Source organism: Arenicella sp. 4NH20-0111, assembly GCF_040366405.1.
Classification (GTDB): Bacteria; Pseudomonadota; Gammaproteobacteria; order Arenicellales; family Arenicellaceae; genus Arenicella.
The window spans coordinates 519043-569070 of the sequence record NZ_BAABWF010000003.1; the positions used below are offsets into that span (position 1 = coordinate 519043).

General features: G+C 46.4%; 44 protein-coding genes (1 of these 44 only partly in view). 26 read left to right on the top strand and 18 right to left on the bottom strand.

Annotation, left to right across the window (positions count from 1 at the left end; genetic code table 11):
• From ABWW54_RS09665 to ABWW54_RS09700, 8 genes are all read right to left on the bottom strand, one after another.
• On the bottom strand, positions 1-1025 hold the start of the coding sequence (locus tag ABWW54_RS09665) for a carboxypeptidase-like regulatory domain-containing protein (RefSeq protein WP_353412031.1). 1039 nt of this gene lie to the left of the window's left edge; only the first 1025 of its 2064 coding nucleotides appear in the window; its start codon is at positions 1023-1025; its stop codon lies beyond the left edge, outside the window.
• Positions 1026-1767: 742 nt separating this feature from the next.
• The gene (locus ABWW54_RS09670; protein ID WP_353412032.1) at positions 1768-2943 is read right to left on the bottom strand and encodes a thiolase family protein; all 1176 of its coding nucleotides are present in this window, start codon (positions 2941-2943) and stop codon (positions 1768-1770) included.
• A 172-nt stretch (positions 2944-3115) separates the two neighbouring features.
• Entirely contained in the window at positions 3116-4012 is an 897-nt protein-coding gene (locus ABWW54_RS09675) for a hydroxymethylglutaryl-CoA lyase (protein WP_353412033.1), read from the bottom strand.
• Between the two features lie 11 nt (positions 4013-4023).
• Positions 4024-6084 (bottom strand): acetyl-CoA carboxylase biotin carboxylase subunit, encoded by a 2061-nt coding sequence (locus tag ABWW54_RS09680; RefSeq protein ID WP_353412034.1) that lies wholly within the window; start codon positions 6082-6084, stop codon positions 4024-4026.
• A gap of 91 nt (positions 6085-6175) precedes the next feature.
• Positions 6176-6964 carry an enoyl-CoA hydratase/isomerase family protein gene (locus ABWW54_RS09685; RefSeq protein ID WP_353412035.1) on the bottom strand — a complete coding sequence of 263 codons (789 nt, stop codon included), beginning with the start codon at positions 6962-6964 and terminating at the stop codon, positions 6176-6178.
• A 5-nt stretch (positions 6965-6969) separates the two neighbouring features.
• The gene (locus ABWW54_RS09690; protein ID WP_353412036.1) at positions 6970-8580 is read right to left on the bottom strand and encodes a carboxyl transferase domain-containing protein; all 1611 of its coding nucleotides are present in this window, start codon (positions 8578-8580) and stop codon (positions 6970-6972) included.
• Between the two features lie 67 nt (positions 8581-8647).
• A complete protein-coding gene (locus ABWW54_RS09695; RefSeq protein ID WP_353412037.1) occupies positions 8648-9817 on the bottom strand; it encodes an isovaleryl-CoA dehydrogenase in 1170 nt (389 codons plus the stop codon).
• Positions 9818-9845: 28 nt separating this feature from the next.
• Positions 9846-10235 carry a MerR family transcriptional regulator gene (locus ABWW54_RS09700; protein WP_353412038.1) on the bottom strand — a complete coding sequence of 130 codons (390 nt, stop codon included), beginning with the start codon at positions 10233-10235 and terminating at the stop codon, positions 9846-9848.
• Between the two features lie 354 nt (positions 10236-10589).
• Here ABWW54_RS09700 and ABWW54_RS09705 point away from each other — a divergent pair, with 354 nt between their 5' ends.
• From ABWW54_RS09705 to ABWW54_RS09755, 11 genes are all read left to right on the top strand, one after another.
• Positions 10590-11828, top strand: a complete 1239-nt coding sequence (locus ABWW54_RS09705) for a cation:proton antiporter (RefSeq protein ID WP_353412039.1) — start codon at positions 10590-10592, stop codon at positions 11826-11828.
• Between the two features lie 49 nt (positions 11829-11877).
• Positions 11878-12387 (top strand): VF530 family DNA-binding protein, encoded by a 510-nt coding sequence (locus ABWW54_RS09710; RefSeq protein ID WP_353412040.1) that lies wholly within the window; start codon positions 11878-11880, stop codon positions 12385-12387.
• Positions 12388-12487: 100 nt separating this feature from the next.
• Complete coding sequence (locus ABWW54_RS09715) at positions 12488-13300, top strand: alpha/beta hydrolase (protein ID WP_353412041.1); 813 nt, start codon at positions 12488-12490, stop codon at positions 13298-13300.
• Positions 13301-13326: 26 nt separating this feature from the next.
• Positions 13327-14238 carry a glycosyltransferase family 2 protein gene (locus tag ABWW54_RS09720; protein WP_353412042.1) on the top strand — a complete coding sequence of 304 codons (912 nt, stop codon included), beginning with the start codon at positions 13327-13329 and terminating at the stop codon, positions 14236-14238.
• 111 nt (positions 14239-14349) lie between these two features.
• On the top strand, positions 14350-14799 hold the full coding sequence (locus tag ABWW54_RS09725; protein ID WP_353412043.1) for an acyltransferase: 450 nt from the start codon (positions 14350-14352) through the stop codon (positions 14797-14799).
• Complete coding sequence (locus tag ABWW54_RS09730) at positions 14792-15187, top strand: hypothetical protein (RefSeq protein ID WP_353412044.1); 396 nt, start codon at positions 14792-14794, stop codon at positions 15185-15187. The genes ABWW54_RS09725 and ABWW54_RS09730 overlap by 8 nt, the downstream gene beginning before the upstream one ends.
• 331 nt (positions 15188-15518) lie before the next feature.
• A complete protein-coding gene (locus ABWW54_RS09735) occupies positions 15519-17162 on the top strand; it encodes a hypothetical protein (RefSeq protein WP_353412045.1) in 1644 nt (547 codons plus the stop codon).
• Between the two features lie 240 nt (positions 17163-17402).
• Entirely contained in the window at positions 17403-18842 is a 1440-nt protein-coding gene (locus ABWW54_RS09740) for a hypothetical protein (RefSeq protein WP_353412046.1), read from the top strand.
• A gap of 215 nt (positions 18843-19057) precedes the next feature.
• Entirely contained in the window at positions 19058-19840 is a 783-nt protein-coding gene (locus tag ABWW54_RS09745) for a DUF817 domain-containing protein (protein ID WP_353412086.1), read from the top strand.
• Positions 19841-19944: 104 nt separating this feature from the next.
• Entirely contained in the window at positions 19945-20190 is a 246-nt protein-coding gene (locus ABWW54_RS09750; RefSeq protein WP_353412047.1) for a DUF2164 domain-containing protein, read from the top strand.
• Between the two features lie 118 nt (positions 20191-20308).
• On the top strand, positions 20309-21181 hold the full coding sequence (locus ABWW54_RS09755) for a radical SAM/SPASM domain-containing protein (protein ID WP_353412048.1): 873 nt from the start codon (positions 20309-20311) through the stop codon (positions 21179-21181).
• Between the two features lie 15 nt (positions 21182-21196).
• Here the strand turns inward: ABWW54_RS09755 and ABWW54_RS09760 are convergent, their stop codons facing one another.
• Together ABWW54_RS09760 and ABWW54_RS09765 are read right to left on the bottom strand one after the other, a co-directional pair.
• Positions 21197-21388: a helix-turn-helix transcriptional regulator gene (locus ABWW54_RS09760; RefSeq protein ID WP_353412049.1), complete on the bottom strand. Its 192-nt coding sequence runs from the start codon at positions 21386-21388 to the stop codon at positions 21197-21199.
• Positions 21385-21762, bottom strand: a complete 378-nt coding sequence (locus ABWW54_RS09765; RefSeq protein WP_353412050.1) for a hypothetical protein — start codon at positions 21760-21762, stop codon at positions 21385-21387. Before ABWW54_RS09765 ends, ABWW54_RS09760 begins: the two co-directional genes overlap by 4 nt.
• 222 nt (positions 21763-21984) lie before the next feature.
• On the opposite strand from ABWW54_RS09765, the gene ABWW54_RS09770 reads away from it, so the two are divergent.
• Positions 21985-22899, top strand: a complete 915-nt coding sequence (locus tag ABWW54_RS09770) for an alpha/beta hydrolase (protein ID WP_353412051.1) — start codon at positions 21985-21987, stop codon at positions 22897-22899.
• 25 nt (positions 22900-22924) lie between these two features.
• On the opposite strand, the gene ABWW54_RS09775 is transcribed toward ABWW54_RS09770, so the two are convergent.
• Positions 22925-23830: a LysR family transcriptional regulator gene (locus ABWW54_RS09775; protein WP_353412052.1), complete on the bottom strand. Its 906-nt coding sequence runs from the start codon at positions 23828-23830 to the stop codon at positions 22925-22927.
• A 115-nt stretch (positions 23831-23945) separates the two neighbouring features.
• Here ABWW54_RS09775 and ABWW54_RS09780 point away from each other — a divergent pair, with 115 nt between their 5' ends.
• Together ABWW54_RS09780 and ABWW54_RS09785 are read left to right on the top strand one after the other, a co-directional pair.
• Positions 23946-24971 carry a zinc-binding alcohol dehydrogenase family protein gene (locus ABWW54_RS09780; RefSeq protein WP_353412053.1) on the top strand — a complete coding sequence of 342 codons (1026 nt, stop codon included), beginning with the start codon at positions 23946-23948 and terminating at the stop codon, positions 24969-24971.
• Positions 24972-25043: 72 nt separating this feature from the next.
• On the top strand, positions 25044-25334 hold the full coding sequence (locus tag ABWW54_RS09785) for a putative quinol monooxygenase (RefSeq protein WP_353412054.1): 291 nt from the start codon (positions 25044-25046) through the stop codon (positions 25332-25334).
• A 19-nt stretch (positions 25335-25353) separates the two neighbouring features.
• Here ABWW54_RS09785 and ABWW54_RS09790 read toward each other — a convergent pair whose 3' ends face one another.
• The 4 genes from ABWW54_RS09790 to ABWW54_RS09805 are packed head-to-tail and all read right to left on the bottom strand — an operon-like array spanning position 25354 to position 29463.
• Positions 25354-26280, bottom strand: coding sequence for a glycosyltransferase family 2 protein (locus ABWW54_RS09790; RefSeq protein WP_353412055.1), 927 nt, complete (start codon positions 26278-26280; stop codon positions 25354-25356).
• A gap of 2 nt (positions 26281-26282) precedes the next feature.
• A complete protein-coding gene (locus ABWW54_RS09795; protein WP_353412056.1) occupies positions 26283-27266 on the bottom strand; it encodes an ATP-grasp domain-containing protein in 984 nt (327 codons plus the stop codon).
• A 14-nt stretch (positions 27267-27280) separates the two neighbouring features.
• Complete coding sequence (locus tag ABWW54_RS09800) at positions 27281-28582, bottom strand: hypothetical protein (RefSeq protein WP_353412057.1); 1302 nt, start codon at positions 28580-28582, stop codon at positions 27281-27283.
• A 29-nt stretch (positions 28583-28611) separates the two neighbouring features.
• Complete coding sequence (locus tag ABWW54_RS09805; protein ID WP_353412058.1) at positions 28612-29463, bottom strand: hypothetical protein; 852 nt, start codon at positions 29461-29463, stop codon at positions 28612-28614.
• A 353-nt stretch (positions 29464-29816) separates the two neighbouring features.
• Here ABWW54_RS09805 and ABWW54_RS09810 point away from each other — a divergent pair, with 353 nt between their 5' ends.
• On the top strand, positions 29817-30827 hold the full coding sequence (locus tag ABWW54_RS09810) for a DUF3667 domain-containing protein (protein ID WP_353412059.1): 1011 nt from the start codon (positions 29817-29819) through the stop codon (positions 30825-30827).
• Between the two features lie 93 nt (positions 30828-30920).
• On the opposite strand, the gene ABWW54_RS09815 is transcribed toward ABWW54_RS09810, so the two are convergent.
• Positions 30921-33326 (bottom strand): zinc-dependent metalloprotease, encoded by a 2406-nt coding sequence (locus ABWW54_RS09815; protein WP_353412060.1) that lies wholly within the window; start codon positions 33324-33326, stop codon positions 30921-30923.
• 235 nt (positions 33327-33561) lie between these two features.
• Between ABWW54_RS09815 and ABWW54_RS09820 the strand changes: the two genes are divergently transcribed.
• From ABWW54_RS09820 to ABWW54_RS09835, 4 genes are all read left to right on the top strand, one after another.
• Entirely contained in the window at positions 33562-34998 is a 1437-nt protein-coding gene (locus tag ABWW54_RS09820; protein ID WP_353412061.1) for an aldehyde dehydrogenase family protein, read from the top strand.
• A gap of 102 nt (positions 34999-35100) precedes the next feature.
• Positions 35101-36057, top strand: a complete 957-nt coding sequence (locus ABWW54_RS09825) for a dihydrodipicolinate synthase family protein (RefSeq protein ID WP_353412062.1) — start codon at positions 35101-35103, stop codon at positions 36055-36057.
• A 1-nt stretch (position 36058) separates the two neighbouring features.
• Positions 36059-36988, top strand: a complete 930-nt coding sequence (locus ABWW54_RS09830) for a proline racemase family protein (protein WP_353412087.1) — start codon at positions 36059-36061, stop codon at positions 36986-36988.
• Positions 36985-38238, top strand: coding sequence for an NAD(P)/FAD-dependent oxidoreductase (locus ABWW54_RS09835; protein ID WP_353412063.1), 1254 nt, complete (start codon positions 36985-36987; stop codon positions 38236-38238). The genes ABWW54_RS09830 and ABWW54_RS09835 overlap by 4 nt, the downstream gene beginning before the upstream one ends.
• Positions 38239-38388: 150 nt before the next feature.
• Here the strand turns inward: ABWW54_RS09835 and ABWW54_RS09840 are convergent, their stop codons facing one another.
• Entirely contained in the window at positions 38389-39129 is a 741-nt protein-coding gene (locus tag ABWW54_RS09840; RefSeq protein WP_353412064.1) for an AraC family transcriptional regulator, read from the bottom strand.
• A 242-nt stretch (positions 39130-39371) separates the two neighbouring features.
• Between ABWW54_RS09840 and ABWW54_RS09845 the strand changes: the two genes are divergently transcribed.
• The 5 genes from ABWW54_RS09845 (at position 39372) to ABWW54_RS09865 (ending at position 47345) form a co-directional block, all read left to right on the top strand.
• Positions 39372-39788, top strand: coding sequence for a DUF1330 domain-containing protein (locus ABWW54_RS09845; RefSeq protein ID WP_353412065.1), 417 nt, complete (start codon positions 39372-39374; stop codon positions 39786-39788).
• Positions 39789-40087: 299 nt separating this feature from the next.
• Positions 40088-41953, top strand: coding sequence for a hypothetical protein (locus ABWW54_RS09850; RefSeq protein ID WP_353412066.1), 1866 nt, complete (start codon positions 40088-40090; stop codon positions 41951-41953).
• A gap of 79 nt (positions 41954-42032) precedes the next feature.
• Positions 42033-45557, top strand: coding sequence for a LodA/GoxA family CTQ-dependent oxidase (locus ABWW54_RS09855; RefSeq protein WP_353412067.1), 3525 nt, complete (start codon positions 42033-42035; stop codon positions 45555-45557).
• 16 nt (positions 45558-45573) lie between these two features.
• Positions 45574-46743, top strand: a complete 1170-nt coding sequence (locus tag ABWW54_RS09860) for an NAD(P)/FAD-dependent oxidoreductase (protein ID WP_353412068.1) — start codon at positions 45574-45576, stop codon at positions 46741-46743.
• Between the two features lie 155 nt (positions 46744-46898).
• Positions 46899-47345, top strand: coding sequence for a hypothetical protein (locus ABWW54_RS09865; protein WP_353412069.1), 447 nt, complete (start codon positions 46899-46901; stop codon positions 47343-47345).
• Between the two features lie 53 nt (positions 47346-47398).
• On the opposite strand, the gene yidD is transcribed toward ABWW54_RS09865, so the two are convergent.
• Positions 47399-48181 (bottom strand): membrane protein insertion efficiency factor YidD, encoded by a 783-nt coding sequence (gene yidD / locus ABWW54_RS09870; RefSeq protein ID WP_353412070.1) that lies wholly within the window; start codon positions 48179-48181, stop codon positions 47399-47401.
• Positions 48182-48393: 212 nt separating this feature from the next.
• Between yidD and ABWW54_RS09875 the strand changes: the two genes are divergently transcribed.
• Positions 48394-48837: a hypothetical protein gene (locus ABWW54_RS09875; protein ID WP_353412071.1), complete on the top strand. Its 444-nt coding sequence runs from the start codon at positions 48394-48396 to the stop codon at positions 48835-48837.
• A 361-nt stretch (positions 48838-49198) separates the two neighbouring features.
• Positions 49199-49735, top strand: coding sequence for a hypothetical protein (locus ABWW54_RS09880; RefSeq protein WP_353412072.1), 537 nt, complete (start codon positions 49199-49201; stop codon positions 49733-49735).
• Positions 49736-50028: the final 293 nt, after the last annotated feature.

A 50028-nucleotide genomic window follows, 5' to 3' on the forward strand; every position in this document is an offset into this window, starting at 1 on the left:
GAAAAACCACTGGGTGATTCGGATGCCCTCACGACGGATCCAACGCCCTCTTGCTTCCATACGCCAGAGGACTCGTCCATCGAACTGACTGCAATCTGATGACCGACTTCAATGGCCCGCCCATCAGGGTAGTTTGACACGTACAAAGGAATTTCTATTTCAGCCGTCGCTCCGGAGGCTAGGTTGACGCGATCGCCGTCGTGGGTAAAGTTAAATTCAGTGGCTCCTAAGCTGATGACAAGTTCAGGAACGACGCTCCCTTGGACTAAGCCTAACGTTGTGCCAGGGAAGGCATCAACGAGTCTTGCGTTTGAGACGTCAATCGGAGTTACCGACACCTTCATGTCGCCGGCAAACGGCTGGCCATCGGTGTCCACAAAATTGGATTTGTCTAACACCACTTTTGCGCCGTCTTTCGCCTCTAAGGTGACCGGCCCGTCGTAGGCCACCGAGCTTTCGTTGCCTCGCTCAAGCATGGTGATCCGGTTCAAAGGCGTAGACATATCGGCATCAGGTGTCACAGCAGCGATGACTTGCTTGCCGTAGTCTGGGTGAGCAATTTTAATTGAGTATGCTCTATTCGGCTCCAAGGCGAGATTAAAAACACCGTTAGAATCTGTGGACATCGTCATCGGCTCTGACAGGCCTGTGGTGTCGAGCGCGGTTACGATGGCAGCGGATATCGGCGCATTTGACGTGGATACAATGGACCCCGTTATGAAAGCAACGTCCGGCACCGCTTCAGAAGCCGTTGCTTTAAGATCATTAGCTTGCCGTTGCTGGTTCTGTGTGTTCGAGCCCGTGTTGAACTCGCTGCAAGCGGGCGAGCCGCCCTCGACGCTTCGCTCATTAGCCTTAGGTGGCTGTGCTGCTTTAGCGGGTTGACTTGAATTGAAAGAATTGCATTCCTCATTGGTCGTTACTGACTTTCCTTTCGCGAAAGACGATAAGCTGACTGTGACGGTGCTCAGAACGAGCACGCAGAAGAACGAAGATGAAACTGCTTTGATAAACCCATGTGACATAAAAACCCCCCGATTTTTACGAATACATTAAACCCAAAAAATACTGCCCCTTAACACTGTCTTCTTTTTCTATACTGACCCGGTTTCTAAAGTGAAACGATCCCTTGATTAATGTTGAAGACTTGCAGTTAACCTCTCATGAATCATCAGGCCCGTCCAGTGAATATTGTGTGTCGAAATCACGACATCACCTTAGAATATTGCAATTTATTCTTCCTCAAGTACGACCGTAATTTATGCGGGCTACTCTCTGCTTAACGTTTCTTTGCTAGGCAACTTGATTGGTATTTTTCGGTCGGCTAACTCGAGGATTTAATTTTTGTATGAAAATCAATCTCATATAAAAATGTCATTGAGCCGCAGGATATTCTGTACTTCATCGATTTCAGTCAAGCTTTATGGGGAAAGTTGGGCTCAGAGCTCATGCTGCAGAATTTTAAAAATTTAACATTTATTAACAAATGGAGTGCGTGCAAGCCGAGAGAGTCGGATCAACAATGGAATGAATTCAGTGTTTAATGGCCACATTTCCCAGCATGAATGATTCACTTTTAACCTCGTTACATAGCAAAAAACGAGCTTGGTCGACGTCGCCTGAGTTAGAGGCTGGGAGTCCTAAGTCATCGATACGGGGGCAACCTTATCGCCTATCTTTCGCGCCCATCGACTGAATCGGTGGGCTTTGCGGTAACCGGTTTGCCCGTTTAGATGGCTTGAATACTCTCTCGCCGGGGTATTTTCGTTAGACTAACTCAATGGCGATTGCCGTGGCCTCACCGCCTCCAATGCACAGAGAGGCAATGCCACGCTTTTTACCCAGTCGCTTGAGGGCGTGGATTAAGGTAACAACGATTCTGGCGCCTGACGCTCCGAGAGGGTGACCAATTGCGCAAGCGCCACCATGAATATTGACTTTACCGTGATCTAGATCGAGTTCATTAATTGCCGCTATGGCCACCACGGCAAACGCTTCATTAACCTCGAATAGATCAACTTCATCTTTAGACCAGCCGGTTTTTGCGAGCACCTTTTTAATAGCGCCAATTGGGGCCAAGGTAAATTCTTCAGGAACTTGTGCGTGGCTTGCGTAGGCGCAAATTTTTGCTTCAGGGTTGGTTCCACTTTCGTTTAATGAAGCCTTGCTCATCAATACTAACGATGCCGCGCCATCGGAGATTGAACTGGAGTTGGCGGCGGTTACCGTGCCATCCTTCTTAAAGGCTGGTTTAAGAGATCGAACTTTTTCCGGTTTGGCGGTGGCGACTTGTTCATCATTGCTTACGATTGTCTCGCCGTGCCTAGATTTAACGGTAATCGGTGTGATTTCGGTTTTGAAAAAGCCTTGTTCGGTGGCAAGCGTCGCTCGGCTTAATGATTCAAGCGCAAAGTCATCCATTTGTTCTCGCGTCACATTGAATCGATCGGCTGTTTGTTGCCCGTACTCACCCATCAACCGGCCGCTGTCGGCATCTTCCAGACCGTCGACAAACATGGAGTCTTTGGCTGACTGGTGACCAATTCGATACCCTTCCCGTGCTTTTGGCAAAAGGTAAGGAGCGTTAGTCATGCTTTCCATGCCGCCAGCGACAATAATGTCGGCGTGCCCACACAGAATGGCATCGGCACCGAGCATGATGGCCTTCATGCCGGAGCCACACACTTTGCTGACCGTGGTACAAGGCGTTGAGGTGTCGAGGCCAGCCAACAATGACGCTTGGCGTGCTGGTGCTTGGCCCAGACCCGCGCTGATCACATTGCCCATGTAAACCTCGTCTATTTGGTCGGTAGATAGGCCCGATTTTTCAATCGATGATTTAATTGCGGCGGCCCCTAATTCTGGTGCCGACAGTGAGCTAAAGCCTCCTTGAAAGCCCGCTAACGCGGTTCGAGTGCTGGCTGTAATATAGATTTCTTTCATGATTTTTCTCTTCGGTTCATCACACCCTCAATCTGGGATTGAAAGGCTATTTGTGCTGGACTGGTAGGGTTAAAGAAGCTTTTTCAGTGCCTCGACAGTCGGTGGATTTTGAGGGCATTTGTAATTTTCAAGTGTGGCTCTGACGTAGGTTGACAATCTCATTGAGAGCCTCTCATTGAGCTAGCGCTTGAGCGACTTTGGATTGGCTTGCGCGACCAAGTTGAGTTGAAATAAAATTGCCTGCGTCAATTAACTTGCCTAAGTCGACGCCACAATTCAATCCAAGTCCTTCGAGCATATAGACGACGTCTTCACTCGCAACGTTGCCGCTGGCTCCGGACGCGTATGGGCAACCACCAAGGCCGGCTACTGAGCTGTCAACCGTAGTGACGCCGGCTTCTATTGCGGCGTAAATATTTGCTAATGCCTGCCCGTAGGTGTCATGGCAGTGAATGGCTAACTGTTCGACGGGCGTCGCGTCTTTAACAACGTTCAACATGTTTATGATGGCGTTAGGTGTGCCAACACCGATGGTGTCCCCCAGCGAAACTTCGTAGCACCCCAAGTCAGACAATTTCTGTGAAACGAGTGCTACCGCGTTGGGAGAAATGTTGCCTTCGTAGGGGCAACCAACCACACAAGAGACGTAGCCTCTCACGCTGATATTGTTTTCCAGAGCACGCTCAATGACGGGTATGAAGCGCTCGATGCTCTGCTCGATAGAGCAGTTGATGTTCTTTTGAGAAAAGCTTTCCGAGGCAGCGGCAAAGACGGCTATTTCGTCAACATTGGCTTCGAGCGCGGCTTCTAATCCCTTGAGGTTGGGGGTGAGTGCGCTGTAACACACGGACTCAACTCTGGTGATTTGTTGAAACACATTCGCACTGCTTGCCATTTGCGGAACCCATTTGGGTGAAACGAAGCTGCCAGCTTCGATTTTGCGTAGCCCTGTGTTGGAGAGTCGATTTACGAATTCAACCTTGTCGTGCAGTTCTATGACTCCCTTCTCATTCTGCAAGCCGTCTCTTGGGCCAACCTCATACACCGTTATGTCGTTATTATTTGTCATGGTATTCTTTTTTAACGTTGGACTACGCTTGGTTCAAACTCAAGGAGAGATGTGCCGCCATCGACCAGGTCGCCGGTTTCGCAATACAGTTCACTGACGTGTCCATCGCTGGGCGCGGTCATGGTGTGTTGCATTTTCATTGCTTCCATTATGATCAGTGCTTGCCCCTCTTTGACTTTGTCGTGGGTCTTGACGAGAACATCAATGACAGTTCCATTCATGGGGGCAGCGAACCCTGTCTGAGCCTGATCGGTCTGTTCGTCGCCTAGGTCGGGAGCGACGATTGCAAATCGTTGACTGCCATGTTCACCGAACACGGTAAACGTCTCGGTATTTTCTGAGACGGTGACGCGTGAGCGATGACCGTCAAGGATCGTGGTGAGTTCTTGATCCATCAGTTCTGCCTGAGCGGTGATTTTGATTGGTCCATTTTCGCCATCGACATGGATTACATAGTCGTTGTCTTTGACGATCAGAGTCAGTGCGTGATGATCCAGTGTTTTAGTTGAGTCGGAGGTGTGACTCATTAGTTTTATGTTATAGCGCAATTCATTGCGCTGATTTAATCGCCAGCCGTCGTTGCTTCGCCATGGGTCTGAAGCAAAAGATAAGTCGTAAGCGGAGTTGTTAGCGTGTTGCTCTGACGTTAATTCGGCTTGTCTTAGTGTCAGAAAGAGTGCTGCTTGAGAAAGAACGCGCGCTTGATCAATGTGTTGCTTTCTAAAAAGTTCATCGTGGTGTTTTTCAATAAAGCCGGTATCTAAGTCTGCGCTACGAAATGCGTTGGAAGTAGCCAGATCATAAAGAAACTCTAAATTCGTTACGACGCCGTCAATTTGGTATTCGCGTAGCGCTTTGGCGGTGCGTGCTAACGCGGCTTCTCTGGTGTTATCCCACGTAATCAGTTTTGCGATCATGGGGTCATAAAATGGACTCACCTCATCGCCTTCTTCAACGCCTGTGTCGATTCTGACGTATTCGGTTAGTGTGGGCGTTCGAAGCGTTTTGAGCTGGCCCGTGGTTGGCAAAAAGTCGTTATTTGGATCTTCCGCATAGACGCGAGTTTCAAATGAGTGGCCGTTAATGGTGAGCTCGTTTTGTTGTTTTGGTAGGGGCTGGCCGAAGGCGACGCGAAACTGCCATTCAACCAGGTCTTCACCCGTGATCATTTCCGTTACCGGATGCTCGACCTGTAATCGAGTGTTCATTTCCATAAAATAGAACGAGCCATCGACATCGAGTAGGAATTCGACAGTGCCAGCGCCTTGATAGTCAATTGCTTGAGCTGCCTTGACGGCCGCTAAGCCCATTTCTGATCTAAGCGTTTCGCTCATGTTCGGCGCAGGAGCTTCTTCGATTACCTTTTGATGACGGCGTTGGACTGAGCAATCACGTTCAAACAGGTAGACGCCATTTCCTTGACCGTCGCAAAATACTTGGAATTCGATATGTCGAGGTTGAGTTAAGTATTTCTCTACCAGCATGTCGTCATTACCGAAACTGGCCATCGATTCACGTTTTGCTTCGGCGAGTCCCTGATCGAATTCGTCTGCGCTCCAGATTTGTCTCATTCCTTTTCCCCCGCCGCCGGCGACCGCTTTGAGCAATACGGGGTAGCCCATGGTGTCAGCCGCGTTTTTGATCAGCGCTGGGTTTTGATCGTCACCGTGGTATCCCGGAACCAGAGGCACGCCAGCTCGTTCCATGATTGTTTTCGCGGCAGACTTTGACCCCATTGATTCAATTGATGTTGCTGGCGGGCCAATGAAAACAAGTCCGTGTTCTGCACAGCCGCGAGCAAAACCCGCATTTTCAGATAAAAATCCATACCCGGGATGAATCGCTTGTGCGCCGGTTTTTAGGGCTGCCTGAATGATTCGGTCTGCCACGAGGTATGACTCCGATGAAGGCGCAGCGCCGATATGGATTGCCTCGTCAGCGAGCTTTACATGCAATGAGTTTTTGTCTGCATCAGAGTAAACAGCGACGGTGCGAATGCCCATACGGTTCGCGGTTTTAATAACGCGACAGGCAATTTCGCCTCGGTTTGCAATCAGAATTTTAGTGAACATAGTATTTTCTAAATAGTGTTTCGCAGCGTATTCAGTGCCTACGCCGTTGTGTTATCGCCAAACTCTTTCTGGGCAGCGTCATGGAACAACATTATTTGTGCTTGATCCAGTTTGCTGCGCGCTTCTCTAAGAATGCATTCAGCCCTTCTTGTCCTTCTTCTGACGTTCGAATTGACGCAATTCGCTGACTTGTCTCGTCGATCAGGCGTTGGTCGATCTGGGCGTTTGCCACATCCGCCACCAATCGCTTGGCTTCCGAGATGGCCCGCGGACCGTTGGCAAGTAAATTCTTGATGAGGTCATTGATGCATGAGTCTAATTTCGTCTCCTCAGTAACCTCACTGACAAGCCCTAGTTTGCGTGCCGTGTGAGCATTAAATCGCTCGGCCGTCATGAAGTAACGCCGAGCTGCGCGTGAGCCGATGGCTTCAATCACGTAGGGTGAAATGGTGGCTGGTATCAGTCCAATTCTAACCTCACTGAGGCAGAAACTGGCGCGTTCACTGGCAACGGCCATATCGCAACAACTCACCAGCCCCACTGCACCACCAAACGCCGCGCCTTGCACTCTGGCGATGGTGGGTTTGCAAAGACTGTTTAATGTATTCAGCATGATGGCTAATGCGCGGGCGTCATTCAAATTTTCTTCTTGCGTGTAACCAGCCATCCGTTTCATCCAGGCTAAATCAGCGCCCGCTGAGAAACTCTTGCCATTCGCTGAGAGTACCATCACACGCACAGAATCATCGGCGTCTATCTTTTTAAAAGCCGTGGTTAATTGGTCAATGATGGCGTCGTCGAACGCATTGTGTTTTTCAGGTTGGTTTAGAGTGACGGTGGCTACCCCGTCTGCATGGCTGATGTCAATGAACTTGCTCATATTGATTACATCCTGAAGACGCCGTAGGTGGTTTCTTCGATGGTCTTGTTCAACGAGGCTGAAATGGCTAGCCCCAGTACTTTGCGTGTGTCGGCAGGGTCAATCACACCGTCATCCCAAAGCCGAGCTGAAGCATAATATGGGTGGCCTTGTTTCTCATAAATGTCTAGGGTGGGCTGTTTAAATTCCGCTTCTTCTTCGTCGCTCCATTGTTCCCCTGCTCGTTCTTTCTGCGCCCGCTTGACTTGGGCCAGCACGCCGGCGGCTTGCTCTCCTCCCATGACGGATATGCGCGCTGTTGGCCACATAAACAAGAAATTTGGTTCGTAAGCTCGGCCACACATACCGTAGTTTCCTGCGCCGTATGAATTTCCAATCAAGACCGTAAACTTGGGGACATTCACGTTTGATACGGCATTGACCATTTTAGCGCCGTGCTTCGCTATTCCGCCGGCTTCGTATTGCTTTCCGACCATAAAGCCGGTGATGTTTTGCAGGAAAATCAGTGGGATTTTACGTTGACCGCATAACTCAATAAAGTGCGCTCCTTTTTGAGCGGATTCGCTGAATAATATGCCGTTGTTTGCCACAATCCCAACGGGTTGGCCATAGAGTCGGGCGAATCCACAGATAAGGGTTGTTCCAAATAGGGCTTTAAATTCGTCAAACTCTGAACCGTCAACAACTCGTGCGATGATTTCTCTGATGTCAAAGGGTTGACGCATGTCTTTGGGCATAATGCCGTAGATCTCTTTTGCATCGTAGAGCGGGTCTTTGCTAGCACGGGTATCCAGTTGTTTGGGTTTTACTCGGTTTAAGCGGCTGACCGAGTTTCGCACTATTTCTAATGCGTGGTGATCATTTTGAGCATAGTGATCAGCCACACCAGAGTCACGACAATGTACCTCTGCTCCGCCGAGCTCTTGCGATGTGACTACCTCGCCCGTGGCGGCTTTGACCAAAGGTGGGCCAGCCAAAAATATGGTGGCGTGATCTTTTACAATGATTGATTCATCGGCCATGGCTGGAACGTAAGCGCCACCCGCTGTGCACGAACCCATGACGGCCGCTATCTGAGGGATATTGCGAGCTGACATTCGAGATTGGTTGTAAAAAATCCTACCGAAATGTTCACGATCAGGGAACACCTCATCTTGGCGCGGAAGATTTGCTCCCCCAGAATCCACTAGATAGACACACGGCAGGTTGTTTTGTTCAGCAATGGCTTGTGCGCGTAGGTGTTTTTTTACAGTAAGAGGGTAGTAACTCCCGCCTTTGACCGTGGCGTCATTGGCGACAATCATGCATTCTTGACCTTCAATGACTCCGATGCCGGCGACGACGCCAGCGGCGGCGACATTTTCACCTTCATAAACGTCATGAGCCGCCAGCTGAGCTAGCTCAAGAAAAGGCGTTCCCTTATCCAGTAACGCGTCAATGCGATCCCGTGCTAACAGTTTTCCTTTCGCTTGGTGGCGAGCTTGCCGCTCAATGCCACCGCCGAGCTTGATTGTTTCTACTAGTGAGAAGAGATCATCCACTTGTGCTTGCATGTGCTTTGCGTTTTCGATGAATTCGCTCGCTCTTGGATTTACATTACTCTTTAAAATTGGCATACGGTTTGTCTCGTATTGGTCTTTTACTTCATCGTCATTTCGGGGTGCGCCGTCTTAACAGGCACCATTAGCGAGTTTCGTTGAAAAGCTCTCGGCCGATCAGCATTCGACGAACTTCAGAGGTCCCCGCCCCAATTTCATACAACTTGGCGTCTCGCAATAGGCGTCCAGTTGGGTATTCGTTGATGTAGCCGTTACCGCCTAGTGTTTGAATCGCTTGCAACGCCATTTGTGTGGCCTGTTCTGCGGTGTACAGAATGACGGCTGCGGCGTCTTTGCGACTGTCTTCTCCACGGTCGCAGGCGCTGGCCACGGAGTATAGGAATGCTCTGCTGGCGCTCAGCGCCGTATACATATCTGCGATCTTGCCTTGCATAAGCTGAAATTCACCAATCGCTTTGTTGAATTGTTTGCGCTCGTGAATATAGGGAACCACAATATCCATGCACGCTTGCATGATCCCAACAGGTCCACCGGACAAGACGGTTCGCTCGTAATCTAGGCCGGACATCAGAACTCTGACCCCACCGCCTTCAAAACCCAATACATTTTCTTCAGGCACTTCGCAGTCTTGAAATACCAACTCACAGGTATTAGAGCCACGCATTCCTAATTTGTCGAGCTTTTGGGCTTGTGAAAACCCTTTAAAACCTCGTTCAACCAGAAACGCGGTGATGCCTTTGGAGCCTGCGCTGATGTCGGTTTTGGCGTAAATGACGTAGGTGTCAGCATCAGGGCCATTGGTGATCCACATCTTATTACCGTTTAAGATATATCGGTCACCCCGTTTTTCTGCCTTTAATTTCATACTAACGACGTCGGATCCGGCACCCGGTTCTGACATAGCCAGTGCGCCGACGTGTTCGCCCGAACAAAGTTTGGGAAGGTATTTTAGTTTTTGTTCATGAGATCCGTTTTTTCGGATTTGGTTTAAGCATAGGTTTGAGTGGGCGCCGTATGAAAGTCCGACTGAAGCGGATGCTCGGCTGATTTCCTCCATCGCAACGCAATGAGCTAGGTAGCCCATATTGCTACCACCGTATTCTTCTTCGACGGTGATGCCTAACAAACCTAGTTCACCAAATTTACGCCAAAGGTCCTTCGGGAAATTGTTTTCTTGATCTATCGCTTCTGCTCGCGGTGCAATTTCGGCACTGGCAAACTGTTGAGTCATGTCGCGAAGCATGTCAATTTCTTCGCCTAGATTAAAATTAAGTGACGCGTATGGAGTGTTCATAATTAGAATTTCTTAGGGGTTAATCGTTTTACGCTTGGTGCGCAGGTTCGGCGCTGAGTGCGTCAAGGCAACGTTCTTCGGCGTCATTTAGATCCAACAGCATCAACTCTAAGTCGTTCTGTTGTTGCAGTAATTGAGCGCGTTTTTCTCGTATTTTCGCAATCAAGGTATTGAGTTGATCGGTGTTGGCTGAGGTTGGGTCATACATCAATACAATGGCGCTACTTTCTTCTAACGAAAGCCCCAGACGCCTGCCTCGCAGGATTAGCCTTAATCGAGTTCGATCGGCACTGCTGTAGCTACGTGTTGTGTTAACTCGAGTCGGATTAAGTAGGCCACGCTCTTCGTAGAATCTTAGAGTACGCGTAGTCACGTCAAATTCGTCGGCCAGTTGTCTGATTGTGAATCGTTTGGTCATAGAGTGTGAAAATCGTTTTTTTGAAACACCGTGTTGATGTTTGGCGTATTGCCATGGACACAATTAGGGAGAGCTTGAGCCTATTAATATGATTCGCTTCTGTGTCATATACGCCTGCCAACTAAAGTGTAACATTATATGTACGTTTACGTAAACGTCAACTGTTGGCCGTATACCCTCCAAACTTAGCTTGTTGTAAATTTATGGGTGACTTAACATCAAGTCTGACTGAGCGTTGATGTATATTAACGCGTTCTATCTACGGCTCTTTTGTTGCACCATTGTCAGAGTCCTTAACAGATTAATCTCTTTTCAGTCTTAGTATTTGCTACTTTCCCTTTAAGCGAGAAAACCATGACCAGCATTATTGATCTAGCCGCGATACTCATCACGATTTCCGCACTGTTTGCATACATTAATCATCGATTTATCGGTTTGCCGACTACCATTGGTGTCATGATCATTGCCATGCTGTCTTCGTTGTTGCTGGTGTTAATCGGATTGCTGGGCTTTACCGATGTGCATGTTCATGCGACGGCACTTTTGTCAGGTGTCGATTTTAATCAGACGTTGATGCACGGCATGCTTAGCTTTTTACTGTTTGCTGGCGCACTGCATGTAAATCTGAACGATTTGCGCGAGCAAAAGTGGGTTATTTTGAGTTTGGCTACCGTGGGTGTTTGTCTCTCGACTTTTGTTGTTGGAACCGCGGCTTATTACTTGCTCGCATTGTTCAATTGTCATCTTCCTTATCTTTATTGTCTGTTGTTCGGTGCATTGATTTCTCCTACCGATCCTATTGCGGTAATGGCTACAGTTAAACGGTTGGGGGTGAGTAAGGATTTAGAAACCACCATAGCGGGTGAGTCCTTGTTTAACGACGGTGTTGGAGTGGTGATTTTTACGGTTTTATTGTTATTGCTGCAAAGTGAGGCTGAGTTAACGGTTGCTCATATAGGCTTAGTGTTCTTGGAAGAGGCCGTAGGAGGAATACTCTTTGGTTTGGTTTTGGGCGCAATTGGCTACTATTTAATTAATACTATCGATAACTTCAAGGTCGAAGTTTTGATCACACTTGCCTTGGTTATGGGGGGATATGGCTTGGCAATGGCCTTGCATACTTCGGGCCCTATCGCCGTAGTTGTGGCGGGTTTAATCACCGGTAATGTGTTGCGCCAACACGCCATGTCAGAGCAAACGAGAGAAAGTGTCGATCAGTTTTGGGAGTTGATAGATGAAATTCTAAACGTCATTTTGTTTGCTCTGATTGGTTTGGAAATGTTGATTATTCCGTTTGATGTACAATGGTTAGTCGCGGGTTTACTGCTCATTGCCGTCGTCCTGATATCGCGCTTTTTGTGCGTGGGACTTCCCATTCAATTGATTCGATTAAAAACTAGCTTGAGCCCTCATATTGTCAAAATTCTAGTTTGGGGTGGCTTGCGCGGCGGCATATCCGTGGCCCTAGCCTTGAGTTTGCCAGTGGGAGAATTCCGAGATTTAGTCCTATTTTTAACCTACGTTATTGTGGTGTTCTCGATCGTGGTGCAAGGGTTGACCCTTGGCCCCTTTATTAAAAAACTTACGTCATAACCCACTGGCTCTGACCTTCGTATTCGACTCTACAAATAGATGCATTAAAATGAATGAAAAACTCAAAAACCACCCACTCAATGGCATTGGATTGGATGCGCTGCTCGGGGATCTAGTCCGCGAGTATGGTTGGGATATTCTAGCCGAACAGTTGCCAATATCATGTTTTAAAAACTACCCCAGTTTTAAATCCAGCGTTAAGTTTCTAAAAAGGACAGAGTGGGCACGCGAGCGATTGGAAGATTTGTATCTGTATAAGTTTTTGCAATACCCCTTGCCACAAGGTGAGCAAACTGATTTGCCGCCTAGAAATCGAATAATTGAAGAACCCAGGGCATCGGATTCTGCGGCGACTATTGAGCTTGGGGAGCCGGAGTTTTTTGCAACGCCGTCGGCTCGATCTAACACGGGCTCAGCGGGAAGTAGTCGGCGTCGTCCACAGCGTAATGTCGACCAAGGATCTTCTTCTGAGGAGACAGAAAACACTCGATCTTCAAATAGTCATTCGCCAGTCAAGGCCGATGGTACACCAGACCCTTGGGCAAAGTGGCGAAAGTAGATAAGTCTGATATTACACCCTATTACCGGTATGTTTGATGGCTAACTGAGCCGTGCATAATCACTGAAGGAATAGACAGCCGGACGAGAGTGAAAGTAGTATGCGCGAGGAATTTTTTTCCATCCCCTCTTTTGACGGGCACCGAATTTACGGTGTTCTGAATCAGAATCGTCCTGCTAATTGCCTTGTGATTTTCGTTCATGGGTTAACTGGCGAGAAAGAGAACCACCTCTATTACAATGCAGCGCGTTTTTTCCCTGAAAGAGGAATCGATACCTGCCGCTTTGATCTATTTTCCAACGAACGCGATGGACGAAGATTGGTTGACTCGTCGTTATCTGATTTCAGTCAAGACTTGAGTTCAGTCGTTCAATTTTTCGCAGACAGATATCAATCCGTTCATGTGGTTGGCCACAGCATTGGAGGGTGCATTGCCATGAATGCCAAGCAATCCCTTATACGCAGTTTTATTTTGTGGGATACCGGTTTGCAAAATGGCAGTACGGAAACCGGCCCTTTTGAGTACGACGAGCGGCTGGGTTATTACGTTGCAAAGCTCAAAATTCAGTACATGTTGTCACCCAAGCTGATCAAGGAAAGAGCGCAGCAAGGGAAGAGCGTCGTTAAAAAGGTAAAGAGACCGATCATGTTGATTTTTGCGGGGAACACAACGATCAACGAGTCTTGGGTGAATAACTTTGAGTACATAGACTCAACTCTTGAACCAAGTTTTGAAACAATAACCATTGATGGCGCTGGTCACGGATTTAATGAGCTAGGTAAAAGCGACGAAGTGTTCGCGGCTACTTATAACTGGGTGAGTCGTGTGAATCGTTTAGGGGGTGATTTGCCCGCTTCGAAATCGCAGTCAAGGGCGATGCCACAGACGATGCCAGTTACCGACAAGATCTAACACACTATAGGTAAGGAGCTAAATACGTGCGATTTTCCGTCATCATCACCCTTTACAATAAGGCGCCGTACATTTCTCGAACCCTTCGATCGGTCATTACTCAGTCTAAAACGCCGTACGAAATCCTCATTGTTGACGACGTGAGCACCGATAACAGCTTGGAGGTGCTTGATGATTTTCTACGTGACAATACAGCCGCATGCGAAGGCATCAATATTAAGCTCATTCATCACTCTCGAAATGGAGGCCCAAGTGTGGCCCGAAATAGCGCACTTAAAGAGGTGACGGGAGATTACGTTTTCTTATTGGACGCAGACGACGAGTATCATGACGGTGTTTTTGAAAATGCTGAGCGTATTTTCAAGGCTCATAATCCCAGTTTGCTATTTCTGCAGTTTGAACGAGATGTCGGCGGGCGAGTATTGCCAGTGATTGATGAGCTTAGTGATGTATCCAAACGAATAGATGAGCAAGTGTATTTTATTGATCATCCGGTGGCGGCGTTTGGGCACGACCATTTTGGTATGAATGGCAGCAGTGTTGTTTGCAAGCGTGAGGCTGTGAAGGGAGTCCTTTATCAGGAGAATCTACATTGTTTTGAGGGGCTGGAATTTTGGTATCGGGTTGTGAAAGGGTTACCTGACGGAGAGAGGACGGCCTGTTTGTTGGGAGGAATACAAGTCACTATACATTTGACCGAAAACAGCGTTTCCAGAAAATTGGTCGATAATGGGGGTGAGATATACCTCCCAGCTCAATTTAGACAACTCAGAGCAAGCTCTGATATTCATGATCAAAAATTGAGAAAGCGGATCTACACAATTTGGGTGCGAAACGCATTTTTGAAGCTACCAACAACGACACAAAGAGTGATGTTTCTGTGGCAGTATAAGAAACAAATAGTGGACAATCTATTTTTGAATTGGCGCTATTGTTAGCATGAACGTATTAGGCGGTGGTGTGCCTGACACTTGCGCAAGGCGACCGGTCCGAAGAGGACGTTACTTCCGATCAGGCAGAGACGGATAAGGAATGATGTTAAGAGAGACATGAGTAAAAAGGTTTCATTATCTGAGTACGTACGACGGCGAAATGGCGTGGGCTTAGGGGATTCTAGGTCAATGAAAAACATGCTTACGAGGTCATTTGGTGCCGGCTCATTTTATCAGTTCTGGGAGTATTGGAACCCCATATGGGGATACTACTTGTCTAAATTGGTGATGAGACCGTTGACTAATAGTTTGCCTGCCTGGCTCGCGTTAGTATTAACTTTCGGCATCAGTGGCGCTGTTCATGATGTCGCTATTAGCCTGGTTAAGCTGCGTGTATCTTATTTCTTTACGGCTTGGTTCCTTACAATGAGCTTGATGGTACTGTTTACGAACGGGCTGCGAATATCTTATAAACACTTGCCGTGGAGCCTTCGTGCGCTCATAAATTTTACGCTAATTGCAGGCAGCTTTCTTTTGGTTACGTTGGTACAGGTAATGTATGACTGATTATTCGAGTTGCACGAAGGAAGATTTATTGGATGTACTTAAGCATATTGATAAGGACAGTTACCCCGAAAAAGTCGAGGAAATACATCGGCTGCTTAGTCAACCTTGCATATCAAATAAGTCGAGCCTTTCGCGCAGCAAACAATCAGCGAAAGCTGGTTTCAAACTTAATTCCAAGTTGCTTTCAGTATTGGTCGTTTACTCAGTTTTATTTACTATTATCAAACTTGCGCTAATGTTTACGCTCTGGATCGATTTTTTAAGGCGCTGGGAAGGAGTGATCATGTGGGGCTTTTTTGTAGGCTTCTTAATTATTGCTTACCTGAATGGTTTATTGAACATCTATGACGAATCGGTGCGGCGTAAACGGAAAGTTGATGAGGAATAGTGATTGTCATAGTTATTTATGCTGGCCTCAAATGCGCAAAAACAAGGGGGGCGCTTGGGTTACCGGTTGCGGACTCTATATCGAGTGCATGATCAGTCGGTGTTCCCAGTCTAATTTGAACATTCAAACATTTGCTTATTAGGGCAAGTAAGACTGGGTTGAAGTAAAAGAAGACAAAAATGTCACTTTAACGTCTTTTCTTTCAGATAGAATGCGTCGCGTATTTTAGATTGTATTAACCAATATGCGCTGATGTGTTTAGCAAGTCAGCTAACATAAAATTTGAATCATCAGTAAACGGTTTGTGTTTTAGCCTACGTTTATCATTGTTATGAAGAACTCTTTTCTATTTATAAAAATACTCGTTGTTTTCCTGTCTTTATCGGCTACGTCTCAGCAAGTTTTATCGCAACCTGTTCAGCTCAGTGATGGCTATCTAGATGTAGGTTTGGACTACTTTACTATCGGTATCCCTAAATTTTTGGAATCGCATAACGGTACACACGTAGTTTACTTGTCAGGTGAAGACGACGATTTTGCTCATCGAATCTTTAGCGCGCCCACAACTGGGTCTGGCCCCGTCGTGGAATTAACATCGCAAGAAACTTCAAGCGCTCGGTTTTTTGAAATTAGCCCAAATGGCAAACGTGTCGTTTTTGCCACATATGAAAGCCTCTATTCAGTGCCGATTGAAGGCGGTGTGCCAATTCGTCTTAATGATAATTTAATTCCCTCTAGAAAAGATTTCAAAATAAGTTCAGACAGTAATACGGTCGTTTTTATGAATGACCAAGATTTATGGGCAGTATCGATTTTAGGGGGGGACAATACTAAGATCACGGTTGGGCAGCCCGAAGGTGGTATTGGTTTTTCTTCCTTTAGGTTCTCCCCCGATAATGAATACGTATTTTATGGATTCTACCGGAAAACCGAAGAGGGTGAACCAATTCATGGATTATATCGCGCGGATATAGGTGGTGGCCAAACCATTTTGGATTTGCTGCCTCAGCTAGAGGTAGGTCAACGGATAAGTAATTTTCTATTGTCAGCAGATGGGAATAGCATTGCGTATCAAATAGATGAGTTTGACGGGCCCAGCTTTATTGGAGGGCCCAGCTTTATTGGCAGCGTTTCAATTGGTGGTGACGCTAGATCTCATTACCTAGCTAAGAGTCGCTCTGAAAGTTTAAGCTTATTATCGTTATCCGCTGACGGTTCAAATGCTTATTTCTCTGTAGGGGAGTCATCTTATGATTTGAAAAAGATCATGTCGGTTTCATTGAATCAATCATCCTCTGTTGTGAATGAAGTTGTAAATGTCGGTAGCCTCACAATAGAACATGTTCATATTTTAAGGAGCGAAAAGGGGGTTGTTTTTTCTACTTTCGATGTCTCCAGTGGTATTCGAGAAGTGAAGTTTAAGAGTGTTGAAGCGATCAACCAGCCAGTAATTATTCTGGCTAGGCTCAAGTCAAATCAGTGGGAAAGTCCTTATGTTTTCCTAAACGCTAATGAGTCGGTAATGACGTTCTTGACTAAAAATCGTAGTGTTGGATCTATTGATCAACATCTCACAGTCATCGATCTTGTTCAGCGAAGCTCAAGACTGATCGCAAATCGGCAGTTTCCTGAGACAGAAACTGACCATCGTATCTACAATGTGCTGACTAGTAACTCATCGAAAAGAGTTTTCTTTCTCGATGTTCTTGATACCCCCAATCAAAACACCGTGCTTAAATCATTGTCGACTAATGGCGGAGCTGCTTTTCCTTTGAGTTGGGGTTTAACCGGTGCTCCCACTGTTTTTAACTATCGGTTAAGTCATGACGAAAAACGTATTTTCTTCACAGCGGGTTACGTGAAGGGTGACAGAGCACGATTCAAACTCTTTGCGGTTGATGTTGATCGTTCTGAGGAAGAATTTTGTTTTCCACTCAAAGCTAAGAATCAGAAACTGGCCACAGTCTGTTTGTAGACAAGGTTTGTTTCATGTCGTAATACTGAGGCTTAAGGCATGAGCACTAGTTGAACACCACGACTGCGTAATGGCGTGTAATTCTCTTTCTCTGAGCCCCTTCGTATTCTGTGGAGTAGGGTATCTGGGGGGGAATTCGATCTGAGTCCCGTGATATCTTGCCATGACTCGATTTAGGGATGGCTGTGCCTATATCTTCTAGAGGTAACTTGATCAGATCGAAATTAGTGGAGAAGCACAATGTTAAGGAAATTTTCTCGTGCGTTTGTTTGTATCTCAGTTCTTACTATCGTCGGTATTGGTAACTCACTGGCCTATAGTCCCGTTGCCACCTGCAACCTCTCTGACAGTAACTTCGATAGCTGGTTCGTTAGTGGAAAGGCGTCGAAGAACGGGCCCGTCACGTTTGCTAATAGTGTTGACTTCCCAGAAGAAAATACGGTTTGCGACTTTTATAAATGGTCGCATCAAATGTTTTTGTGGGTGACGTCGCCAGCCGGACAGAGCATCGTTCTCGAATCCGCCTTGTTTTATGATGTGATATTTGATGCTGAGGGCAATGGCACTTACGTATCCAGTTCGGAAGACTCTAACAAGTTTAATTTGCGAGGAGCTAAGCCTCAGCGGATTCAGGCCGCTGGTCAAGCGGGTGGAGGGGATACCCTACTCACGCTAAATGGCTCTTTGGTGTATTTTGGTATTAACGTTAATGACGTTTACGCGTGGTTTAATACGGCGGTCACAAATGGCGTTATTACACCCGATACTGTCCCGTTCCCTACGACGATGGGAGAGTTACAATCGATCACACAGTATGCCGCTGATAATGGCGTTTCTTTGACTGATGCTGACGCACTGACGATGGAGTTTAAGACCGCTTGGGTAGACATTCTTTCTATCGCAGAACAGGATCGAAATGATTACATTACGATCGAAGCAACAGTACCAAATTACGTCGGAAACCTCGGCGACGAAACCTGGACGGTTGATAGTAAAAAACCCATCATACAGAAATCGCTGGCGTTAGTCGGCATGCACGTAGTTGGCCCGGTGAGCGGGCACCCTGAAATGGTCTGGGCGACAATCGAACATGCAAAAAATGCCCCGGACAATAACTATTACGTCGAATCGCCGATCTCGTTTCCGGGCCCAATAGTGCATGAAATTCCTTACAATTCGGCGGGCCAATGGAACTTTATGGCCAATGGTGGTGAGCGAGAGGGCGCCTTGGAGTCGCAAATGGTCGTTGGGCCCAAAAAGACGCCGAAGTGTGATTCAGGAGAGATATGTGCTACTACGAGTAACGGCATAGTTCATAATAATGTTTATCGAGCCATGCCTTGGGGTAACGCGCCAACTAAAGAGTCGGCTAACAATAACAGCCAACTTATTTCACTAAACAATGATATTCGTGGTTTTTTGGTGGGGGACGATGTGCGCCAGCACTATTTTTTAAGTGGTGCGGTTTGGACTCGAGACGGCTCAGTGCCCGTTGATGGCAACGACACGGCTGAGCAAGTGGGCTCGAAGTTGCTTGCCAACACAACCATGGAAACCTATCATCAGACTGACGTGAAAGGCTGTTTTGGCTGCCACAATAATCACGGCAATGATAAAGAGAGGGGTACCTACGTGAGTCATTTATTTTCTTTGAATAATAAGCCGCTGGTTCCAAAGTAACGCGAAGTTGTAAGCAAAAGGGAGGCTATCCAGTATTTGCTACGGGTGGCCTCCGATACTAACGTTAGCCTTAAAGCCAGCTCTGATGGATTTCAATATCTTAGGCTGAGGCGATTGTCGGTTGTGTGGCTGGTGGCGCTCATACGCCTGTTAACAGCAGCTATGTTTCTATAAGCTACCTTAAACACTTAACTGCGATATACGTTCGAAAACCTGTGGCGCTAAAATCAATTCGCGAATTCTGGGTTTTTGGCGTTAAACAAGCCAGGGCCTGCCTGTTTGGTGGTTTTCTTTTGTCGTTAATGGTGATTACGAAATATTGGTATCCTGTTGAGGGGATCCATCGTTACGATTTTATTTTTTTATCGGCCGTTTTGTTCCAACTCTGTTTACTGGTAACTAAACTTGAAACTATAAAAGAGGCGTTGGTGATCGTGGTGTTTCATATTGTTGCCACCATCATGGAGTTGTTCAAAACATCCGACGCAATCGCCTCTTGGACCTACCCTGAAGAGTATTACTTCGGCATCGCAAATGTGCCTCTATTTACCGGTTTTATGTACAGTGCGGTTGGTAGTTACATTGCCAGAGTGTGGCGTATTTTTCAGTTTGAATTCTCTGGCTATCCGGCCCAAAAACGGACGTTGGTTCTTGTTGTGGCAATCTATCTCAACTTCTTTACTCATCATTACATAATCGACATCCGATGGGCATTGTTAGGCGTTACGGTGTTACTGTTTTATCGAACAACGATATACTTTAGAGTTGATTCAAGCTACAGGCGAATGCCCATACTGCTTGGATGGTTTCTTGTCGCTCTTTTTATATGGATCGCTGAAAACATTGCTACCTATACCAATGTTTGGATTTATCCGAATCAAGTGTCGGGATGGCAGTGGGTTGCTCCTGAAAAGCTGATTTCATGGTATTTACTTATGCTACTTAGCTTTGTGTTGGTTTCCTTTATCAATCGCCTGAGAGTAAGGTCACCACGCTGACTTTGCTAACTACGAGCGAGATGTCTCGACTTGACGAAGATTGAAAATAATAACTGTTGATTAGGGCGTTTTACGAAAATGATACACAGAGGAGCGATTAGTTAATGGACAAAATTACGTTTGACAACGAAGAAACTGCTTTGTTAGTGCATAAGCTCCAAGGCTATTTTGAATCGGAGCTAAACCAAGAGATAGGCCAATTTGATGCTGAGTTTTTAATAGACTTTCTCTCTGAGAATTTGGGTGGCTATTATTACAATCGTGGCCTGAAGGACGCTCAAGGTTTAATTCGAATGAAACTGGAAGACATTGAGGTCGAGATTGAATCACTCGAGATGCCTACAGATTAATAGAGTAGGATCTCTCTGGGCTGATTGTAGACAATGCATAACGCGTTTTTTTGGCCCTAGTCACACAATGGAGCACGATCGCTTGACTGTATCGTAGGGCGCGTGCATTCTCGCGCGAATGAAAAAACGATTTCATAAGGTGCACATCGAGATAAGTAACATTTGCAATTTGCAATGTAGTTTCTGTCCCGCTGTGTTACGCGATAACAAGATGATGGATCTTGACCTATTTCGAGATACCGTCAAACAAGTAGCGCCTTTGACAGAGTTGATTTGTTTTCATTTGATGGGAGACCCCTTGGTGCACCCTCAGTTAGAGCAAATGATGGACATATGTGACGAGTATGATGCCAACGTATTTTTGGTAACTAACGGCGTCTTGCTCCGCCCGCAGAAATACGAATTGATGCTTCACCCACGATTTTTTCAAGTTAACTTTTCGTTGCACAGCTTCTTTGATAACTTCCCTGACAAAGACCCAACTAACTATTTGGAACGCATATTCGGGTATGCTGAGCGAGCGCTTCAGGAACGGCCTGAATTATATCTAAATTTTCGTCTGTGGAATCTGAATGACCCATTGGGTAGCCAAACGCCTAATACGCACATGCTGGAACGGATCTGTGAACGATTCGAGTTTGATGCGCCGACTGAGCTGGATGTTCGAAAGAAAAAGAGTGTCAATATTAAGGGCCGGCTCTATTTGCATTTTGACACTGAGTTCGTTTGGCCAAGCTTGGATCTTCCCGTACTCGGCACCGCAGGAAGGTGTTACGGTCTGTCTTCTCATTTCGGTGTTTTGGTTGATGGCACGGTAGTGCCTTGTTGTTTAGACAAAGAAGCTGCGATACCGCTTGGGAATGTTAAAAATGCATCTATTTTGGATATTTTGGGGTCTCGTCGAGCGCAAGATATCATCAAAGGGTTTAAACAGAAGCAGCTAGTCGAAAATTTGTGTCAGCGGTGCCAATATATAGAACGCTTTGCGTAGCTGCCGGAGTAACCCTCAATCGGGAGTAAAAATATCCTCGATCAATAGTTTGAAATGCTCAGCAATTTTAAACGCTAGCGGTAGGCTGGGGTCATACTTACCGTTTTCTATGGCATTAATAGTTTGACGGGAAACTCCTAAAAGCTTACCCATTTCCGCCTGAGAAATGGAGCCCGCTTTTCTGAGCGCGCTCAGCTTGTTTTTCATTTGTAGGTTCTCGCAACTATCGGCGTAGCGATGCCCCAGGTGCACACCATAAATGGAAACACCCATAGGTAAGGTATATGGGGAAACCCAATATTTTCCAAGAAGCCATAGGAAAAGGTAGTCAGTCCAACGACGGCAAAACTGACCGCAAAGCTTGTTAGTTGAATCCGTTGCTGAAGTTCATCGAGTTTTTTAAGGGCTCGTATGACAGCCGCGGTCGCGAAAATTGCCGGTAGGATTGGTAGTAGTGATATCAATATCGCCCAAGGCGTTTCTGGATTAGATGTGAGAATGGAAATACTTAATACGACGGCCGCTGCGTATAAAATCATGCTGGTACCAAACTCCCAATAATATTGTTTACTGTTTAACATGTGGTTCTCCGGTTGTGTCAAGCTTGCTTGACAACTAACTTATCGTTCCAAATGGAATTTGTCAAGTTTGCTTTACATTCTTATCTGCCTCTCCTCGTAAGTGAGGCATTCGATATTCGACTTTAGGATTAAACTTTGGACTAATTTTTAGTCAATTATCTTCTTGCAGAATTATCGGTGTATAGTCTTGGCGGTATTAATATTCTCTCGGTTTGAGTCGTTATGAAAAAATTGCTTGTGGTGCTCCTAGGCACGACTTTTGCGTTTATCTTTACAGCCAGCGAATTGGTCTTGGCCAGTGCACATGAGATTTCTCTTGGCCTCTCTCATAGGATAGACAATGAGGGTGAAGAGTATTCCGTAAACGTCTATCTACCGGCCAGTTACAGTAAGGAGGAGGTAGAGAGCTATCCCGTGATATATTTGATTGACGGAGGGGTTGACCAAGATTTCAAACACATCGCAGGGCTTGTATCACTCGCATCCATCAATCCCTACGTGTTTCGAGAAGCGATTGTTGTGGGTGTCGAAACGAAACGACGCCTTTTTGAACTGACATCAATCAACATTGACCCCCGATACGATCGACCTGAGGGAACCGTAGGAGGGGCCGATGCGTTTCGAGCATTCTTGACATCGCGCGTGATCCCATTCACTGAAAAGACGTATCGAACTGACGGTAGGCGCATTGTCATGGGAGAGTCTCTGGCAGGCTTGTTCATAATTGAAACTCTGCTTAAGAAGCCTGATTCGTTCACAGACTACGTTGCGATTAGTCCAAGTCTTTGGTACGACGACCGTAATCTTGCAAAGTCCGCGACAAAGCTATTGGGCAAACATTCAGATGGTGGCCGTAAGTTGTACATCACGATGGCCAACGAAGGTGGAACAATGCAGAAGGGGCTTGACGAACTCAGATTGGCTATTGAGCAATCTTCGCTAAAGAACCTGCAAGTAAAGTATGTCGATAATAGTCAAACTGAGTCTCATTGGAGCATCTATCATGGTGAGGCATTGTCTGCATTGCGTTGGATATTGCCAGCGGTGGAGCCGGAATACGCCAATGATCCGGACCCATGGTATTTAGTCGAGGGTGCTAATCCGCCTGATTGGGAAGTTCCAAAGCAAAAAGACTAGAAAAGGGTTGAAAAAGGTTCAGCCTTCAATCGGGCAGCGAGGCCAGTATTTTGGCCGTCTCTGTTCTCAAGGAATCACGCAATAAGCGAATCGCGGGAACGATTGACTGCCGACTCGGGCAGATTAACCAAAGCTCGGTGGCTTGCGGTTCATAAGCGGGCATGACATTGACGAGTTTGCCAAGTTTTAGATCTTGTGCAATGTCCAAGCAAGACTTGGTGGCTAACCCCTTGCCTGCAATGCACCATCGTCGTACCACATCGCCATCGTTAGACGCTCGGTTGCCTTTCATTCGGACTTTAGACTGCTCACCGTTATTAGTGAATACCCAATTGTTGTGTATAACCCCGCTCAGTTCGTAAAATAGACCATTATGCTGATCGAGTTCCTTTGGCTGGTTAGGGTGACCGTGTAATGTCAGGTATTCAGGAGAGGCACACAGCGCTCTGGGAACGTCACAAATTTTAAAGCCATAAAAGTTTGAGTCCTCAGGCTTTCCGTATCGCAGAGCAACGTCTACTGAGTCACGATAGAAGTCTACGTTGTTGTCACTCAAGTGAAGTTTAATTTGGAGCTCAGGATGTTGAGACGCTAAGTTATCTAACCAGTACATCGCCAAATTTCGTCCAAGGTCAGACGAGACAGCCAGTCGTAGCTCTCCACTGATTGCCCCAGAGTTTTCTGATATCAAATGCTTCGCGTGATCCAGCGTCTGCAATGCACGCTGGCATTCTGGGATATAGCGTTCTCCTGCCTGTGATAACGTCAATTTTCTGGTCGTACGGGTGAATAATTCCACTCCAAGACTCGCTTCTACCCGTTTTACGGCGGCACTGGCCGTGGCGGTGTGCATATCGAGGCTGGCCGCTGCGGCCGTGATGCTGCGAAATTCCGCGACTTGGAGAACAACCTGAAGATCTTTTAAGAGCATATATTCAAATATTATTTGAAAGTAATTCAATAATTAGCCGGTTTTTATTGTGTCTTTAAAGAACTAGCATGGCAAGCCTCCTAACAAAGTAAGAGCCATTTACCAGGTGAACCGAATGAAAGCCATTGGATATAAGCAATCTCTACCGATCGACAATGAGGACGCATTGATCGACGTCAACATCCCAAAGCCTAGCGCGAATGGTCATGACCTATTAGTGAAAGTGGCGGCGGTTGGTGTGAACCCCGTTGACTATAAAGTTCGTCAAACTAGGTCGTCTGAAGAAAATGAGTTGAACATCTTGGGCTGGGATGCCGTCGGCGAAGTAGTGGCGATTGGAGAGCTCGTCGAGCACTATGCAATTGGGGATAACGTGTTCTATGCCGGTGATATTACACGCTCAGGCAGCAATGCAGAATATCAATTGGTTGATGAGCGCATTGTTGGCGTAAAGCCAACGAATTTAAGTAATGCTGACGCGGCGGCGTTGCCGTTGACTGCCATAACCGCTTGGGAGTTGTTGTTTGAACATCTTTCGATAGACCAACAATCGCCGGCGGACATTGAAAAATCGGATGACGTATTATTGGTTGTCGGAGCTGCTGGCGGAGTCGGTTCAATTTTGCTTCAGTTAGCTGCAACGCTTACGGGGGCCACAATTATCGCCACAGCGTCGAGAGCGAGTTCTCAGGCCTGGGTTAAAGAACTAGGAGCACATCATGTGGTCAATCACCGAGAGCCACTCACCCCTCAAATTCAAGCATTAGGCCTTAAGCCGTTGACACACATTGCAAGTCTGAATAATACGGAGTCCTATTTCGACACTTACATAGAGCTACTGGAACCATTTGGGAAAATTGGTCTGATCGATGATCCAAGCGTATTGGACGTGGCGAAGATAAAACCTAAGAGTCTGTCACTGCATTGGGAGTTTATGTTTGCTCGCTCTATGCATGCTGCTAGCCACATGGGGGAACAGCGCGTGTTGCTCAACCGATTATCAAAATTGCTGGATCAGGGATATCTGAAAACCACGGCAGGTAAGAACCTGGGTTTGATCAATGCTCAAAACTTGCGTCGTGCACACAAAGAACTCGAATCCAGAACCTCGATAGGCAAGCTTGTGCTCGAAGGATTCTAATTGCTTTGCTCGAGAACCTGATTATTTTCACTAAAGATCCACCCCTTAAACATAACCACTGCGGAGACTTATATGTCTAAACTTACCATCGTCGCCAACGTTAGGGCGAATAAAGATTGCATTGAGCTTGTCAAATCAGAGCTCCTAAAGTTGATTGATGTCACGAGAGCAGAGGCTGGTTGTATAAACTACGATCTCCATCAAGATAATGAAAATCCTGAACATTTTTTGTTCTTCGAGAATTGGGAGTCGAGAGACCTATGGCAAACGCATATGGGGAATACACACCTTCAGTCATACTTGAAAGCGACAGAAGGCGCGGTTGCGGAGTTTACCGTCAATGAAATGAGCCAAATCGGTTAGGCAGGGTTTTCCTTTTTCTTTACTGGCTGCCGGGAAACTGATTGGACTGAATTATTGTCTTGGCTAGATTTCGGCAGCGCCAAATAAACAACAGTTTATCGATCACTTTATTCAATCTGGAATAACTGTTGCCGAACCACATTTTAGCCACGCGAATTCGTAGCGCTTTTTCATATCGATCGTCGGAAAATGCATACCGTTTTAGAACTCTGGGGTATTCGATGTCCGTGATGGCTAATTTTTTTCGGATTAGGCTTTCCGGAACACTATGAACGACATGATATTCGCCCACTAAGTAAAAAACGTTGCCATCGACGTTAACTATTTTTTGCATCACTCGAAACCAAAAATCGATTCCTTCATAAACCTTGGCGGTCTCATCGTAGCGCAGCCCGTGCGTCGCGGTTCGCTTAATTGCAACATTGCTCCCTGGGCCTAACGGGTACCGACGATCATAGACAATGCTCAACGGATCGTTTAGTCGATAGGTTTCGTGATCATGAGGGGTGAGCCAACCGGGTGCTGTTATTGTCGGTGAAGGTAAAACACGGTTGTCTGGCAGCCTGCGGTACCCGAAGATAATCATGTCCGCGCGCTCATCTTTGACGAGTCGTTGAATTTTTTCCAGTAATCTAGGTTGGTATTCGTCGTCCGCGTCCAAGAATAGGACGTATTCCGATGTGGCTATTTGCAGGCCATAATTTCGCGCTGCTCCGGGTCCTTTGTTTTCCTTATTATGGAGAATGGTAACGTGTATCTCTGGGCGTCTCTGTTTAAGCCGGGCCAGTGATTTTTGCGCAACAAGGATGCTGTCGTCTGTGCATACATCATTGACGATAATCAGCTCTTTTGGGGCATGCGTTTGAGCATATACCGAGTTTAGAGCACGTTCTATGTACGCTTGTTTATTATATAACGGAACGATCACGGAAAAGCTGATTGGCATCTTCAAATTCCCAAGTTTCCCTTAAACGCTTGAACAGTTTTTGCTTGAATAAGTGGGTCACCTAAGGTGTGGCTAATTGAATGAAAGCCGCCAGGGCAACAGGTATTTATCTCTGTCACTTGGCGGTGTCCCTGTTCATTTTCTAAGGTATCAACGCCGTACATGGTGATGCCTTCTTGTTTTAGCTGGGGTGTTATTTGGTTTATCGCGTTTCGTTCTTCTTGTTTTACGCTTGCTTTAAGGACTTTACCCCCACTGGATATATTACACAGCCAGCTTTCTTGGGGTACGCGGAGGCTGGCTCCTACGATGCTGCCATTGACGACCAGAATTCGCTTATCCCCTTTGACGTAGCGTGGTAAGAATTCCATCGCAAGATAGGATTCACCGCACTTAAACTTTTCCGTGAGAAGGGACACTAAATGGCTGCGTGGAAACGTGTTAGCGCCATCAAAGAGTGACTCGTCATTGATAAGTAAATTGGAGTACCCACCATAGCCGTATCGGGGTTTGAGAACCGCAGGGCCACGAGAGATAAATTCAAGCGCCTGCTCTATTGTGTGACAAACTTTGAGCGTAGGGCAATGCGCAGCGATGTTCGACAAGTACTCCTTAGATTCAGTCTTAATTATACCGTCAACCGTGTTGATGAACCGCGCGTGAGAAAATGACTCCTCTAAACTCTGTAGGGTGGTAATGCATATCGGCAGTACACGCAAACAGATGACATCAAAATCCGTTACGGGCAGACAGTGGGGAGCGGTCGAAAAGCATGACCTGCGTTTTTGGTAAACCAGATTTTGGTTTGGGCGAACCGCTGAAATATAAGTAAAAGGCGCCTGCTTCATTCGTGAAGTATTGTCAGAAGTGCCGATGCTGGACACGTAAGCATCGATCCCCTCAATGGAATCAACCCAAGCCGCCAACGCGTATACCGAATCAAACGGTTTGTGGTAGCGATGATCAGTGATAAACAAAAGTCTCATATTTGTGAACTGTGCTAATGCTGGATCTGAAAGGGCTGAGTCCTACGCAACTCGACAGTCGGTTCATCGCTTTGCGCGCTGGGCAAAAAAATGGCTTGGCCTTGCCCTTTGCCAATATTGACGCAAGGCTGTTCTGATGCCCTAAACATACCCAGCCCGAAGGATTTTCCGTCAAAACAGGGTAGGGAACCGACCAAATACATTGGGTTACTAAACCGACTATCCTGATCCATATAGTGTGTAATTGGCATTTTGTAGGGCGATACGTATTCTTGAGCGGTAAACTCCGACCGGAGTTCATTGATAACATGGCCCCATCGCCCAGCACTGGTATCACTGCCAATAAGAAGGTCTATTCCTCTTCCACCACTGGTTCGTTTTAGTACCCAGCTTTTTTGTGAGGTCAGTACTTCTTGGCGTTGGCTTTGCTTGCTGAGTTCTTTTCCTTTTAGCAAATAGCGTTGAAGGAACTCATGTTCTGATACCCCAAGGTGTGGGCGCATGATTAATGGATCATTGATGAGTGATAACACTCGCTTATCGTGTATCAAAATGAGGGTTCGGACATCATTGATGTAGTTGCTATTTTGAATTATTTGAGTGATCACTTTTGGATCGAATGCGAAAAGTTCTTCTCGATCCATCTCTAATACGAAATTGGAAAGAGTCGACGCGCCTAGTTTAATATTATTGCGCGAATCAAGAGAGAGTTCTTCTGGTCTTACTTGTATGCTTTGGCCGCCAAGCTTATTGAACTCCTCGAGAAAGTACTGACTCTCTCCACCGTCTTCACTTTGCGAGACGCGCACTAAGGTTTTGTCTGTTGGAAATCTGGCCAGCATTTGCTCGCAGATATTTTTGCTCAGTGTGCTTGCTTGATAGCCGCGTCGACTCAGGTAGCTCGCTTGTCCGACAGCCTCGTTTATTTTTTGGCTTATGGTCATGCCGTTGAGCGGAAAACGCGCATTCACTTCACAGACTTTAATGGAGCCACGCTCGCCAAAGATCAGGTCGGGTCGTACTGTCCCCATTCGATACGGTTGGGACTGAGCAGAGTTTAATAATGGTAGAAAGCGTTTCGGCAACGGCATTTCAGCTTGCATACTTTCGCTAGAGATGTAGTTCGTGGCAACGAAGTCTAATGATTTAATTAGTATGCTTGCGAGAGCATGTAAGTTCGTCGACACATCCTTTGGCACGGTAACCGGGTAGGGGTTGAAGCAGCAATCTAGGTAAGGTAAGAAATTCTTAATGGGTGCTAGGTGCATCAAAAGCTCTTGTTGATGGGCAAGAAATAGATCCTTTTTTTCGCTCATTTTCTCTACGCTTGAAGTGTTCATCAATCTTAGGCTTGTGCTTCTAAGTAGATTGGTTGGTTGTTTTGATCTATTTGCTCTTTTAATGCCACCATGACGTTTGCTTTCTTAGAGAGATACTCACTGAATAGGTTAACCAGTTGATAGTCTTCTAGTTTCCTACCTAATATCGAACACAAATCAGGAAGCGCTTGAAGTGTCTCATTGAAGTGATTTCTTTCTGTTCCTTTAGTGTGCACGTCTATCCATATCAAACAGCGTCGACGCTCCTTGTCGTTAAAGCTCCGTGTGTCACGAAGCCATTGATCAAATAGGGGTAAGATATATTCCACTTCTCCGTGTGTGTAGACTTCATGAACCAGCGTTACAAGGAACCCCATAAAAAGATCCTTGTCTTTGACCATGCATCTATCTTTCCACTGCTTAAACTCCTTGCCTTCAGACATTAAATGTTGCCGCGACATCCAATCGTCGTTTTGACAGATCATTGTCGCCATTTGGTAGTAGAGATCATAGTGAAGCTTGCCGCCAGTCGCTCCCAAGTCTTCGTCGGTGACCCTGTTTAAGTGAGATAGCGCGTTCATGTATTTTGTGCTTGTTTGCGCGTTACCGACACCGTTTGTTTCGCTGCGCCAGCGCATAGTTAGCCTGTTGCAAAATCCTGATAACCCAATGGCGCTGTTATTTGTCATGCTCCAATTATGAAAAAAGACGTTCAAATTATTTGATGAAGCAACGGAGGTTGCTAATGTGGTAAAGGAGCTTTCAATCGCATCCAGTTTGGTCAACGATTGATCGAACGCGCTTTGTAGTGACGTTCGGATTAAAGGATGTTCAACGTCTTGAACAACGTCACTGATCAGAGTAATGAGCTTGGTCATGATTACGTTCCGTATAAAATAGCTGAAATCGAATTAATATTTGCATCATTGGCAGGCTCAATGCCTTAGCCACACCTTACTGTTGGTCACGGCTCCTAGGTCGAAGCTTCATTTAAGATGACTTAAAAAGTCTATTGCAGGGGTGAGCTTGCTGCCATTACAGCGCATTACAGTTTGTGTTGTTGTTCGATGAGGATGTTCGGTGTGGTTAGGTCAGGTCAGGAGCGCTGAGGTGCGGGCTATTGATAAGTTAACCCGTGACAATGTATCTTTGTTGATTATTCATCAAAGCTCAACAATACTAATGGGTGTCCAGGTTAAAGTGCGCCCGCTTAAAAGGGTTGAGAGTAAGAATGAATTCTAATGTTGCCGTATGCCCAAACTGCGATCATGAGCTGAGAGGTCAATACTGTTCGAATTGTGGTCAAAACCAGAAGGGCGTTGACCGTTTTTTCTTAACCTTAGTCAACGAGGCATTTGAAGGACTCTTCAGCCTAAAGTCAAAAGCATGGCGGACAACAATATACCTCTTGTTTCGCCCAGGGTTGTTAAGCAAAGAATATTTTAACAATAGGCGCGCCCGCTACATCACGCCCATCCGACTGTATTTGATAACCAGCATAGCCTTTTTCTTATTGCTCTCTGGTATCGCGTTTTTTGCTGGTGATATAAAAATTGGTAGTACCACTCCTGACGGTACTCAACCTGAGGTCGTTTCTGAAACCGTGGTTGAGGAGGCTAGTACTACAAACACCACCCTGAAAGGCGTCAGTAGCAATCAAGAGGGTGCCGATGTGTTGAGTCAGGCTGAGGATGATGCTGGTCAAACATCAAAGAATATTGATAAAGCAATAGATGGCATTCATGTGAATTTAGCGGTTCCCTTCACGAGTGAAAAAAAGAATAAGGAACTTAATACGGCCATGGAAGAGAAGCTGAAAAGTTCGCTGGCAATAGCCAAAGAACGCCCTGAGCTATTGATCGATAAACTGATTGATAGCTCGCCTCCCGTTGTATTGCTCTTATTACCGTTATTTGCGTTAGTTTTGAAAATTTTCTACATCGGCAGCAATCGGTATTACGCTCAGCACTTGGTACTCGCACTCCACAACCACAGCTTTTTGTTTGCAGCGATGTTTGTGATTGGTCTAATTTCGGTGTGTTTTGATAATGAAATCGGATCGACAATACAATATTTTATCTGGATGTGGATCGGGATCTACATGTGTTTGAGTCTCAAAACCGCTTTTGAACAAAGTTGGCCCGTTACCTTACTTAAAAGTACCGTATTGCTCATGATTTACATTGTGCTGTTTTCAGCTGCGTTAGTCTGCATTTCACTGCTGGGAATCATACTGATTTAGCTAGTTTATTATTGATGCCAGTCGGTCTATTTTCGCGTGCTGGGGCAACGGTTAGTCACCCCAATTAATGCATGTCGGATGGAACAGACCCTTTTATATCGGTGAGCCAGGTGGCATTGACGGAAGAATGATTTTCTCTTTCACTTTGGCTTCGCGGAAGTTCTTTAAACGCGAAAGCTGATAGGCATGAAAGCCGTAGTAGTCGGAAGATTGTGCGACCTTCTTAAGGCGTGCTTTTTGATAGGAGGTCTCAGAAAGTAGGGCGGCGAATATCTCCGCTTTTACGGTGCTGGGAGTGCTCTTATCTATTAGCAAGTTCATGTAGTTGGAATAAATTAGGTCTACCACTTTTTGATGAATCTTGGCGTTCAATCCGCTGTACTGTCTATTGATAATTGTTTCGTTTATTTGCTTGGTTATTTTTCGAATAGATGGGATTTGGGTATCGCTCGCGCTTTGCTGAGCAATTCTAGCCAATCGATGTTTGTTAAAAATTAAGCCAATAGTATGTTGGGCCGAGGCCGATGCTAAGGCTAAGTGATCAAAGCTGACGCCCGTATTACCTTTTAAAGATTCTCGCGTTCTTCGGTTTTCAGTTGCCTTAGGAACTAGTAGGCTTTCAATTCTCGGGCCTACATTGAGAAAACTGGGCTGCAACGTTTTTAGCATGCTGCTTAAAGCGTGTTGTTGCTTTTCGCCTGCGATAACGGTTTGCCAAGGAACGTTGTTAGGGTTCTTAACTGAATAATCGTATTCGAGGCCGCCGAGCCATTTAGCCGACGCTCCGATTTGGTATCTATGAAAAAAATACACAGGGGCGAAAATTTCTTCTAAGTCAGACCATTTCCTGCCGTTCTTGAGGTTATCTTCACCGAAGTTGGATATCGCTTTTTCCCGAATTTTCATGACAGCCTCTAGCTCCGAAACGGCGTCTTTTCCGTTATCCCAAAGGCTTGCGTGCGCGTGTGGGCTGCCTGGATCTCGAGCATCAGCGTCCGAGATAAATAGGAGACCTTTACGATCATTTTCCGCGAGTAGATCTTGCAATGCTTCCGATTCGGATTCGCTCGTAAATTCCTTGTAACCATAGGTGATCGCGGCCTTATCCCATGGGCCTAGTCCAACCCCATAAGCATTGGGAGCTACTATTTTATCGTTTATAAGCTCAAATTGTGGGTGTGGGTAGTCCATGACTGAGCCTCGGTCGTAATTACTGGCCGCAAAGTTGTGGCTCAGTCCGAGAGTGTGCCCAACTTCATGGGCGGCCAATTGACGGATTCTAGCCAGCGCCAAATCCATTAATGCCTGATCGTCTTCGTTTTCAGAAAAAGGTGCCATCAAGCCCTGAGCAATCAGATAGTCTTGACGAACTCGCAAGGACCCTAGGGTTACGTGCCCCTTGATTATTTCTCCGGTGCGCGGATCAATGACGGAAGAACCGTATGACCATCCGCGTGTAGAGCGGTGTACCCATTGAATGACGTTGTATCGAATGTCCATCGGATCGGCATCACTTGGAAGCATTTTAACTTGATAAGCATTGCGATACCCCAAGGCTTCAAACGCCTCAGTCCACCATCTCGCACCGTCGAGCAACGCTGACTTTACGGGCTCTGGAACACCGGGGTCTAGGTAATAAATAATGGGTTTGATCACGTCGCTTATATCCGACGCTGGGTCCTTTTTTTGCAGTCGGTGTCTGGCAATGTATTGTTGATTTATATCTTCATTGATCGGTTGCGCATAGTCTTTGAATTTGAGCGTCCAGTAACCGCTCTTGGGAAAGAATTTTCTTGGCGTGTAACCATCATCAGGCAGGCGTATAAAGCTATGGTGCATTTTTACTGTTATTGCGTGCGGATCGGGGACGGTACTTTTTACATGGTTACCTGGCTTGCTACCGACTAAGGTAATGATTGACTGTAATGCTGTGTTATCTGGGAAGCTCTTAGACCACGCAATATCCAACGCTGAGCGAGAGGAATCAACCTGGTAACCGTCACCTTGCTTGATTTTTTTTAGGTGACGACCTATGCCATGACTGTCTTGAAGTACGAACTCACTGGCATCGACTAGCACCCAATTGTCGTTACTTTCGACCACAGGAAAGCCCCAGAGAATCGATGAAGCAAATGCCTCATCCACGGCTAATGCCTCGGTAGGGTTGTCGGTGTTTGCTCGATAGCGAACCGGTTTTTGCCTTAGAAAAACCTTGTTTCCAGTGTGTTCAAAAACGGCCAATCTGGTACTGCCTAATTGGCCTCTATCCAATCCGACATCGTTCGACCCAAGTCCGCTAGGAAGACTGGTTTGATATATAAAGTCTTCACCTAAGTTGTTGATTTTTAGATAGGTTTTTCCTTCTTTTTTATCATAGACTATTCCCACAAAGCCGTCGCTTAGGGGGGTGTTCTGCGTGAGTTCATCGAGTGTTAGCGCGCAAGCTTTTTCACTTAACGCGAGAGTCAAAACTAGGATGAAAAAAAAGTATTTACGCATGATTTCTAATCTTATTAATTATTGTATTAGTCGGAACTGATTCTCTCTATTCGCCTTTTTATTATTACCCTTTTTAGTGGCCGCTTGCCAAGGTTTTATTTTTTGCTGACTTGGTTGGTTGCCGGCGACCTAGAAGGTTTTGTGCAAAAGATACAGTTTTAAGCGGAATCGGTGCAAAGATTTCGCGTCAGGCAATGATTAGTATTTCCGACAGATCATTATCAGCGAGAGTCGTATGTCTGTTTATAAAAATTTAATTGATGGAGCTTGGGTTACCGGCTCAAGTGTTGTTCAAAATGTTAACCCATCAGACCTTTCGGATGTGCTTGGAGAGTACTCCCAGGCGGATACTGCACAGTCATTGTTGGCGATTGATGCCGCCTGCAAAGCCGAGAAGGTTTGGGCAAATAGCGGGATTCAAGCTCGATTTGATGCTTTGGATGCAATCGGAAGTGAAATCTTGTCTCGTAAAGGAGAGCTCGGGGAGTTGCTGTCTCGCGAAGAAGGTAAAACCTTGGTTGAAGGAATAGGAGAGGTGGCGCGAGCCGGGCAGATATTCAAATTTTTTGCGGGTGAAACATTGAGATTGAGTGGTGAGGTATTACCGTCTGTTCGTCCCAATATCGAAGTTCAAGTCTCCCGAGAGCCGGTAGGAACCGTGGGCATTATTACTCCTTGGAACTTCCCAATGGCCATACCCGCATGGAAAATTGCGCCGGCTCTGGCGTACGGAAACACCGTGGTGTTTAAACCAGCCAGCCACGTTCTCGGCAGTGCGTGGGCGTTGGCTGAAATCATCTCGAGAGCGGGCTTGCCAGAGGGAGTATTCAATCTGGTTATGGGCGCTGGCTCGGTCGTGGGTAATGAGCTGCTAACAAATAACAAAGTCAAAGCCGTTAGTTTTACTGGTTCCGTGAATACTGGCGCGCGGGTGGCGGCAATTTGTAGCGCCAGGGGGGCTAAGTACCAGACGGAAATGGGCGGTAAAAACCCTCTTGTGGTCTTAAACGATGCTGACCTTCCCACGGCCGTCAGTTGTGCCATTAATGGTGCCTACTTTTCTACGGGGCAACGATGCACGGCGTCTTCCAGGTTAATCGTCGAAGCTGAAATTCATGATGAATTTGTAGACGCTTTGGTCGAAGAACTTAAAGGATTGCGGGTGGGGAACCCTCTCGATGCGTCCACAAATATTGGCCCCGTTATTAATCACAATCAGCTCAATCAAGACTTGGAGTACATCCAAATTGGGCGTGATGAAGGAGCAACGCTTCAGTATGGAGGGGAAAGGCTTGAGCTCGAAACTGATGGTTACTTTTTAGCGCCCGCCTTGTTTACCAATACCCACAACGGTATGCGAATAAATCAAGAGGAGATCTTTGGGCCAGTTGCGTCCGTGATTAAGGTTGCTGATTTTGATGAAGCCGTTGAAGTTGCTAACGATACGGTTTTTGGCCTTTGCGCCGGAATTTGTACCCGCTCGCTCAATAAGGCAACTCAATTTAAGCGATTGAGTCAGGCTGGCATGGTGATGGTGAATCTGCCCACGGCTGGGGTTGATTATCACGTGCCGTTCGGTGGGACTAAGGAGTCTAGCTATGGCGTTCGAGAACAAGGCCGCTATGCCGCCGAGTTCTATACCACTGTAAAGACAACGTATCTGCAGGCCTAAACCCTCTAATTGCGAGTTGGGGTGTGGCCCCAGCAGGCATTGACCAATTAACTTTTAACTTAGCGTTTCGCTAACCTATCTATTAAATTCAGTGTGGATTTTATGACTAATAATTCTATTTTTAGTGGGTGTATCCCTGCTCTTATGACGCCGTGTTCGCGAGACGGTGAGCCTAACTTTAACGATTTGGTATCTAAAGGTGAGGAACTAATAGATGCCGGAATGCGGGCTGTTGTTTATTGTGGATCAATGGGCGATTGGCCGTTGCTAAGTGACCAACAACGCCAAGAGGGTGTGCGCCGTTTGGTGGAAGCGCAGGTGCCGGTAATCGTAGGCACGGGGGCTCAGAATTCCGAATTAGCTTGCGCTCACGCGTCTCACGCTCAACAAGTGGGTGCAGACGGTTTGATGGTGATACCAAGAGTGTTGTCACGTGGCAGCTCTCACGTGGCACAGCGGCATCATTTTGCTGGGATATTAAAGGCTGCCGCCGATTTACCATCGGTAATTTACAACAGCCCTTATTACGGATTTGAAACTAAGGCGGATCTGTTTTTCGATCTTAGAAGAGATCATCCAAATCTAGTTGGCTTCAAAGAGTTTGGTGGCGAAGCATCGTTGAGTTACGCATCTGAGCATATTACCAGTGGAGACCCGAGCTTAACGCTGATGGTCGGAGTGGATACGCAGGTAGTACATGGGTTCCTCAATTGCGGTGCTGGTGGTGCGATTACCGGTGTCGGTAATGCGCTTCCAAAAGAAGTATTGCGGTTGGTTACGCTCTGTGAAAGAGCGGCTAAGGGAGACAGTCAGGCACGCGCGTACGCAAACGAATTAGGAGATGCATTGTCCGTTTTGTCTACGTTTGACGAAGGACCAGACTTGGTTTTGTACTATAAATACTTAATGGTCTTAGAAGGGGACACGAATTACACCCATCACTTTAATGGTACTGATTCATTGAGTTCCAGTCAGCAAGCACATTTACATGAGCAATGGAGTTTGTTTCGCGCTTGGTGGGAAAATTGGGGTGGTTCCAGTGACAATAAAAGCCACTAAGATGAAGGTCGTTGATTCACACACTGCTGGCGAGCCCACGAGGGTCATTGTTGATGGCGGTCCGGATCTTGGCGGTGGAACGTTAGGAGCGCAGTTGGAGCGGTTTAAACAAGAGCACGACGATATTCGTACACGCGTAATCTTAGAGCCACGAGGCTCTGATGCGTTGGTGGGGGCGTTGTTATGCGACCCTGTGGAGTCTGACTCGGTGGCCGGCGTTATTTTTTTCAATAATGCGGGTTACTTAGGAATGTGTGGGCACGGAATGATGGGGCTTGTTGTCACGCTCTATCATCTCGGCAAGATTGGATTAGGCGTGCATAAAATTGATACCGCTGTTGGGGCTGTGATGGTCACATTGCATGATCAAAATTCTGTATCCATAGAGAATGTTCCCAGTTATTGCTATCGAGAATCCGTTGAAATTTCCGTTAAAGGATTAGGTCTGGTTACCGGTGATATCGCTTGGGGTGGAAATTGGTTTTTTCTTGTCCAAGGAATACCTGTGGCATTGAAGTTAGAGAATGTGGCGTCGTTAACACGACTGGCCAAGGAAGTTAAAAGAGCATTGGCCAGTCAAGGTATTACCGGAGCCGAAGGTCAAGAAATTGATCATATCGAATTCTTCTCAGCCCCCTTGTCAGTGGACGCAAATAGTCGCAATTTTGTCCTATGCCCCGGCGGTGCCTACGACCGTTCTCCGTGTGGCACAGGCACGAGTGCGAAATTGGCGTGTCTCGCAGCGAAGGAAAAGCTGGGGCCTGAGGAGACTTGGGTGCAGGAGAGCGTAATAGGCAGTACGTTTTCGGCTCGTTATTCGATCCTCAGTAAAGATCGTATTATTCCGACAATATCGAGCCAAGCATTTATTTGCGCTGAGAGCACATTGGTGGTGCAGAGCGGCGACCCGTTCCGAGATGGCATTCAATGATTGAAGTAGAGAGCAAGGCAGACGTGTTAGTGGTGGGGGCTGGCATTATCGGCATAGCCTGTGCGCACTATTTAGTGCGTGCTGGGTACAAGGTTACCGTTATCGATCAGAGCACCATCGGCAGTGGGTGTTCAGCCAGCAATTGTGGCCATATTTCGCCGAGTCACGTTTTACCATTAACCGAACCTGGTGCTATCTCTTTGGGTCTCAAGTCGTTGTTTGATCGTGATGCAGCCTTTCGAGTGAAGCCCCAGCTTAGCCTGAGTTTACTTCGCTGGATGGTCGAATTTGCTCGTCGATGCAACCAAAAAAGTATGTTGCTAGCGGCCTCTCAATTGAAGCCACTGCTTGATTCCTCGATGAGCGAATTCCATGACTTGGTATCCGATCTGGAGTGTGACTGGCAGGATTCTGGATTACTGTACGTGCTTGAAACAGAAAAAGGCTTAAAGGAGTTTACGAAGACCAACAATATGATCAATGACCAGTTTGGCTTTTCAGCAAACCCCATAACAAGCCAGGAGCTGCCTGACTTCGATCCGGCGTTTAAACAGGGGCTGGCGGGCGCATTTCATTATTCAGGAGACGCTCATTTGCGCCCGGATCTGCTTGCGCATTCTTGGTCTGAGTTATTAAAGAAAGAGGGCGTGAGGTTTATCGAGCAATGTACGCTCAAAACCCTCTCTGTGTCTAATAAACAGATAGATCATATGCACACAAGCAATGGCGTTATGAAAGCAGAGCATTACGTCATAGCCGCCGGCGCTTGGAGTTCAACTTTGGCGAATCAATTAGGGTGTTCTGTGCCCGTTCAACCCGGAAAAGGCTATTCGGTTACGATGTCTAGGCCCACAATTTGTCCTTCGCACAGCGCCCTGTTCCCCGAACACCGCATAGGTGTTACCCCATTTAGAGACAGCTATCGACTGGGGTCGATGATGGAGTTTGTCGGGTTTGATGACACCATTCCAGATCGACGAATCAATCAACTTATAGAGTGGGCTAAACCCTATTTAAAAGAGCCATCGACAAATACTATTTTGGAGAAGTGGCAGGGTTGGAGGCCGATGACCTGGGATAGCTTGCCCATTTTAGGCCGTGCTCCGAATCTGGCGAATACCTTCATGGCCACAGGACATAACATGCTCGGTGTCACGATGGCTACGGGGTCTGGAAAATTAATCAGTGAACTGATCCAGGGACACACTACTCACATCGATTCTTTGCCTTTTTCGCCTTCACGGTTTTGACTCCTTTTCTGGTGCCTTTATAGGGTCGGTTTTCCCCTCTTTTATGACTCTATAAGGGCATTTAGAATCGTTGTTCTTTCATTATGAATGACTTTTAACGCTGACAGTGTTGAGCTCGAATACTGGAAGCAATTAAATTCCTTGGAGCCTTTATTCAGATCGAGCTGCATTCTGAGCTTGGTTACGGTAGCTTGAGGGTGACATGCCTGTGGTTTTATGAAACTGACGTGTAAAGGTACTTTGGTCGGAATAACCGACGTTCAAAGCAATGTCTACTATGGCTACCTCTGTGGTGACCAGTTGTCGTTCAGCTGATCCAATCCTCAGCTTTAATACCCACTGGCCTGCGGTTAATCCAAAGACACGTTGAATGCAGCGATCAAATTGAAACGGCGACATATTCGCGGCTTTAGCGATATCTTTGATTTTCACGGCGAGAGACAAGTTGCTCTCTGCGTACTCGATGGCCACGACCAAACGAGCGTATTCGTCGGAGGATAAGTTTGGGTTTTTTAAGTCCCGAGATATTCCAACCAGTCCGATTATCTCATCGTGATCATCGCGCAGAGGTAGCTTGGTAGTAAGGCACCAACCTGGCTCGCCCGATCGATATGCATGGAGTTCCAATTGATTCAATAGTGGCAGGCCATTTTTAATTACTTCTTGGTCTTGTTCTTCAAAGAATTGGCCGAGTGTTTTTCCCAACACTTCACATGGTGTTTTTCCAATGATATCGGACTTACTGGCCAAACCGCTTCGCTCGACGACGGTGTCGTTGATCGCTTCGTATTGTCCCTTTGAGTTCTTCACGAAGTAGACAATGTCCGGTAAGTAATCAAACAGAAGTTCACCCGTAAAGGGTTTTCCTAGTTTGCCAAAAAGGTCGCTCATTATTTCGCTCTCACATTCGTTACCTAAAGCTACACCGACATGGTCGGAACTCAGAATCTGCCGGAACTGAGTTCATACATTAGGGATTAGAATGCGGCATGAGTCAATGGCTTTCGAATGTGCGATTTTGATTCGTTTCGCGCTTAACCTGGTCTCTATTAATGGCGTGTTTATTACGTCGTCGTTTTCCATGAGGTACTATCGATAGCGGTTATAACCGGTTTTTTACGTGAGAGTGATTTATGAGCAATATCGATCCTAGCAAAGTGCAGTTTGAGATGTTTAAAGGACTGCCCAGAGATACGCCTATCATGATGTTGAATTTGATTCGTTTGAATCAAGTGGCAAATTATGAAGTTAAGACGTCGAGCAGTGGTCATGACGCTTACGAGACGTACGCTACTCAAAGCGCTTCTATTTTTAAGGGAGTAGGAGGAGAAATTATTTGGCGTGGGCGCCCTGAAAGCGTTTTGATAGGGCCTTCCGATGAACATTGGGATATCGCGTTTATCGCACGCTACCCAAATGCTGGATCGTTTCTTGCGATGGTCACTGACCCAAACTACCAGGCCATTGTTTTCCATCGACAGGCCGCGGTTAAAGACAGCAGATTAATAAGAATGGGTTCGCTCGATGGGCAACCTGCTATGTTTGGTTAGTATCTTGGTCTCCCTGTCTTTTGAATGCCGGGGCACCCATAGTTGGCTCTGTTATTTTTTGAAGTGTGGGGCAATAAGGGCTGGACCTAGCTAGAATACAAACGAATGTGGTTTGCTGTAATACGGTGTAATTTCTTCTCCTTACCCGTAGATCTATATTTGGACTGCACTGTTAGACAGTTGTTAAGTCATTGAATCAATCGCGCTTAAGGGCCAACACCCTAGTAGTTAAGGTCTTGATTGATATTGTAAAGGAGCCCCTCAGTTGATTAATTTCACTGACATTTAGGAGAAGAAGTATGCCCCACATTAGTAAATACAGAACGTCATTCTTAGGTCGATCATTGCCCGTTTGCGGCGCGATGATCGGGTCTATTTTGGTGAGTATCAGTACGTCGGCTCAAACAGCCCCAGACGCAGATCAGCCGTCCTTTTTTTCGATGGATGCGTTTCAAGTTCCCTATGATGCGCCACCCTACACAGCCAATAGCCAAACCGAAAAAACGGATTTGGCTATTTTTGCCTGGCAAGAGTTTATTGCGCTAAATTGGCCTTCGAGTTATCAGACTGATGTCCCCATTCGCGGTCTGCCAGACACGACTAAATCGCCCATCGAGTTTGCTCAACCAGACGATACCGGTCAGTTGGTGTGGCAAACATACAAGCATCGAGTGGAGGTATACCCTGAAGGCGCAACGCAAAGTAACTATCAAAAATTGTTTGATAGAGCGCCGGAATACAACTATCGAGGCGGGTCAGGTGATCCAATATATGCGTGCGGGGCCTATACGCCAGGCATGGATGGTAAATTGGGTACATGGACAGCGGACACCACGTCAAAAGAGCTTAGTCAGGTACAGGTCTTTAACAACTTAGATGAGACGTCCGAAATCAACCTGGCAACGTTGTTTACGTCAGGCGATCCCAATGCGCCGGGAACCGCTCCTGCCAGTACGACGGTTGATAATTTGTTCATGGGCTTGCCTAAGCAACCACGCCGTTTCATTTATGAAGCCAAAGCAAATCGAACCATGTTCGATTATGTGTCACACAATAAATACTATGATGACGCGACGCGATTAGCGGCTCAAAAGGCAACTTACACCGCGGTGAGAGACGATGGGGATGGTGGGGTAGCGCCATGCCCAACGATTCCAACGGGAGAACAGTCCATTGTTTGTTTTCCTCCTGGGTATGAAGCGCCTATGGACACCATAGCGGGCACGCCTCCGAGCAAAGAAGGGACTATTCTTGTGAAGGCGACCTGGAAGCAACTGACGCTTGCAGAATATCAGAGCAAACGTTTTTTGACTGCCCCTGTGATTCGCTACCGTATTTTGGACGTGAATTCCGACATTAGTAATCCAGAGACCTCGGAGTCTGATGATTCAGCAGATTTTTGTTATGAAATAATTCAGCCTGAACCGACATATAGTACGGCAACCCCACCTGAGCTAACGTCGTTACCGTATGGGCTCGTTGGTTTACACATCATTCATAAGACCACTAATTATCCGACGTTTGTGTTTGCGACATTTGAGCAGGTGGACAATATAAATACCGCGTTGCCGAATAATGATTTGTTTTACTACAATCGAAATATCCTGCCGCCATCAAATGACAGTAAGCAGACGGTCACCAGTCGCGCTCACCCGATTTCGGATGAAACTAATAATGTCAACGACATGGTTCACGCACAGCTGCAAACGCTGTTGATCGATAATCAAAAAGATCCGACAGATTCGGTGTGGCTCTATTACAAATTGATCGGCGTGCAAGGACGCGCCACCGACCCGAAAAACACGTCTGACAGCGACTACTTTCTAGCCAATATCGTCACTGAAACTAACGAAGTGCTAAGAAGCTTTAGCGGCACGCTTAATAATACTAATGGCACCATTAACCCCAAAGTATTCAACATACACAAGGGAGCTACCACGTACACAGGCGGTGGCTGCAAAGGTTGTCATGGGAACGCGCAAGTCGGTCCTGCTCCAAATACGGTTTCTAGCCCAGATCAAGCCAAGACCTCAGACTTTAGTTTTATTACTCAAAACGCGCCTTTTGGTGCACCTGATGGCATCAACCAGCCTTTGTTTAAGGAAGATCAAGTGTTGAGATTGGAAAAGCGTAAAGCAGCACTGAAGAAAGTGACAAAGAAATAGGCTAATACATTTTTAATACGACAGTAAAAATCTCGCCTTAATCACTTTCATGGTTTAGGCGAGTTTCATGGAGAATAGAATGACCAACACAACATACATAGGAATTTCGTCGATTAAGGTTGCTCCCGGTATCGGAATGGGACGCGTAGGCAATAGTGATGAGTACTTCATAGGTCCAGAGACGCCTGGAGTGGTGCCCGTTCCGGATACGTTTGGTAACGTGACGGGCTCACAACCGAGTACGACGGATGATGGTAAATACAAAGACGCGGCGGGTAGAATTAAGCGTCAGGCGCAGCGGTTTCGAGTGTTTGGCTATGATCAAACAGGCACCTTGGTCGGCGAAATAGTCGACGGAGATACGGTCAACGATCATGTGGTGAGTTTAGCCTGGGATGTTCACGTTACGAACATGAAATCAGCGAATTACGCGTTCCAAGGTAAATACGCGTTTGATCCAACGTATTTGAGGAACTCAACGGTTCAACCAGGGTTGCCTCCTGCTCAACGAGACAAGCTTATCATCGATCCCGGAGTTAAGTCTGTGTCGGGTGTCAGTCAAGCTCCGGTTGAGTTAGTTGACCCAGAGACCAGTAAGATATTTGACATAAGTGATACACATCAGTTGTCTGGTATTCTAAATTTCGCAAATCCTAACAACCCTCCTGTGGTCGATGGAATGGTCGACGTGACGTACACTCCGGCCGTAGTCAGTCTGGGGTATATTTCAACCGACGCAGAAGGACGTCTAATCTTTATCGGTGGAAAAGGTGAATCCAAGTCTTGCACTACCCCTAAGGTGGTTATTTCAAAGACATTATTACCCTCGGGCGTGACGGAGGTTTCTTCGGATCCAGCAAAAGCGGAGATTGAAAAAAACCCAGAGTACAACCTTAATTCATACTTTAATAACCCGGGTTGGTATGACGATACCTGCGGTGGTTCAATTAATGTTTCGCTTTGCGATAAGGCGACTGGTGTTGCCGTCTTGGCGACCAACGACGCGGCTGACCAACGAGGTTGGGTTGCCGTTGCACCGCCGCACTATGCACCTGCTTCAAATAACGTGGTGTCATTGTTAGATTTACAGTTAGATATCTTTCCCGAATCAGACCCGTACTCAGGGCAAGGTCCGTTTTACGTCGCTCAAACTAACGGCTCAAACGCCATTGCCGTTGCTGCGTTGTCTGGTGACCAACTCAGGAATGACTTTTCATCACTATCCGCACAGGCGTCGTTTACCTCTGTATCTTTGCCGACGGGCGTTTCCGTCTCGAGCAGTCCGGCGTTGACGGATTATCAGGGTAAAAATCACATAGCCTTTGTCGATACTGCGGGCGCTCCGTACATCGCCGTAGAAGGCAGCCCAGGAGTCTATACCGTGACGGCTATTGCCTCGTCAGTGGCGGCGACGTCGGCACCTGCGATTGCTGTATTAGATAACAAACTGTATATGGCATTCAACAGCTCAGGCACTTTCTATTTAGCGGATGTGTCCGCTACCTCAATTGCCTTTAATCCGATATCTCAACCTGATTCGGTGTCCTTTACGAATACACAGCGTCCGGCATTAGCGTCATTTAATGGCGCTCTTTTTATGGCCGCTGTGGATACTCAGAATCAATTACAATCTGGCAGCACAGCCGACGCTAGCGATGGCATTATCGCCTTGAAAGAGGTACCTGTGATTACAGAAAGTGACTCTTCGGCTGACACCTTCTCCCAAGACCATTCTGTATCTTTGGCGTATTTCAGAGGAACGCTAGCGCTGGGGTACGTATCACAAAGTAGTGGCGCCGTCAGTATTGCGAATTCAGTCGATGGTACATCATTCAGTTCAAACCCAATTGCGGGCGCACCTCAGCCGTCAAGCGATAGCGGCGTCTCGATTACAGCGTTCAACAACAGACTCTATTGCGCATTTGAATCATCGAGTGCAACTCCAGCAATCAGTGTTGGGTCTTCTGTTGACGGAGACGTTTTTACTTTTACTACCATCACCAGTCAAGGGTCGACCAGTCCTGTTATATCAGCGGCGGTTGATGTGAATTTCTATCGAGATATTTACCCAATTCTTAAAACAGTAACGGATTATGCGTGGACGAATGAACGAGCATTTCATGGTCATCGCCCGGGAACATTCGGAGACTTTTTACAGCCCACGTATCTGGCGACACTAGCAAGCCCGAAGTCTGCTCCGCAATCGCCCACAGCTACGCCGTCCTCGCCGAATACTCCAAGCCCCAATATTACACGCTCGTTTGTGTTTAATTTTATTCGTCCACCGGCCCAACAGGTCTATTTGAACATCGACGGTACCCTGCAAAAGCACACCGTCGCGCCTCCGCCACAGCCAGCGATTCCGACAATATCACCAACGCCAACTGAGCCTGTCCAAATCGTATCAGGAACGGGTGTTGAGCAGAGAGCTGATCTGATGCCACGCCTATTTGGTAACGGAGGGTCGCCACTGGAAAATGGCATCAATGGATCGGATTTTCCGAACCAATGGTTACCATTGACTGACCATCAGTTGGAGAAATTTCAATATTGGGTGAATGGGGATTTTGAGACCGGGCATCCTGATTTTGTCGCGTACTCGGATATTTCTGCGCCGGATAAACTTAGCTTTTCAGCTCTTCAACCTACTGTTGGTGGCGGTTTTCATCCAGGCATTGAATTGACTTACTTGATGCATGAAGAATATTTCTTCAACAGTGCCTTTCGATTTACTGAAGACACATTACCAGGTTCAATTGCAGCTTATATGTCGGTTCCATGGCAAGGCGATTTTTGGTCTTGCAACGTATCTTGGTGGCCCGCGCTTAGGCCCGATATTGTGGTAGAGCGAACCGATGATGTGCCTCCTGTTTTGAGTCATCAACAATGGTTTCGTGGGAACGTTATCCCACCGCAATCCGACGGTATCGATAACTACTCCGGTGGCTATGATGTGATGGTAGACCACTGGCATGATCTCGGATTAGTTACCCCTGTGGTTGATGAGCATGGGCAACCAGTTAAGGATCGAGGACAACAAGTTTTTGAGGAAACTGAGAGGAACGCGTCGTTGGATACTGGCGCCGCAATTGTCAGCGTTGAAAACGACCAATCCGTTGACGAATCATCGAGTGCGTTGACTGTCAATGGTTCGGCGATAACCGTGGATTCATCGGGAGCGACTGGCTCCGGTTGGAAACTGGTTAAGAGTACATCGCAGGCTGATTACTTTTTCATTCAATACTGTGGCGGTTCTGGCTCACAAGTTCTAACGGTTGACTTTGAGTCTGGTGACGTTAGCTTAGAAGCTCTGAGTCCGTATAACCCACCTAGTCAAATGTGGCAGTACCAAGCAACACAAAGTGCCGAAGAGGCTACCGCGGCTCTGGATAAACTGGTGGCTGAATCAGGGTCTACGTCACAACCGCAAGATAGCGTGGGTTACCCCGGGCACTTTAATTTTGTTAATCAATCTAATCAGAAACTGCTTACCGTCGCTGCGGATAATTCGGTAACAACGCAGTCAGCAGTCAGCCTTGCTGGCTCTGATGTTCGCCAGATATGGGTGCTAAATGACCTGATTTACTTCCTAAATGATCAGTGATTGAGGTGATGATTAGATGACGCACATCGCTATTGTCGGTGCGGGGCCAGCTGGCTCAGTCGCGGCCTCTCTGCTGGCTCAGAGAGGCTACGATGTTTCGTTAATCTATCGAGACCCTCCTGAAGGCTACAAAGCGGGCGAAACTATTTCGCCCCACGGGAATGACGTGTTTTCGCGATTGGGTCTCGAGTCGCTGTTTGCCTCTGGCGAACACGTTCCTTGCCCTGGTAATCAGAGTGCCTTCGGATCTGATGGTTTGTATGACGTTGATTTTCTGTATTCAACGCACGGACTAGGATGGCATCTTGATCGTTTGAAGTTTGAACGGCAGTTGATTAACAAGGCGATGCAAGATGGGGTCAGACTATTTTCTGGTAAGTCTTTAGAGTCGATAGAGCGCAAAGAGTTGGGTTGGGAGCTCGTGATCGCAGACCAATTGGAGCAGCGAACACTACAATCTGACTATTTGATCGACGCCAGTGGCAGAAACAGAGTAGTGCTACGGAAACTGGGTATTCCTATCAACAAGCTGGACCAGCTGGCTGCTAGAACTGCCGTATTCACTCTCACGGAGCAGACTAGTGACCGGCGAACCATGATCGAGGCCGCTGAGGATGGCTGGTGGTATTCAACCGTATTAACGGGTGCACGCCGGGTTGTGATGTTTTTCGGTGATGCGGGTGATGATCAGTTTCGATCCTGCGGTAATCAACGTTTATTTCTTAACAACCTGAGGCTCACAGCTCATGTGTGGCCAAAATTAGAAAGTGAACTTAACGCCACAGGTTCCATGATGGGACCTACATTAAGATCCTGTGAACGTGATGCCAGTAAGGCAATAGCGGAGTTTTCTACCAAGCCTGTTTCTACGTCCTGGTCTCATCGAATACAAGGGTCACGCTGGATTGCAATTGGCGATGCTGCGATGACGTTCGATCCTCTGTCCTCACAGGGAATCTATACCGCTTTATGCAGTGCTGAAAAGGCGGTGGATCAAATACAGGCACTCACTAAACGTAGTTCGTTGGGTCGTGACGTGCGGCATAGTGACTATGTGGATTGGGCTGAGAGTCAGTTCAGTCAGTACATTAGTGAACGTACGAAGTATTACAAAATGGAACAGCGCTGGGCGGATCGAAGGTTTTGGCTAAGCCGACACTCGATGCCGATGATGGCCGCTATTTGATCCTTCAAATCTATGTTTTAGGGTGAACTTAGCGAACTGCTAATTTCACCTGAATGGGGGATTCATTCATTATCGTTGCTTGATAGTATGGATTTATTGAGATCGAGGCCGCACTTGGAGTGCGGTTTTTCAAACGATAAATCAGGAGATAAAGTATGTTTGGGAAAGTAACAGAGCGTGAAAAGCAGTTAGCAATCAAAATTAAGATGCTAGAGGAAGAAAATACCGTGCTTCGCAATCAAAATAGCTATATGGCCGAAAGTTCCAAGCGCTGGGCTCGAAAGTTCCAAGATCCTCGATACAGTGTGCCTGCAAAAGTAATCCAACATATGGAAACAGAAACAGAGCAATACAAACAACGAACTAGAGCAGAAAGAGAAGAGTTGAAGGCAAGGATAGCCATTCTTACGAACAGAGTGATCGAACTGACGGAAGAGAATGCAGACGACCTATTTGGCTCGGTCGGTGGCAATCGTGAGGTTTCATATGAGTTTGCGGCTAATCATGTAGATGCTAAATTGACTGACCAAGATCACAAAGTTGTGCAAATACAGTTGAGCCGTGCCTGGGCAAATAAAATGAGCCAGTTTGCGTTGAGATAGCCTAGGCGGAGTCGATACAGTAAGGCGGGTTATTGATGGCCTAGGCTAATCCGCTAAAAAAAATGCCATCTCCGCACAATGCGATATTTGAATCGAGTTCCTTCGCCTTGTTTGCTGACATTGTTAAATTCTTCTAATACCTGGCTCACATCTATTTTTTTGTTGATTAACCGCAGTCTAGAGTCCAAGACCGTCAAAGAGTCCAATTGAAAGCTGGTTGGCTGTTGTTGCATCGTTAGTCGATACGTTTCATTTGGAACTCTGATTATCATGGTGTCGCTGTAAAATTTACTGTTGTCGACTGTAATCAGCACCTTAACGTTTGCCTCTTCACGTTGAGTCAAGCGGCTAACAATGTTGTTTCTCTGTGCGCCGGTGTCAGTCAATTCAACGGCGATGACCGCCCGACCATAAAACCAATAGCTGGCTACAATAGCGATGACGAGCAGAGTTGCAAATATACGCCGCCATGTTCTGCGTGAAAAGTTGGGTCCGTCTAAATGAACAACGTCGCAACAATAGGTGCAATTGCCCGACGACCCTCCTTTACCACCACTTCCACAATCACTGATCGCAATGTCACACGGTAAATCGCATGGTAAATCAGTCCGGTCACGTTGGCTGCATTGTAATTGAGAGTACGCTTCTCGGCATTCACCAAAGCGTAATTTTATGTGAGGCCACGCTTGGCTTAGCCCTTTAGATATAACCAGCTTTTTAACGGCATTTGAACAGGTATCGCCTTTGTGCAACACATGGTGAGCACAATGAAAGCCCTTCTTTGGTGAGATAAACCGTTGATAGAATTCAATTAATGCTAAGACTACTGAGTTCATATAAAACGCTCTGATTGAGTGAGGAGCTAGAATCAAATCAATTAGGTGAGTTATCACTGACGCTTCTCATGGACAAATAAACATGATTTCCCTGGGTATTGAAAATCACCCCTTGGGGGGATTCGCTTATCCAGTGCGCTTGATAGTATAGCTTTATTGACGTTGTTCCAGCCTAAAGCGGAACCAATACTGTAACTTAAAAGGGGAATATCATGTTTGGAAAAATCACAGAACGGGAAAAACAGTTAGCCACTAAGATTAAAATGCTTGAGGAAGAAAACAATGTTTTACGAAACCAAAATAGCTTTATGGCTGAGAGTTCTAAACGTTGGGCTAGAAAGTTTCAAGATCCGCGTTACAGCGTTCCGGCTAAAGTGATAAAAAAGATGGAAGACGAAGCGTTGCAATATAAGCAACGTGCTAGAGCTGAACGAGAAGGATTGAAGGCACGTGTTGCGGTTTTGACTAATCGGGTTGTTCAGTTAACTCAAGATAAGGCCGGTGATTTGTTTGGGTCCGCGACAGGAAATAACGAAGTGTCATACGAGTTTGCTGCAAGTCACGTAGATGCCAAGTTGACGCAGCATGACACGGCGTTGGTTGATCTTCAGCTGAGCCGCGTATGGTCTGAAAAAATGCATTCATTTGCGATGTAATTTGTTCGTCTTTCTTGATGGCTAAACTAATTAGAATAGAAAAGGTTCTTTAAAATAAGTTGAGTTTAAGGTGAGGAGCTTTGAGTCGGGTATGGATATCAATTACTTCGAGGAAGTGTTTTTTGGATAACGTAATGACCTTAAATATGGTCAGAGTGATAATGTGTAAATGTTGGGATTTGACTTGATAGCTAAAAAGATGAGGCCTGAAAAGGTCTGACAATGACTGTAAAATACTCGAAACGGTCATTTTAAAGGGGCATGTGGTGAGAGATAAACGTCTAGCAGATCACATTACATATCAAGAGCTTAATCTAACAATAAGCTTTTAGTATTCTAGGGAAAATTTAAGGGGGCAATAATGGCCAAAGAAATAATCATCGCAATAGTATCGTCAATTCTTGGAGCACTTGTTGCGTTTTTAGCTAGCAGCTCCTTAGGTTTATTTGAAAAGGAATTGTCTGACACTCAGGTTCGTAAAATCGCAAGTATAGTGGTGAATGAAAAAAACCATCGCAATGTTATTTTGGATAACATGGACGCCTCGGGGAATTTTAAAGGACCTCAGGGTCGAGCTGGTCCGCAAGGAATTCAAGGTATACCTGGCCCGGGAATTAAGGCTCTAGCTATATTAACTGTAAAAAATGGGAATATAGAATATAGCAGTTCAGGGGTGACTTATGACAAAACTTCTGGAATTGTTGAATTCCCAAACCCCGATAATCTAAATGTTCTACCTATAGTGTCTGACTTGGGAAGCGGATATATGACTTCTAAGCATTATATAAGGCAAGACTTTACTATAAGGAATAAGTTCAAAATTTGGAGAACCACTCTCGATACTGGAGATAGAAATTCTGAGCCTGCATCTTTTACAGCCATAGCAGTAGGGTTTTAAAAAACTCTAAGACAGTTTAACGTTTCCAATTCTTTTTCAGCAACAGTAAAAATAAAGAATTGCAATTACAGAAATGGGCAAACTTCTGCCCCCCCGTGTGCTTTTTTATATTGGTTATCTGACAACAAATTACTCGTATTATGTACAGACTCCATCTCAACGGAGAAACGGATTTTTCAATGAATTAACATAATGGGCATTAAGCGAATATTTAAGCTACTCCACTTTTTGAAGTAGCTTAAATAGAAACGGATTATGCCCTCAACATTTACAGGCGCGGTAGAGACACAATC

Excerpts from the sequence above, each read along its gene's own strand:
- ABWW54_RS09705 (WP_353412039.1), top strand. The coding sequence starts at position 10,590 with ATGACCAGCATTATTGATCTAGCCGCGATACTCATCACGATTTCCGCA.
- ABWW54_RS09860 (WP_353412068.1), top strand. The coding sequence starts at position 45,574 with ATGACGCACATCGCTATTGTCGGTGCGGGGCCAGCTGGCTCAGTCGCG.
- ABWW54_RS09795 (WP_353412056.1), bottom strand. The coding sequence starts at position 27,266 with ATGAGACTTTTGTTTATCACTGATCATCGCTACCACAAACCGTTTGAT.
- ABWW54_RS09735 (WP_353412045.1), top strand. The coding sequence starts at position 15,519 with ATGAAGAACTCTTTTCTATTTATAAAAATACTCGTTGTTTTCCTGTCT.
- ABWW54_RS09830 (WP_353412087.1), top strand. The coding sequence starts at position 36,059 with ATGAAGGTCGTTGATTCACACACTGCTGGCGAGCCCACGAGGGTCATT.
- ABWW54_RS09805 (WP_353412058.1), bottom strand. The coding sequence starts at position 29,463 with ATGACCAAGCTCATTACTCTGATCAGTGACGTTGTTCAAGACGTTGAA.
- ABWW54_RS09810 (WP_353412059.1), top strand. The coding sequence starts at position 29,817 with ATGAATTCTAATGTTGCCGTATGCCCAAACTGCGATCATGAGCTGAGA.
- ABWW54_RS09800 (WP_353412057.1), bottom strand. The coding sequence starts at position 28,582 with ATGAGCGAAAAAAAGGATCTATTTCTTGCCCATCAACAAGAGCTTTTG.
- ABWW54_RS09770 (WP_353412051.1), top strand. The coding sequence starts at position 21,985 with ATGAAAAAATTGCTTGTGGTGCTCCTAGGCACGACTTTTGCGTTTATC.
- ABWW54_RS09780 (WP_353412053.1), top strand. The coding sequence starts at position 23,946 with ATGAAAGCCATTGGATATAAGCAATCTCTACCGATCGACAATGAGGAC.
- ABWW54_RS09820 (WP_353412061.1), top strand. The coding sequence starts at position 33,562 with ATGTCTGTTTATAAAAATTTAATTGATGGAGCTTGGGTTACCGGCTCA.
- ABWW54_RS09755 (WP_353412048.1), top strand. The coding sequence starts at position 20,309 with ATGAAAAAACGATTTCATAAGGTGCACATCGAGATAAGTAACATTTGC.
- ABWW54_RS09850 (WP_353412066.1), top strand. The coding sequence starts at position 40,088 with ATGCCCCACATTAGTAAATACAGAACGTCATTCTTAGGTCGATCATTG.
- ABWW54_RS09675 (WP_353412033.1), bottom strand. The coding sequence starts at position 4,012 with ATGACAAATAATAACGACATAACGGTGTATGAGGTTGGCCCAAGAGAC.
- ABWW54_RS09685 (WP_353412035.1), bottom strand. The coding sequence starts at position 6,964 with ATGAGCAAGTTCATTGACATCAGCCATGCAGACGGGGTAGCCACCGTC.
- ABWW54_RS09695 (WP_353412037.1), bottom strand. The coding sequence starts at position 9,817 with ATGAACACTCCATACGCGTCACTTAATTTTAATCTAGGCGAAGAAATT.
- ABWW54_RS09865 (WP_353412069.1), top strand. The coding sequence starts at position 46,899 with ATGTTTGGGAAAGTAACAGAGCGTGAAAAGCAGTTAGCAATCAAAATT.
- ABWW54_RS09725 (WP_353412043.1), top strand. The coding sequence starts at position 14,350 with ATGAGTAAAAAGGTTTCATTATCTGAGTACGTACGACGGCGAAATGGC.
- ABWW54_RS09760 (WP_353412049.1), bottom strand. The coding sequence starts at position 21,388 with ATGAAAAACAAGCTGAGCGCGCTCAGAAAAGCGGGCTCCATTTCTCAG.
- ABWW54_RS09845 (WP_353412065.1), top strand. The coding sequence starts at position 39,372 with ATGAGCAATATCGATCCTAGCAAAGTGCAGTTTGAGATGTTTAAAGGA.
- ABWW54_RS09790 (WP_353412055.1), bottom strand. The coding sequence starts at position 26,280 with ATGCCAATCAGCTTTTCCGTGATCGTTCCGTTATATAATAAACAAGCG.
- ABWW54_RS09715 (WP_353412041.1), top strand. The coding sequence starts at position 12,488 with ATGCGCGAGGAATTTTTTTCCATCCCCTCTTTTGACGGGCACCGAATT.
- ABWW54_RS09750 (WP_353412047.1), top strand. The coding sequence starts at position 19,945 with ATGGACAAAATTACGTTTGACAACGAAGAAACTGCTTTGTTAGTGCAT.
- ABWW54_RS09730 (WP_353412044.1), top strand. The coding sequence starts at position 14,792 with ATGACTGATTATTCGAGTTGCACGAAGGAAGATTTATTGGATGTACTT.
- ABWW54_RS09670 (WP_353412032.1), bottom strand. The coding sequence starts at position 2,943 with ATGAAAGAAATCTATATTACAGCCAGCACTCGAACCGCGTTAGCGGGC.
- ABWW54_RS09700 (WP_353412038.1), bottom strand. The coding sequence starts at position 10,235 with ATGACCAAACGATTCACAATCAGACAACTGGCCGACGAATTTGACGTG.
- ABWW54_RS09680 (WP_353412034.1), bottom strand. The coding sequence starts at position 6,084 with ATGTTCACTAAAATTCTGATTGCAAACCGAGGCGAAATTGCCTGTCGC.
- ABWW54_RS09840 (WP_353412064.1), bottom strand. The coding sequence starts at position 39,129 with ATGAGCGACCTTTTTGGCAAACTAGGAAAACCCTTTACGGGTGAACTT.
- ABWW54_RS09835 (WP_353412063.1), top strand. The coding sequence starts at position 36,985 with ATGATTGAAGTAGAGAGCAAGGCAGACGTGTTAGTGGTGGGGGCTGGC.
- ABWW54_RS09880 (WP_353412072.1), top strand. The coding sequence starts at position 49,199 with ATGGCCAAAGAAATAATCATCGCAATAGTATCGTCAATTCTTGGAGCA.
- ABWW54_RS09855 (WP_353412067.1), top strand. The coding sequence starts at position 42,033 with ATGACCAACACAACATACATAGGAATTTCGTCGATTAAGGTTGCTCCC.
- ABWW54_RS09765 (WP_353412050.1), bottom strand. The coding sequence starts at position 21,762 with ATGTTAAACAGTAAACAATATTATTGGGAGTTTGGTACCAGCATGATT.
- ABWW54_RS09815 (WP_353412060.1), bottom strand. The coding sequence starts at position 33,326 with ATGCGTAAATACTTTTTTTTCATCCTAGTTTTGACTCTCGCGTTAAGT.
- yidD (WP_353412070.1), bottom strand. The coding sequence starts at position 48,181 with ATGAACTCAGTAGTCTTAGCATTAATTGAATTCTATCAACGGTTTATC.
- ABWW54_RS09710 (WP_353412040.1), top strand. The coding sequence starts at position 11,878 with ATGAATGAAAAACTCAAAAACCACCCACTCAATGGCATTGGATTGGAT.
- ABWW54_RS09775 (WP_353412052.1), bottom strand. The coding sequence starts at position 23,830 with ATGCTCTTAAAAGATCTTCAGGTTGTTCTCCAAGTCGCGGAATTTCGC.
- ABWW54_RS09825 (WP_353412062.1), top strand. The coding sequence starts at position 35,101 with ATGACTAATAATTCTATTTTTAGTGGGTGTATCCCTGCTCTTATGACG.
- ABWW54_RS09690 (WP_353412036.1), bottom strand. The coding sequence starts at position 8,580 with ATGCCAATTTTAAAGAGTAATGTAAATCCAAGAGCGAGCGAATTCATC.
- ABWW54_RS09875 (WP_353412071.1), top strand. The coding sequence starts at position 48,394 with ATGTTTGGAAAAATCACAGAACGGGAAAAACAGTTAGCCACTAAGATT.
- ABWW54_RS09740 (WP_353412046.1), top strand. The coding sequence starts at position 17,403 with ATGTTAAGGAAATTTTCTCGTGCGTTTGTTTGTATCTCAGTTCTTACT.
- ABWW54_RS09785 (WP_353412054.1), top strand. The coding sequence starts at position 25,044 with ATGTCTAAACTTACCATCGTCGCCAACGTTAGGGCGAATAAAGATTGC.